The organism is Janthinobacterium sp. LS2A, assembly GCF_036543145.1.
In the GTDB taxonomy this organism is placed as follows: domain Bacteria; phylum Pseudomonadota; class Gammaproteobacteria; order Burkholderiales; family Burkholderiaceae_D; genus Janthinobacterium; species Janthinobacterium aestuarii.
Genome location: NZ_JAZHPB010000003.1, coordinates 113,757 through 169,896, shown reverse-complemented (window position 1 = coordinate 169,896; position 56,140 = coordinate 113,757). Strand labels below are relative to the sequence as shown.

The following is a 56,140-nucleotide window of genomic DNA, read 5'->3' as shown; positions in this document are numbered from 1 at the left end:
CAACCACAGCGCCACGGCCATCGGCCTCGTGCGCGACAATGTGCCGCAGGAGGGCGACTACTATCCGCTCGACGGCGACACCCTGCTCAACGCGCACAGCTACGAGGCGGCGCTGGCTGCCGCCGGCTCGGCCGTGGCAGCCACGGACGCCGTCATTGATGGCGAGATCAGCAACGCCTTCTGCGCGATCCGCCCGCCCGGCCACCATGCGCGGCCCAGCGAACCGATGGGTTTTTGCCTGTTCAACAATGTCGCCATCGCCGCCAAGCATGCGCTCGACGTGCGCGGGCTTGAACGGGTCGCCATCGTCGACTTCGACGTGCATCATGGCAATGGCACGGCCGAGTCCGTTGCGCACGATCCGCGCATCCTGATGGTGAGCTTTTTCCAGCACCCGTTCTATCCGTACAGCGATGTCGAGTCCTATACGGACACGCGCGTCAACGTGCCCGTGCCGGCCCGCTCGAAGGGCGACGCCGTGCGCCAGCTGGTGCTCGACCACTGGCTGCCCGCGCTGCACCGGCAGCAGCCGCAGATGATTTTCATTTCCGCCGGTTTCGACGCCCACCGCGAAGACGACGTGGGCGGCATGGGCCTGGTGGAGGCCGACTATACGTGGATGACGCAGCAGATGATGGCCGTGGCCAGCCAGTATGGCAAAGGCCGTATCGTCAGCTGCCTCGAAGGGGGCTACAACCTGTCGTCGCTGGGCCGCAGCGTGGCGGCGCACGTGAAGGCGCTGGCGGAACTGTAAGGGCCCTGCGCGCTACAGCAAGGTGGGGCGGCTGCTGGAATTCGTGTGGCGGTGCGTCTGGTAGTCGAGCGCGTCGCCCGCCATGAAGCGGTGCCAGGCTTGCGTGTAGACGAGCGATGATTTATCCGCATCAAAACTGTCGAGTTGCAACATGTCGCGGTGGTGCTTGATTTCATTGACCAGTTGGTCATACAGCATTTGCAAGCCATAGCTGTCGGCGCTCTGGCGTTTCAGGCGCTCTTCCAGCTGCGCCACTTGCTGCTGCAACTGCCGGCATTCCTTCTTCCAGTCATTGCGCGGCACGCGCTCGGGCGCCTTGCCAGTGTGTTCCATCATCATATCGAGCTATTCCCCATCGCCTATCTCCCTGCATCTGGCGGGAGCCAGCCTGGAAAATTATTGCTTTTCATTTAAGAGGCGATATTAGAGCACACTTTTTTATTACTCTCAGTAAATAAAAGAATCCATGTGGAAATATTTGACCTGGCTTCCAGCGCGCGTATCACTGGCGCAGTGCTCCTGCAGGGGCGGCTTGCGCCATGTTGCCGTCATCGGCATACGTGAGGGTCAGCAGGGTATTGTCGTCCCAGCTCACGTCGTGCAGCGGCGGCACGTAGCGCTGGCGGTCTTCCGTGATGCGGACGTCCAGCGTGCGCTCGCCCGAGCGGGCCTGCACGGCAAGCAGCTTGCGGAACACGGGATACGGCACGTGGATCAGCGACGAGTGGCACGGTCCGCCCGCCAGGCGGAACAGGTTGCGCCGCACAAACGGCAAGTCATCCTGCTCGACGGCCCAGCGGATTTCGCATTCCAGGCGCAAGTCGCCCAGGCGGCGCACGTTGTGGGGCAGGCCCGGCGTGTGGATGTCGGCGCGCCAGCGCAGGGTGGCGCGCTTCTTGTTACTGACCAGGTCGGCATTCGCATCGTAGGCGGTCTTGTCGCGCGTCAGGATGAAACCGCCGTCCGCCGCCAGCGGCACGGGGATCGACAGATTGTCGGCCGACAAGTGCAGGGTCACGCCATCGAGCCTGGCCTTCGGCGTGGCGGGGATCAGCATGAAGCGCAGCGGCGCGCCCGGCGCCAGGCGCTGGTGGTCGGCATACGCGTCGAGTCCCTTGAGCATGGTGCGGTAGGGACGCAGGTCGGGATCGCGCGTGCCTTGCACATCGACAATCTGCTGCATTTCCTGGTTCACCGGGTCGCCTGGCGCCGCTGCTTGTTCCTGGGCCATGGCGGGCAGCAGGCAAGTGGAAAGGGAGGCAAGGAGGCAAAAGCGGGGAAGATGCATGGAATGCGTGCCAGGTTGAGCGTGCAATGGGGAAACCGTCCAGGCTGGACGGACTGCGGATCTTATCATTCGAGTAACTGCTAAATTATCACCAATTGTCTCGTTCGCGTCGCACGGCTGGCGCTGGCGGCGGAAAACGGGACGTCGTGGCGGCAACCACGTAAAATAGCGGATTGACTGAACGATTTTGAAAGCAAGAGCATGGCGATACAATGGTACCCAGGACACATGAACGCGGCCCGCAAGAAAGCGGCCGAAACCATGGAAAACACCGATCTGGTGATTGAAGTGGTGGACGCGCGCCTGCCGGCAGCCAGCTGCAATCCCATGGTGGACGAGCTGCGCCTGTTCCGCCAGCGCCCTTGCCTGAAAATCCTCAACAAGACCGACCTGGCCGATCCTGCCGCGACCGCCGCCTGGGTGGCGTATTTCAATGCGCAGGAAGGCGTGACCGCGTATGCGATGACGACCAAGAAGCCGGGCGACGTGGCGCGCATTCCGGACTTGGCCAAGTCGCTGGCGCCGCACCGCGGCGTGCCGACCAAGCCGCTGCGCATCATGATCATGGGCATCCCCAACGTGGGCAAGTCGACCCTGATGAACGCGCTGCTGAAAAAGCGCGTGGCCAAGGTGGGCGACGAGCCGGCCGTGACGAAGATGCAGCAAAAGCTGTATCTGGACAAGAACACCATCCTCGTCGACACGCCCGGCATGCTGTGGCCGAAGATCGCCATCCCCAGCGACGGCCTGATGCTGGCCGCCAGCCACGCTATCGGCTCGAACGCGCTGATCGAAGAGGAAGTGGCCGTGTTCCTGGCCGAGGAGTTGCTCAAGCGCTACCCGGACTTGCTGGCAACCCGCTACGGCACCAAGGTCGGTGAAGTCGATGCCATCGGCGTGGTCGAGGGCATCGCCGCCAAGCGCGGCTTCCGCATCAAGGGCGGCGACTACGATTTCGAGAAGGCGTCGCACACCTTGCTGCTCGATTACCGCAGCGGCATTCTGGGACGCATCTCGCTGGAAACGCCGGACACGCGTGCGGCCCTGATGGCCCAGCACGCGGCCGAGATGGCGGAAAAAGCGGCTAAGGCGGCCGAGATTGCTGCCGAGAAGGCGAAGAATGCGGCGCGCGGCAAGCGCGGTACGTAATGAACTAAAAGCCGCTTGTTAGCGGCTTTTTTAAATTCTGGGGTCAGACCCCCGGTGACGTTGGCGCTGAACCAGCCGTTAGCGGTGTTGAGGGACTCGGCGTCCCCGTCTGACCCCGGCTCGTTGCTAATTTCCGCCAGTCGCTCCAAACCGGAAACTCGTCACCGCCAGCGCTCCAAAAAAATCCTCCTCGTGATACGCCACGTGCGCCGCTTCCTGCTCGGCCGCGCCGAGCGCCACCATCAGCGGCAGCAAATGGTCTTCCTGCGGATGGGCCTGGCGTGCGCCCGGCGCCCGGTCCCAGGCCAGCAGCTGCTCCAACCTTTGTTCCGGCGGCAAGGCCATCGTCTGGCGCAGCCAGGCGTCGAACTGGTGCGAGGCGACGGCGCCCGCCTGGCCGAACTGGCGCAGGTTATGGTAGGACAGGCCGCTGCCCAGTATCAGCACGCCTTGCCGGCGCAGGCTGGCCAGCGCGCGGCCCACCTCGATGTGCGTGAGCGGGTCGTAGCCGTGTTTCAGCGACAGCTGCACCAGCGGCACGTCCGCCTGCGGGTAGATGGGGAACAGGGCGCTGAAGGTGCCATGGTCGAAACCGCGTTCATGGTCGAGGCGCGCCGGATGGCCGGTAGCGTCCAGCAACTGTTTTACCTGCGCAGCCAGTTCCGGCGCGCCCGGTGCCGGGTACTGGATTTGATAGGTGTGCGGCGGAAAGCCCGAGTAATCGTAGATCATGCCCGGCCGGGGGCTGGCCGAGACGAGAAATTGCGGCCCTTCCCAGTGCGCCGTGACGACCAGCACGGCTTTCGGACGCGCGCCGATCTGGCGCGGGATATCCTGCAACGACGCTTCGAGCACGTCGTAGCGGCCGCCGAACTGGTCTTTCATGAACGGCCACGGGCCGCCGCCGTGCGACAGGAAGTAGGTGGGGAAGGTGTGTTCTTGCATGGCGGCTCCGCAGTGGAATGGCTGATGCTATCGATGATAGTCATGGCCAGCCAGTTGATCAAGATCACCATTATTGATATATCATTTCCATTTTGTTGATGATCGGGCCGTCATGGATACCTTGCGCAGCATGCGCGTGTTTCACGCCGTGGTGGAACTGGACAGTTTCGTGCGCGCCAGCGAGCGCCTCGATCTGTCGCCGGCCATGGTCAGCAAGCACGTGATGCATCTGGAGCGCCACCTGGGCGCGCGGCTGCTGAACCGCAGCAGCCGCCACCTGAGCCTGACGGAAATCGGCAAGGTGTATTTTGAACAGTGCCGCGACATGCTCGACAACCTCGACGAGGTGGAAGCGACGGTGGGCCGCACGACGGTGGTGCCGCGCGGCATGCTGCGCCTGAGCGCCCCCGTCTGGTTCGCCAACGCCATCTTTACGCGCACCCTCGTGGCCTACCGCGAGCGCTTTCCGGAAGTGACGTTCGACATCGACTTGAGCGGAAGAGTCGTCAATCTGGTGGAGGAGGGCTTCGACCTGGCCCTGCGCGTAAGCCAGGCGCCATCGCCGACCCTGATCGCGCGGCCCATCGGCAGCATCGCTTTTCACCTGGTGGCCGCGCCCGCCTACCTGGCGCGCGCGGGCCAGCCGCACATACCGCAAGACCTGACGCAACACGCGATGATCAGCTATTCCTTGTTGGCGAACGGCAATGAGCTGGCCTTCGATGGGCCCCAGGGACGCGAGACGGTGAAGTTCTCGCCCGTCCTGCAATGCAATAACGAAAGCCTGCTGCACGCGGCCGCGCTCGACGGCATGGGCATCGCACTGCTGCCATCTTGGCAGACGGATGCGGACCTGGCGGCGGGGCGGCTGGTGCGCCTTTTCGACGCTTACCAGCTGGCGGGCGGCAAGGTGTATGCCGTCTACACGAGCCGCCGCTACCTGTCCTCGAAAGTGCGCACCTTCATCGACTTCCTCGCCGATGAAGGGCGCCTGGGAGCTTGATCACGCGAGCGAACGCTTGACGCCGATCAGCGCGAACAGGCGCGCGCTGCGCATCCAGGCCAGCACCAGCGCCGCCAGCTGCGTCGCCAGCAAGCCGGCCACGATGGCCAGCGGACCCGGGCCGGCCAGGTTCAGGCGCGCCACGCCCAGCAGCGCATACAGGGCCAGTCCCAGCACGGTGATGGCGAGGTAGATGGCCAGGCAGGCCAGCGGACGCCGGCGCAGCATGCCCAGGCCGCGCCACCACGCCTTGACGGCCGACGTGCGGCGCCGGTCGACGGCCAGCGCCGCGCGGCCCGCATCGAGCGTGGCGCAGGCCAGCAGGAACAGCACGCCCGCGAACAGCAAGGCCAGGTGACGGGCCAGGTCGGCGTCCGCTTCCAGGATGGCTGTCGCCGCGTGCTTGTCGGCCAGTTTCAGCGCGCCGGCGCCGATCGCCAGCGCGAGGCCCAGCGGCACGATGCTCCATAACAGCATGCGCAGCATGCGGCCGTATGCGCTGAAGGCGCCCGTCAGCAGGGGGCCGAAACCCAATGGGGCCGGCGCGCGCGCGGCTGTCACCACCAGGCCGCTCAGCAGCGGCGACAGCAGCAGGGTCAGGACGATGCCGGCGATGGCGGCCTGGCTGATGGCGGCGCCATTGCGGCTGGCGTTGGCGGCCAGGTCCGCCAGGGTCATCAGGTCGAGCTGCTGCGCCAGGGCCGCCGCATGCACGGCCTGATCGAGGCTGGCGCTCAAGGTGCGCCAGATGGGGATGACGGCAACGATGGCGGGGATCAGCAGCAGGCCGGCCCACAGCAGCAGCAAGCGCCATTGCAGGGCGGCGCGGCTGGCGCGCGTGGTCAGGGCCAGGCCGCTGGCCCGTGTCGTGGAAGTGGTGCTCATACGATGGCGATCAGGGAAAGGAGGTATTGGAAGGCGGCGGCGAGGTCGATGCTCCAGCGCCGCGCGGCGGACTTGTCGGCTTTCAGGGTGCGGCTGTCATCGAGCTTGTTGACGTCGAGGTAGTGCACGCGGTCGGGGTCCAGTTCGGCCGAGACGGCCTTCACGGGCTTGCTCCAGGTGTGGCGCTGCCACAGCTGGTCGTTGTCCCACACCACGCGTTCGGACGTGCCGTCGGCGAACTTCACAAGCAGCACCTGCGGCACGGGCGCGCCGCGGCGGCGCAGCACCACGCTGGTCAGATACGGATAGGGGCCCGTGCCAGGCTTGGCGTCCGGGTGCGCCTTGTCCCACGCCTCGCGCACCTTGTCCTCCTCTTGTTCCAGCGCCTCGGGCGTGCGTTCCACGCGCTTGCCGTTCACCAGCGCCAGGCCGGCCAGCGGCGTCTGCTCGTCGCTGGTGAAGCTGCCGATGCGGTCGTCGATATTCGCGCTGGCATACACTTGCTGCGCGAAGACCTGTTCCACGATGCGCCGCTGGCCCGTCGCCTCGGCCAGCGCTTCGCGCAAATCGGCCACGCTCGGGTGGCGGAATTTCCACTGTTCATAGTAGGCCTTGAAACCCCGTTCCATGGCTTCGCTGCCGATGCGCGCTTCCAGGTCGCGCAGGGTGGTGGCCGTGCGGCTGTAGACGGGTCCCACGCCCTGCAGGCGGTCCCACGCGTTCTGGCCCAGCGGGTCGGCCGCGTCCTGGCGCGGCGCGGCCGTGCGCTCGAACTCGAAAACCTTGAAGGCGGGAGCGAAGCCCAGGCGCTTGAGCAGGGGCGTGGTGGCGTGGATATCCTGGCCGCGCGCGCGCAGCATGCGCTGGTCCCAGTACTCGTTCAAGCCTTCGTCGAGGATCGGTTCCTCGAACTCGTTCGAGGCCAGGATGCCGTAGAAATAGCCATGGCCGAATTCATGGATTGTGACGAAATCGAGGCCGAATTCGGCCGCCGTCTTCGGCTGCAGGCCGGCGTAGCCCGAGGCCGTGAAGAAGGTCGGGTATTCCATGCCGCCCGCTTCGGCCGCGTTAAATGGCGGGATCACCACCGTCAGGGTCTTGTACGGATACGGGCCCAGGGTGCGCGAAAAATACGTGAGTGTATCCTTGGCAGCCTGCAGCGCGGGCGCCGCGTTCGACGCGTACTCGGGCGGGTACAGCACCCTGATGGCCACGGGCGGGCTGCCAGGGCCGTTCCAGCTGTCCAGCAGCGGCGGCGCGCTGCGCTTGTCGGCCGTCCAGGCGAAATCGTGCACGTCGCCCTGCACATAGTGATGCGTGAGCATGCCGTTCTTTTCCTGCGGCGCGCCCTGCAGCTCGCCCGTGGCGCCCACCGTGTATTCCTTGGGCACGGTCAGCTTCACGTCGTAGTGGCCGAAGTCGGCGTAGAACTCCGAGTTCAGGTGGAATTCATGCGCGTTCCAGCGCGGTGCGGTGGCGCCCCGTTCGCCGGGCAGTTCCAGCACGGCGATCTTGGGGAACCACTGGCCCACCAGGTGGAAGCTGCCGAAATAGCCGGTGCGCGCGATGACGCGCGGCAGCTGGTCGAAGAAGCCGATGTCGAGCGTCGTCTCGGCGCCCGGCGCGACGGCCTGCGGCAAGTCGACGCGCACCACCGTGCGGTCGGTGGCCGGGCCGTTGTCGGGCTGGACGAAATGCCAGGGCGCCTTGGCGCCGTTCTGCGTCATGCTGCGCAGTTCGATGTAGCCCCACTCGCCGTCGCGCGTATCGACGCCCGAGCGGAAGCCCGTGTCGAGCTTGCGCTTCTCGGTGAAGAAAGTCGAATGCTCGCCTTCGAACGCGTTCAGGTACAGGTGCAGGTAGACGCTGCTGACGGCTTGCGCGCTGCGGTTGCGCCAGCGCAGTTTCTGCCGGCCGTCGATCGTATGCTTGACGGGATCGAGCGTCGCTTCGATCCGGTAGTCGACCACGCGGTCCGACAGGATCGCTTGCGCGCCCGTGCGCGCACCGCCCCAGGCGTTGCTGGCGCTGGGCGTGGTGACGGCCGACGCATGCGGCGAAGCGAGGGCGATGCCGTCGGCCGATGGTGCCAGCGGCAGGGGTGCGCTGGCGGGCTTGCCCTGATCCGGCTGGGCGAACAGGTCGGCTTGCAGGGCCAGGCCGGCCAGCAGCAGGGCGGCGATGGAAAGGGCCTTGAGCTTGCCCGGGATGAGGGAAATGCGGCGGCGCGGTGTGCTACGACTTTCCATGCGTGACTCCCACAGTGACTTCTGATTGATGATCTTCAAATGCAGTCGGCTGCGCCCAGGATCGCCGGGCGTTCCTTAATATACCTGTAAAAATTACAAATAAGCAATGAATTGTGCTGGCAGCTTTGCCGGCTGTTGCGGCGCCGCGCGCCGTGCGTATAATGATTCGCTTTTGCCATCCCTCCTGCTGCCGTGCGTGCGCGCCCCGGTGGCGCACCCAGCTTTCCGCCATGATGCCTGCCCCTTCCGCCCTGACCATCGCCATGCGCACCCTGCTGTTGTGCGCCCTGGCCATGCCGGCGTGCGCGCAGGAAGGCGCCGATGCCAGCGCGCCCGGCGTCACGCATGGCGACTTGTCCGCCGAACTGGCGCAGGGCGGCCAGCACAGCGTGCGCGGCGCCCTGTCGCGCGACCAGGGCGGCATGGTGCTCGATGTGGCCATCGATGGTCTGCGCAACGGCAATTACCGCGATGGCAGCGTGTTTCACCAGCGCGGCTTCAACGGCGGCGCGGAATGGAAGCTGCGCCAGGGCCGCTTCGGTTTCAGCGCCGACCAGCTGAACCAGGACACCCGCTATCCCGCGCCCGAGGCGCCGTTCCTGGCCTTGCTGGCGGCCCGCCCGGAAGACCTGTACCGCTATGAAGTGCGGCGCGCCAGCGCCTTCGTGCAGCGCTATGTGGGCAGTTTCGAGCTGGGCGTGGAACTGTCGCAGCGGGAAAAGCGCGCCACGGCCCACTATGCGGGCGAGGACGGCAGCAGCGAATCGACGTACAGCAGCCGCCGCCGGCAGCTGGCGCCACGCCTGCGCCATTACGGCAAGGTGGGCGGCGTGGGCACGGATACGGAAGTGGGCCTGGACCTGATGCAGTGGCAGCGGCGCTCGGGCCGCGCGGGCGATGCGCAGCGCCGCCAGTATTCGCGCGCGCTGCTGCTGCGCGAAGAGCTGGCCTTTGGCGGTGCGTATGCGCCGCGCCTGCTGCTGGGACTGCGGCATGAACAGTTCCAGCTCGACCCGGCCGACATGCCCGCCGGCGGCAGCGACTGGGAAAACCAGAATGCGTGGGACGTGCAGGGCAGCCTGCAGCTGCGCCCGCAACTGAGCGTGTATGCAAAGGCCGCGCGCAGCTACCGCATCGACGACGATGGCTATACCCGCGCCGGCTACCGCCCGCTGGCGGGACAGCTGCGGCGCGAAATGGAAGTGGGCGCCACCTTTGGCGATGCGGCGCGCAGCGCTTCCGTGCGCGTGTTCAGCGAGCGCCTGAGCAACCAGATCGTCTTCGACCAGAACCTGGGCCAGCTGGGCTTTGCGGGCAACCTCGATCCCTCGCGCCGCGACGGCGTCGCCATCGAGGCCAGCATGGCGCTGGCGCGCGACTGGCGTCTTGACGGGCAGTTGCGGCAAGTGCATGCGCGCTATGACGATTACGCCTACGATGGCCCGGACATCGCTCTCGTGCCCAAGACCCTGGCCAGCCTGCGCCTGTACTGGACGGGGCAGGCGGGCGCCAGTGCCGATGTGGGCGTGCAATGGCTGCGCGCGCTGCGCTATGGTCCCGATTTCGCCAGCAGCTGCCTGGCGCAGGTGCCCGCGTTTGCCACCGTGGACGGACGCTATGTGCGCAAGCTGGGCGCCTGGGAGCTGGAACTGGCCGGCAGCAACCTGGCCAACCGCCGCCATTACGGCGATGCGCCGGGCTGCCGCTCGAGCATTTACCTCAATGACGCGCGCCAGTTGCGCGTGTCGGCGCGCTACCATTTCTGAGGCAGGGGCGCGGCGGGGCTTAAATGCGGCTTAAGCGGGCGCAAACGGAGCGGATAAAAGCGCTTTTTTTCCGGCCGGGCGACATCGTCCGGCGCAAAAAGTGGTAATCTCGCCCCGTTCACGACCACTTATGATGAAGGATTTATATGCGTTTTCTGCGTTTCTTGCGTCCCCTGCTTGCCGCCGTCACCCTGGTGGCGGCCACCGGCGGCGCCATGGCGGCCGATACCGGCTTTACCACGCTCACGACGCCAGTGCGCACGGACACGGGCAAGAAGGTGGAAGTGGTCGAGTACTTCATGTATTCGTGCCCGCACTGCTACGTGCTCGATCCGCTGATGCACGACTGGGTCAAGAAGCAGGGCGACAAGATCGCCTTCCGCCGCGTCCACCTGGCCGCCACCGGCCCGAAAGACCCGCAGGCGCACGCCTATGCCACGCTGGAAGCGATGGGCCAGCTGGACCAGTTCCACGACAAGATCTTCCGCGCCATCCACGTCGAGCGCAACCGCCTGAACCGCGATGACGCCATCCTCGACCTGCTGGTCAAGAACGGCATCGACAAGGCGAAATACCTGGACATGTTCAACTCGTTCGGCGTGCAGACCAAGCTGAAACGCAACGAGCAGCTGATCACCGCCAGCAAGATCGAGAGCGCGCCGACCATCGTCATCGATGGCCGCTTCGTGACGTCGCCGGCGCAGCTGTCGCGCCCGGGCCAGTCCGAGCCGCAAACCCAGGCCGCGACCCTGCGCGTGATGGATGAACTGGTGGCGCGCGTGCTGAAAGAGCGCGCACCGGCCCCAGCGAAGAAGTAAGCGGAGACGTCATGAAACAGCTGCCCTGGACCCTGTGCGTACTGGCCCTCGCCCTCGTTGCGTGGCTGGCGATTGCCATCGTCAACGTGGAAAACCAGCGCAATGCGCTGGCCAGCAAGGCTTGCGTGGACCCCGCGTTCAAGAACGAGGTCGATGCGAAATGCCTGGCGTCCGTGCAGTCGCGCGAACACTGGTGGCAGCACCTCACTTACGCCATGACGCATTTCCGAAATTGAATGTGTCAGTACGAAAAACCCGCCGCGTGCGGGTTTTTTTTCGTCCGCGTATGATGAAGCCACAACTATTCAGGAGGGACGATGAAGGAAGTGATCTTGATTACCGGTAGCAGCCGCGGCATCGGCGCGGCGACGGCGCTGCTGGCGGCGCGCCAGGGCTATGCCGTGTGCATCAATTATGTGCGCGACGCGCAGGCGGCCGACGCGCTGTGCGCGCGCATCGTGGCCGACGGGGGCGAGGCCATCGCCGTGCAGGCCGATGCCAGCGATGAAGCGGACGTGGCGCGCCTGTTTGCGGAAGTCGATGCGCGCCTGGGTACGCTCACGGCGCTGGTCAACAATGTGGGCGTGCTGGAGCAGAAATGCCGGCTCGTCGACATGTCCGCGCAGCGCCTCGAACGCGTGCTGCGCACCAATGTGATCAGTTATTTCCTGTGCTGCCAGCAGGCCGTGCGGCGCATGTCGACGGCCCATGGCGGGCGGGGCGGGCGCATCGTGAATGTGTCGTCGGCGGCGGCGCGCCTCGGCTCTCCGGACGAATACATCGATTACGCGGCCTCGAAAGGCGCCGTCGATACCCTGACCCTCGGCCTGGCGAAGGAAGTGGCGGCCGAAGGCATCCGCGTCAATGGCGTGCGGCCCGGCATCATCTATACGGAGATCCACGCTTCGGGCGGTGAACCGGGGCGGGTGGCGCGCCTGGCGCCCGGCGTGCCGATGCAGCGGGGCGGCCAGCCCGAAGAAATCGCCGACGCCATTTTGTACCTGCTGGGGCCGGGCGCCAGCTATGTGACGGGCAGCATCCTCGACGCGGCGGGCGGGCGCTGATTTTCAAATCCTGCAAGTAATTGCTTCAAGTGCGGGGCCAATTATCAAGTACGGCAAGCGAGTCCAGAATGGCGGTGTGCCATGTGCACGCCGATCAACTCATTTGGAACTACTATGCCCGCTTTTGCACCCGCCCTCCTGGCCCTGTCGCTGCTGGCCGCCGCGCCAGCCCATGCCGCCATGGATTTGCCCATGCCGGCCCACCTGTCCGGCGCGAAAGCCGATGCCACCGTGGCGCTGGCCGCGCGCCGCTATGCCGCGTTCTGGCAAAGCGGCGATCCGGCCCTGGCGCGGCTGGCGCTGGCTGACGATTTCACCGACCGTACCTTGCCCGCCGGCCGGCCGCAGGGCTTGGCCGGTCCGCTGCAGGCGTCGCAGGTGTTCCATGCGGCGGTGCCGGATTTGAAAGTCGCCATCGAGCAGATGCTGGTGGCCGGCGACCGGGTCACTTTGCGCCTGCATTTCACGGGCCGCTTCACGGGCGTCTTCCCCACGCCGCAGGGCGAGCTGCGCGGCCAGGGGCAAGCCATCGATTTCCATGCGTTTGATTTGTACCGCGTGAATGCGCAAGGGCGCATCAGCGACAACTGGCACCTGGAAGACAATCTGACCCTGCTGCGCCAGCTGGGCGTGCTGGCGCCGTGATGGCGGCCCGCTAACCGTGCGCCTGCAGGTCGGCGAATTGCCGCAGCAGGAACTCGACCAGCAGGGTAACGCGCGGCGGCTGGAAGCGGCTGCGCCGGTACAGCAGGTTCAGGGGGACGCTATCGGCAAAGTAATCGTCGAGCACCGTTTGCAAGCGCCCCGCGCGCAGGTCGTCGCCGATGTCGAGCAGGGATTTGTAGGCATAGCCATGGCCGGCCACGGCCCAGCGGCGGATGATTTCGCCGTCGTTGCTGTGCCAGTCCCCCTGCAGCCGCAGGCTGTGGCGCTTGCCGTTTTCGCGGTAGCGCCACTCCTGCGGCGCGCCGTCGCCGGCCGTGAGCACGAGGGTCGGCAGCGATGCCAGGTCGCGCGGCGCGGCCGGCACGCCGACCCTGGCGGCCAGCGCGGGCGCCACGCACACGACGCGCCGGCCCGGGTGCAGCAGGCGCGCCACCATGTCGCTGTCGGGCAGCTCGCCGTAGCGGATGGCAAGGTCGACGTCGTCCTGCACCAGGTTGGCCGTGGCGTCCGTCAGGGTCAGCGCATGGCGCACCTGCGGGTGCAGCGCGGCAAAGCGGTCGAGCATGGGCAGCAGCAACTGGCGGCCGATGTCGGACGGCGCCGAAATGCGCACCACGCCGCGCACGGCGCCGCCGCCCGCGTGCAAGCCGTCTTCGGCCTGCGCCAGCAAGTCCAGCGCCTGTTCGCTGTAGCGGCGGTAGTGCAGGCCTTCTTCCGTCAGGCGCAGCTGGCGCGTGGTGCGTTCGAACAGGGTGGCGCCCAGCGCCGCTTCCAGGCGCGCGATGGCGGCGCTTGCGGCGGCCGGCGACAGGCCGTGCTTGCGGCCGGCCGCGGAAAAGCTGCCCAGCGCCGCGGCGTCGAGGAACAGGGCGATTTCCGCCAGGCGTCCGGCGCCGCCGCGTATCATGCCGGGTGCGCGGCCGCTGGTTTCGGCGCCGGTGCAGAGTGGGGCGTGATCACCACGGTGCACGTGGTGCCGGCCACCAGCAGTTGTCCTTTCGGCTGCTCGTCGATGTGGATGCGCACGGGCACGCGCTGCGCCAGGCGCACCCAGTTGAACGTGGGGTTGACGTCGGCCAGCAGTTCGCGGCCCGTGGCGGCGTCGCGGTCGGTGATGCCGCGCGCGATGCTCTCGATGTGGCCATGCAGCGTGCCGCCGCTCATCAGATTCATTTCCGCCTTGTCGTCCTGCGCCAGCATGCCCAGCTTGGTCTCTTCGAAGTAGCCGACGACGTAGTAGGAGGCGCTGTCGATGACGGCCAGCTTGGCCGCGCCGACGGCGGCGAAATCGCCCTTGTGCACGTTCAGGTTTGTCACGTAGCCGCTGACGGGAGCGCGCACGGTGGTGCGCTCGAGGTTCAATTGCGCCAGTGCGCGGGCGGCCACGGCGGCCTGCACTTGGGAGGTGGCCGAGGTGGCGGCGAACGCCGCGCTTTCGCGGCTTTCCGTCGAGATGATGCTGGCGTCAAGGCCTGCGCGGCGCTGCGCTTCCTTGCCGCGGCGGCCCTGTTCCGTCCTTTGCGCGGCCAGCACGGCATCGGCTTGCGCCAGCGCGCTCACATAGCGTTCCTTGTCGACGACGAACAGCACGTCGCCTTTTTGCACGACCTGGTTGTCGCGCACCAGCACGTCCGTGACGGTGCCGGCCACGTCGGCGCTGATGTTGACGATGTCGGCCTTGATGCGGCCGTCGCGCGTCCACGGCGACTCCATGTAGCGGTCCCAGACGGTCTTGCCTATCCATAGGGCGGCTGCCAATAGCAGCACGGTGATTGCATAGCGGGTCAGTTTGCTTACCATGTCGGCAGCCTTTCCTTGATCGGGTTGAGCGGTTTTTTTTATTTGTAAAGCGATAGCGCCAGCGCGCCGAAGATGGCGATGAAGATGCACAGCCGCGCCAGCGACGGGTGCCACACCATGCGGTACACGCCCAGCCAGCCCAGCACGCGGTCGAGCAGGGTTTGCAGGGCTATGCTGAGGAGGAACAGGGGCAGCAGGGTAGGAATCAGAATTCCGAACAGGGCGAATTCACGCGGCATGGTGGTCTCCGGCGCCAGGCGCCATGTGGTCGAGCAATGAGGTGTAGATCGAGTGCAGGTCGGCCAGCGCCGTCTGCAGGCGCGCGCTGCGCTCGCCGGTGGCATCGGCTTCCGTCTGGGCCGCGCGCACGACGGCGCCCGCCTGCAGGGTGGCCGCCAGCGCCGCCTGCAGTGCCGTATCGCTGCGCGTGCGCAGCCAGCTGGCGATGTGGTCCACGCACTGCTGCAGCGCGTGGCGCGTGGCGCCTGGCCTGGCGGTGGCGATCAGTTCGCGCAGTTCGATCACGGAGTGGCCGATTTCCAGCAGGGTCAGTGCCTGGCGCACGACGGCGCGCGTGGCTTCGCCCGGCGCCGGGCCGGCCGCCGCGTTGAGCTGGCTGAGCAGGTCGCGCACGCGGTTGTCGAAACGGTGTTTGACACGGCGTGCGGGCGCCGTGCACGCATGCAGCGCTTCGCGCCACAGGGCCCGGCCGATGTGGTCCTTGTGGCCCATCGTGTGCTCGGGCAGCAGCACGGCAAACACGAGGGCGGCCAGCATCAGGCCGACGATCAGGGCCATGCCCGTGTTGAGAAAGGCCGCGCCATCGACATGCATCACATTCGTCGGCGCCATCTGCGTGATGAAGGTCGACACGCCCAGGCCCACGCCCAGCTTGGCGGGATTCGTCATCAGGTACAGGCCGACGGCGAGGAACGGCGCAAAACTGAGTACCAGCATGGGGAAGCCGTCGCCGTGCACCAGCACGAAGTACACGCAGACGAGCGACAGCGGCATGGCGATCAGAAAGCCCGCCAGCACCTGGCGGATCATCATGATCGGGCGCGGCGAGGACGAGGCCAGCGCGCAGAACACGGCCGCCATCAGCATCGCCGTGCTGGCGTAGGGCCAGGCGAGGAAATAGGCGCCCAGCGCCAGCAGGGCCAGGCTGATGCCGGCGCGCGCGCCGCTGGCAAGTACCAGTGCGGGCGGCGTCTTCGGTGCATATGCCTGCGGCGTGCTCACGTCCAGCGGCGTGTCGTGCACGAGGCTGAAATACACTTCGTGAAAGCGGCTCATGTCGCGCGCGAAGCGCTCGAGCAATTCGCACACGGTGTCGAAATCGATGCGCTGCGCATGCGCGATGGCGGCGCCGTCGATGTCCGCGCGCGCCTGGCCCAGCGCCGTCTGCAGATGCCGCTGCATGGTGTCGAGGGAGTCTTGCGACGGCGTCGCTTGCAGCGCTTCGGCGACGATGGCGTACAGGGGCGCGCAGGCCTGCATGACCTGGGTTTCGCCATCGCGCTGCAGGCGGTCGAACAGGCGGTGGAAGGTATAGAAGGTGGTCAGCGCCGTCATGAAGGTGGCGTTGAAGGCGTGCAGCTTGCGGTTTTGCGCACGTACGTGACTGACCTTGCTCGTCACTTCGAACAGGGCGGCCGAGCGGCCCAGTTCCAGCGCCGCCACGTCGGCGGCAAACTGCAGATGCGTCAGTTCCACTTGCGCCGGCGTGAGTTTTTGCTGCAGCACATCCTGGCAAAAGGTGAGGAATTTGCCGTAGCGCGCCTGCACCGTGCGCATGACCTGCGTGCCCTGGTGGCGCGGCAGCAGCACGCTGGACACGGCTGCCGAGCAGATGATGCCCAGGCTCACTTCAGCCACGCGCGTGACGGCCAGCGAGAAGACCTGCATCGGCTGCTCGATGGCGGGCAGCACGATCATGCAGGCCGTGTAGCCGGCCAGTACGTACACATACGACTGGGCGTTGCGGTGCAGGGCCGAGCCGCTCGTGCACAGGCCCACCCACAGGGCCAGGCCGGCGAACAGCAGCACGGGCTGCTGCGGGAACAGGCCGATCAGGGTCAGTGCGGCCGTGCAGCCGAGCAGGGTGCCGCACAGGCGGTAAAAGCTTTTTTCCAGCACCATGCCGCTGCTGGGCAGGGCCAGGATGATGGTGGTGGTCATCGCCGTGCTCGGTGAATCGAGGCCCAGGCGGTAAGCCAGCCACAGGGCGCAGAACGCGGCGATCAGAGTCTTGCCGACGTAGATCCAGCGTTCGCCTTCCGTCGCGCGCCAGTCCTGCAGCGCCAGCGCCAGCCAGCGGGCCGCCCGGGGCAGGGGGCCGTCTATAGGTGTTGTTGCTGTGGCTGGCGTCATCGATAGGCTATCAGTTCTGGTTGTTGAGATTGTTCAAATTGCGCAGCTGGCGCATGTACAGCTTGTCGAGCACTTGCAGCTCTTCTTCCGTGAACCCTTCGTACAGGGCCGACGTTTCCTGGTACACGTCGGGCAGCGCCGTTTCGATCAGCGCGCGGCCCTTGTCGGTCAGCGAGATCATCACGGAGCGGCGGTCGCCGGGGCGCGTGCCGCGGTGGATCAGGCCGCGCGTTTCCAGGTCGTTGCACACGCGCGTCAGGTTGGCCGGTTTTTCATGGCAGGCCATGCCCAGGGTGCAGGCGTTCGAGGTTTCGTCGTCCGTGCCGTACAGCACGGCCAGCACCATGTAGCTGGCATCGACCAGGTCGTGCTTTTTCAGCGCGGCGTTGGTCAGGTCCTTCATGCCTTTTTGAATGTGGTACGTCATGCGCAACAGGCGCATCAGTTCCATGGGGAAGCCTGGCATGCGCGTGCGGATGTTTTGCAGCCGCTTGGCGGTGGCGTCAAAAGCGGTCATGTCATATTCCTTCATGTGTGAATAAAGTTCCGATTGTATCTTGTTGAGCTAGGGCAATGCCAGGATTGCAAGCTTATATGCCGCCTCCCAGTGCATTCATCAAGGAAACGTACAGATCGAGCTCGCGCGCCCCATTTTGCGCCTGCTGCTGTTCTTCCGCCAGCAGCGCCACTTGCGTGTTGAGCATGGCGATGGCGTCGCTCATGCCCGCCTTGTACGCCTTTTCCGCCAGGTCGCGCGCACGCCGCGCCGTGGCCAGCGCCTGCACGGTCAGCTCGTGTTGCTTGGCCAGCGACTGCGCCTTGGTGACGGCGTTGGCCACGTCCGACATGGCGTTGATGACGGTGGCGTTGTACTGCTCGACGGCGCCGTCGTACACGGCTGTCTGGCTGCCCAGCTGGGCGCGCAGGCGGGCGCCGGCAAAGATGGGCAGGCTCAGCGCGGGCGAGGCGCCGCGGATCTGCGAATTGGCGTCAAGAAAATGGCTGAAGCCGAAGGCCTGGAAGCCGGCAAACGCCACCAGGTTCACGTTAGGGTAGAACTCGGCCTTGGCCGCGTCGATGCGCTGCGCCGCCGCTTCCACCCGCCAGCGCTGGGCGGCGATGTCGGGCCGGCGGCCGATCAGGTCGGCCGGCAGGGCGGCGGGAATGGCCAGCGGCTGGTCCAGGCGCAGCACAGGGCGCGTGAGCGCCGCGCCCGCTGCCGGGCCCTTGCCCGCCAGGGCCGCCAGCTGGTTGCGCAGCAGGGCCAGCGATTCGGCCGACTGTTCCAGCTGGCGGCGTCCGGCCGGCAAGGTGGTTTCGATCTGCGCCACGTCAATGTCGGTACCGATACCGGCCGCCTTGCGCTGGCGCGTGATGTCGAGGATGCGGGCGCGCTGCGCCAGGCTGCGTTCGATCACGTCCTGCAGCTGGAATTCATACGACAGCTGGATGTAGGTGCGCACCAGCGCCGTTTCCAGGGCCAGGCGGGCCATCTGCGATTCGGCCGACGCCATCTGCACGTCGTCCAAGGCGGCGGACAGGGCGGCGCGGTTGCGGCCCCACAGGTCCAGGTCGTATGAAGCCGTGACGGTGGCCTGGTTGCGCCACGCGTAATTGCCGGCCAGCGGCGCTGGCGTGCTGCCATGCTGGGAATACAGTTCGCGGTTGATGGAAACATTCGCGTCGGCCTGCGGGCGGGTCTTGTCCTCGGCGGCGCCGGCCAGCGCCTCGGCCTGGCGCACGCGCGCCTGGGCGCCGCGCAGGGTGGGGCTGTCGGCCAGGGCCTGGTCCATCAGGCGGTTCAATTGGGGGTCATGCAAGTCTTGCCACCATTGCGTGCGCGGCCAGGCGATCGCTGCGCTGGCGGCGGCATCCATGGCCTGGCTCGCTTGCAGCTTGTTGGCGTCGAGCATGGCCGATTGCGGCGCGATATGGCCCATGTCGGCGCACGCGCTCAAGGCAAGGATCAGGCTGGCGGCAAGCAAACGGCGGTGCAGGGACATGCAGGAACTCCGGAAGAAGGTGTTGGGGTACTGCTGACAGCTCGCCGCGGTGAGCGCCGGGAGTGGCCCGGGTGCTGCGCCGCAACTGAGTTGTTACTGACTGAAACCGGCTGACTGGTTTCTTATTGCACGACGTGTTTTGCCGTTTGCGCGACGTCAAAGTCCGCTTCCGTTTGCGGGATCAGGCCAGCTTTGCGGGCGGCGTAGAACTCGGCCATGACTTGCTCGCGCGTCACCTGGCTGGCGGCGGTGGCCGGTGTTTTCGGATAGTCGACTTCGCTGGTGGCGATTTCGCCGGCGTTGCGGGCACGGACGTATTCGGCCGTGACTTGTTCGCGCGACAATTGCTGGCCCGTGGTGGCAGGCGCGGCGCTTTGGGCGAAAGCCGAGGTGGCGGCGGTGACGGCAAACAATGCTGCGATAAGGGATTTGGCTTGCATGATAAGACTCCAAAATGTGCTTGATGGCTGGGTGGATGGGCCGGATCGCCACGTACCGGTCGGTTCGTCGGCATGGCGCTGGTGGGCGCCATGCCGACGATGAAGCAGTTTCTGGGTGAGAAGATGCTTACTTGAATTAACTATAGCAATGAATATTACATTTGTGAAGTAATTTATGAAAATAGTTGTGCGCCGCCGCATTTTCTGGGGGAAAGGCCGTGCAGGCGTGCGCCGCTGGCCGGGCCAGGGGAGTAAGCTGGTTTTTTTGTTAACGGAGGCCGCCATGAGCAGCAGTTCACTCGATCCGGACAATTTGCCCGTCATCCCCGACCGCGTCCTGGGCAGCGGCCATGGCAAGGGGGCGCTGGGTCCCAGCGACAGTTCCGACAGCGGCAGCGACATGCAGGGCGTGCCGGGCCAGGACCCGGAAGAGCTCGATAACGACAGCGATGCCGCGGGCACGGGCGAGCGGGCCGGCGTGGAGCCGCGCAATACGGCACCCGATGGCGGCGACATCGACGTCGACCATGTGGAAAGCCTGGCGCCCGTGCGGCCTGCAGAGGACGGCGATGGCGAACCCGGCGCTCCCCAGGCGCCAGCGCCACGGCCCTGATGCCAGAGGCCGGCCGCAAATTGCCGCCGCTGTGGCGCCATCAGCGTAAAATGGCGGCAAGGCGGCGTGCGCGCCGCCATGGCCAGCCGGCCGGCACAGGATAGGATGTCAGAGGATGCAAACGCAGATGTCGCAAGAGAAAGAAAAAGACTTGATGTCGATGTACCGCGAGACGCGGCCACGCGAGTTTTTTGGCGAAAAAAGTAATACCAACCACCTGGCCTGGAGTTTGCTGGTGGTCTTGCTGGCGCTGGCGTTCTGGCTCGTCGTGGCCCTGTCGGCGGCGGAAAACCAGCGCTATGCCCTGGAAACGAAGGCGTGCCAGGATCACGTGTTTCCCACGGAAATCGACACGTCTTGCCTGAAACAGGTCAAGTCGCGCGATCACTGGTGGCAGCACGTGGGCCATGCGCTGGTGCGCATGGGCGCCTGACCCTGGCGCAAGCTGGCTGAACGATATGGCTGACCCTGGCGGCGGCGAAGGCCGCTGCGGTGATGGAGCGATAGTGCGGGAGGCGCCATGCCACGCGATCACTCGCGCGAGCAGCCGCAATGGCTGCTGGCGCGCCACAGTGCCTTGACGGCGCGCCAGTTGCTGCGTGCCTATGGCTTGCTATGCCTGTTTTCCCTCGTCATTGCCGCCGCCTTTGCGCTGCGCGGCCTCTGGTACATTCCCGTCTTTTCGTTCGCCGAACTGTGCCTGGTGGCTATCGCACTGCTGCATTACCTGCGCCACGCGCGCGACTATGAACATATCGCCCTGCGCGATGGCGAGCTGATCATCGAACAGGTCAGCGGCGGGCATTGCCGGCGCCACCACTTTGCGCCGTGGCGCACGCGCATCGCCATGCCGCAAGGGCCGCGCCAATTGATACACATCAACGATATGTATGATGCTACCCGGCACGTGGCGGTGGGCGTCTTCGCCACGCCGGAACGGCGCCGGCAAGTCGCGCAGGAACTGGGCGCGTTGCTGCCGCCCTATTTGGGCCCGTAAAACTGGAATGTCTGTACCACCAGCAAGGTAGTAGGGAAGCCCGTGATGGTCTTGAATTCCTTCACGCCCGTGATCTTGTAGGCGCCGGCCTGGAACGCTTCCCCTTCCGCCCAGCTGTGATCTTTCATGGCAAACTGCAGCAGGCGTTTGTCGTTGTAGCGGTAGCTGAAGATGGTGTAGGCGCCGACGCGGCTGGTGACGACGAAGTTTTCATCCTGCGCGTTGGCGATGAGCAGGATGCCCGGATAGCGCCCGATGCCCGCCTCCTCGTTCTGGATTCTCAGGATCACATCGGTAAAACTGCATTCGGCGTCGCGGATATTGTCGCGCTTCGTGCCGATCTGCATCACCTCGTCGTAGCTCTTGTTGTGCACGATCGACCATTGCGGCGAGTCGCAATAGTTGGCCGCGCGGGCGTTGGCCGCGCAGGACAGCAGCAGGCAGAAGGTGATGGCGGTGATGGCGTGCATGGAATCTTGTCGCGGAAGTTGGAAGGCGGCGGCAGTCTACCTGCCCGCTGCCGCCGCCACAAGCGCAGGACGGTGATCAGGTCGCCCGCGACGGACCTTCCCACAGATTGATATGGCCTTCGCGCGCCTGCACGTCGATGGCGGCCAGCTCGTCGGCCGTGAACGACAGTTGCTGCAGCGCGGCCACGTTTTCGCGGATTTGCGCGCTGCTGCTCGCGCCGATCAGGGTCGAGGTGACGCGGGGATCGCGCAGCACCCAGGCCAGCGCCATCTGCGCGAGGGTTTGCCCCCGTTGCGCGGCGATCTGGTTCAGGGCGCGCACGCGGGCCAGGTTTTCCGCGCTCAGGTGCTGTTGCGTCAGCGAACCGCCGCCGGGACGGTTGACGCGCGCATCCTGCGGCACGCCATCGAGGTATTTGTCGCTGAGCAACCCCTGCGCCAGCGCCGTGAACGTGATGCAGCCCATGCCTTCCTGCTGCAGGGTGTCGAGCAAGCCGTCTTCCTCGATCCAGCGGTTGAGCATGTTGTAGGCAGGCTGGTGGATCAGACACGGCACTTTCCATTCCTTCAGCAGGGCGGCCGCCTCGGCCGTCTTTTGCGGCGAATACGACGACAGGCCCACGTACAGCGCCTTGCCTTGCTGCACGGCGGTGGCCAGCGCGCCCATGGTTTCTTCGAGCGGCGTGTCGGCGTCGTAACGGTGCGAGTAAAAGATGTCGACATAGTCGAGGCCCAGGCGCTTCAGACTTTGGTCCAGGCTGGCCAGCACGTATTTGCGCGAACCGCCGCCCTGGCCGTACGGCCCCGGCCACATGTCCCAGCCCGCCTTGGTGGAAATGATCAGTTCATCGCGGTAGGGCAGGAAATCATCGCGCAGCAGCTTGCCGAAATTGCTTTCCGCGCTGCCATACGGCGGGCCGTAATTATTGGCCAGGTCGAAATGCGTGATGCCCAGGTCGAACGCCGTGCGCAGCATGTCGCGCTGCGATGCCAGATTGTTGCTGTCGCCAAAGTTATGCCACAGTCCCAGCGACAGCAGTGGCAGTTTCAGCCCGCTGCGCCCGCAGGTGCGGTATTGCATGCTGTCGTAGCGGTTCTCGGCGGCGTGGTAGGTCATGGCATCTCCTCGTTGAATGAAGCGCTTATTTTCGCGCAAAATCAAGGTCCGTGTGCGTGCGCCGTACGCGTGGCCGGACGCGCCTTACAATGGGCGATCAGGAGTCTCGCAAGGAGCGGTCATGGAAATCGAATTGAAATTGTTGCTGGCGCAGCAAGATGTACCGCGTTTGCGCGCGCACCCGCTGCTGGCGCAATCCACGCAAGGTGAGCCGCAACTGTTGCAGATGCACGATATCTATGTCGACACGCCCGATCTGCAGCTGTGCCGCCACCAGGCGGGCTTGCGCGTGCGCCAGGTGGACGGACGCTGGGTGCAAACCCTGAAGGCGGGCGGCACGGTCAGCGGCGGCTTGCACAGCCGCCACGAATGGGAGGGCGAGGTGCCGGGGCCGCAACCGGATCTGGCCGCGCTCGACTCGGTCATCGGCCGCAAGCAGCCCATCCGCGCGCTGCTGCGCCAGGACGCCATCCGCGACGCTTTGCGGCCCGTGTTTACCACGCGCATCGAGCGCACCGTATGGCAGTTGCGCACGCCGCAGGGCGACCAGATCGAATGCGTGCTGGACCAGGGTGTCATCGAAAGCGGCGCGGATGGCGCGGATGGTGCCGATGGCGCCGCGCGCAGCGTGCCCGTCAGCGAGATCGAACTGGAATTGAAGCAGGGGCAGGCGTCCAGCCTGTTCGACGTGGCGCTGGCCCTGCTGCAGGAGGTGCAGCTGCAGCTGGGCCATATGAGCAAGGCGGAGCGCGGTTACCGGCTGGCCGCATCGCATCCCTTGCAAGCCGTCAAGGCGCAGCCTTTGCGGCTCGATGACGGCATGACGGTGCAGCAAGCCTTCATCGCTATCTGCGGCAATTGCCTCGAGCAGGTGAGCGGCAACCAGGATGGCGTGGCGGGAGGCAAGCACGTGGAAAGCGTGCACCAGATGCGCGTGGGCCTGCGCCGTTTGCGCTCGGCGCTGGGCATGTTCAAGTCGCTGCTGGCGCTGCCGGACGCCTTGAAGGGCGAACTCGAGTGGCTGGGCGGCGCGCTGGGCGAGGCGCGCGACTGGGATGTGTTGGCGGGCAATACCTTGGCGCAGCTCGATGGCGAGGCGGCCACGGATGCGGCGGCGCTGGCGGAGGCGGCGCACGCGCAGGCGCGCATCAAGCACGAACTGGCTGCCCAGGCCGTCATCTCGGCGCGCTACACGGCCTGCATGCTGGGCTTGCAGCGCTGGCTGCAGGCGCGCGCCTGGCGCGATAGCTGTTCCGCGCGCCAATTGCGGCGCCTGGATGCGCGCGTTTCGCCATTTGCCCGTGCCACCTTGCGCAAGGACCAGCGCCGCCTGATGCAGCGCGGCAAGCGCCTGCTGCATGCGACGCCGCAGCAGCGCCACCGGGTGCGCATCGCGGCCAAGAAGACGCGCTATGCGACGGAATTTTTTGCCTCGCTGTTTGCGGGCCGGGCCGTGCATCCGTATGTGGGGCGGCTGTCGGCCTTGCAGGATGAACTGGGCTGGCTCAATGACGTGCAGGTGGCCGACCGGCTGCTGCAGGAATTGCCCGAAGTTCCGGCTGGCCAGACCGGCCAGACTGACCAGTCGGCCCAGGACCGGTTGCGGCTGCATGCGGCCTTCGTGCGCGGCTATCTGGCGGCGCGCGCGCAGGCGCAAGGCAGCGATGGCCGCATGCACAAGGCCTGGCGGCGCTTCAAGGCGGTCCGCTTGCCGGCCTGAGCCCCGGCTAGGTCAGCGGACGTTGCAACTGGCGCTCGAGGATGGCCAGCGGCGACTTGTGCGGAGCGGCCATGGCGTGCACGGGCAGCAGCCAGGTTTGCTCCAGCGCATGCTGTCCCCGCAGGGCAGCGTGCGATACCGTGTCGCTGAAGACGATCCACGTCTGGCCCGGCGCGAACGCATGCGTGTACTGTTCCACCTGCGCCTGGTAACCGAGGTCGGCCTTCATGGCGTCGTGCAGCTGCAGCATGTAGTGGTCGTAGGCCGTGCGCCGCGACTTGGTGACGCGCAGCCATTGCAGCAGGGCCGCCAGCACCGGTTGCGGACGTTTCGCGACGGGCAGGAAATGCTGTGCCACCTGCTCGAATGGCGCGCCCAGTTTCCACACGCGGGGTGCGTCGCGCGGATGGATGTTGGTGAAGACGCGCAGGATGCGCCGGCCCTGCGTGGGCGAGGAGGGAAAGCTGTCGACGTGCAGGCGTGTATCGTCCTTGCGCCAGGAAGTTACGCGGCCGGCGATTTCCACGGGACGAAAGCTGCCTTTGCCTTGCTGCAGATGGGGGCAATAGCCAGGCAGCAAGCCGGCCAGCAGGCGCTGCGTGTGCCGCGCATAGCGCTGCATCAGCGCGGCCAGCAGGGTCGCATCGTAGGCGTCGCCGTGGCCGCGCACGCCGCGCGCCGGTTCCCAGCTGATGTTCTTGGCGCTGCTGGCGCTACCCACAGCGCCGTTCAGCAGCGTATGCTCTTCCTGCCGCAGGGGAAAGCCCAGCGCGGGCAGCAGCAGTACCTGCCCATCTTCGAGTGCCTGCTGCGCCGCCGCCTGCTGCGCGGCGCTGCCGCGGGCGTCCCACCGGTCCAGGGAAATATCGATGAGTTTGTTCATGGCACAAACGGGTAAGTCATCGGAGCGGCCAGTATGGGCGCTTGCCGCCCGCTCCCGTTTGCGCTGGCGCAGATGCAGTTCACGGTGTGGCGCGATCGCGGTTCACATAGAACAAGCCCGGCGACCGGCGCGCCCTCAGTAAGCGAGGCGGCCCGGCACGCTTACTTCGATCTGCGTGCCGGCACCGGGCCGGCTGTCGATGCGCAGGCTGGCCGCGATGCCGGCGGCGCGCTCGCGCATGCCGACCAGGCCCCAGTGGCCGGGCCGCTGGCCCGCCTGTGCGACGGCGTCATCGAGGCCGCAGCCGTCGTCGCGCACGCGCAGGGTGAATGCCTGCTCCGCATAGTCGAGTTCCAGCACGATGTTGGCCGCTTCGGCATAGCGCGAGGCGTTGAACAGCGCTTCGCGCGCGATCGCATAGATCTCGTCATGCACGCGCGGCTGCAGGCGCCGGCAGGTGCCGCTCACATGCACGGTGAACGCATGCGCGCGGTGCTCGGCCAGGCCCTTGCCGAATTGCTGCAGCGCCAGGCGCAGTTCGTCCGGTTCGGCCGAGGCGCGCAAGTCCATGATCTGGTCGCGTCCTTCGATCAGCAGCTGGTCGGCCAGGTTGAGAGTGCCGTCGAGGCGCGCCCGTTCGCGCGTGCCCTTGGGCAGCATGTCCGCATGCGCATGGAATGACAGGATCAGGCCCTGCACGCTTTGCAGCAGGGTGTCGTGCAGCGAACGGGCGATGCGCGAGCGTTCGGCCAGGCGTTCCTGCAAGCGTTCCTGCAGCCGCTCCTGCATGTTGCGCGTCAGGTGGCGGATGCGCAGCACATAGCCGCCATACAGCAGCAGCGCGGCGCCCAGCGCCAGCAGCACGATGAACCACGGCGTTTGCGCGAAGGCGGGCGCGATGACGATGGCTAGCCCTGTCCCTTGCGTGTTCCACACGCCGTCTTCGTTGGCGGCCGTGACCTCGAAGCGGTAGCTGCCGGGTGCGAGGTTGGTATAGTAGGCTTCGCGGCGTCCGACCGCTTCTTGCCAGCCGGCATCCACGCCCGTCAGTTTGTAGCGCAGGCGCACGCGTTCCGGCATCGACAGGCTCAGGGCCGTGAAGCCGATCTGCAGGGTCTTGCTGCCTTGCGGCAGGTGCTGCGGCTTGCCATCGTCCAGCGCGTAACGCACGCCATTGGCCAGCAGGCTGTGGATCTGCACGGGCGGCGCCAGGGCGTTGCGGCGGATATGCAGCGGGTCGAGCATGCCGATGGTGGCCGAGGTGGAAAACCACAGCTTGCCATCGGGCGCATGGATCAGCGACGGCACGGGGCGCAACTGCGAGGCATGGCCCTGCAAGCCGTCGAGCGCGTCGAAGCGTTCCGAGGTGACGGCGCTGCCATCGCGCATCCACGCGGCCAGGCTGGCGGCGCCGATATGGGCTATGCCGTCCGCGCCATGCAGCCACAGGTCGCCGTCCGGCAGGCGCACGATGCCCGACACGCCGCGAAATACCGTGCCGCGCGCGCCGCGCAAGGTGTGGAAGCGGCCGGCGCGGTACAGGGCCACGCCGTTTTCGCCGCCGGCCCACATCGCGTCGCCATCGCGGTACAGCTGCAGCACGGTGCCCACTTGCAGGCCCTCGGCGGCGCCGAGCCGCCTGACGGCGCCCGCGCGCTGGCCGTCGGCCACCAGGCTGATGGTATTGTCGGCATGACCCAGCCAGACGGTGCCGACGCCATCCATCGCCATGGCCGTCGTCAGCACCGTCGGCAAGCCCGAGAGGCCGCCGTTCGCGCTCCATTTTCCTTCGTTCAGGCGAAACAGGCCGCCGCCGGAAAACGAGGCCCACAGGGCGCCCGAGCGGTCTTGCTGCAGCGCTTGCGGATCGAGTCCCTGCACGGGCGTCGCCACGCGCGTCATGGCGCCGTTGCGCGCGCGATGATGGAGTTCCTGCTCGTTGCCCAGCCACAGCGTGCCGTCGGGCGCCCAGTGGCTGGCCGCCAGCGCCCCCTTCAATATCACTTTTTTCATGCCATCGGCCGTAAAGCTGCGCACGTCGCTCACGTAGTCGCCGATCCACACATCGCCGTCGGGCCCCGGCAGCATGCCGGGATGGTCGAAGGGCACGGCCACGGCCAGGGTCTTCAGGCGGTTCGGCCGCAGCCGGTCCAGGCCCGTCGAGGTGCCGAACCACAGATTGCCTTCGCGGTCCTGGAACGAGGTCTGCGGCAGCGGGCCGCTGATGCCGTTCTGGCGCGTCAGGCGCTGGGCCGGCAGGCTGGGGCCGGAAGGGTCGAACTTGCGTTCGATGCCATCGGGCTGCATCAGCCACATGGTGCCGGCGCGGTCGAAGCGGATGCTGTTGCCTCTGGCGTCCGGCCGGATCGGCGCATTGGGGCGCGGCGCGCTGGTGCGCACGCGGTAGTAATTGCTTTGCGCATCGACGGCCCAGATGGCGCCATCGGGTGCTTCATCCATGCCGGTGAGGATGGTGCGCGGCCAGGCATGGGAAAAACGCGTCTCGCCCGGCCTGCGGAAATAGGCGCCATGCATGGTGCCCATCCACTGCGTGCCGTCGCGCGCGAACAGGATCTGGTAGACGCGCTTGTCGGGCAGGCCCACGTTGGCCGCCTGCGCAACGAAACGGTCGGCGCCCGGCGCCAGGCGCGCCGCGCCATCGCGCGTGCCGACCCAGATGGCGCCATCTGGCGCTACCTCGATATGGAACACGGCGCCCGGCGGCAAGCCGTCCGCCTCGCGGTAGGTGCGTGTGCCATCCTTGCGAAAGACGCTGACGCCGCCGAGGCGGTAGCCGACCCACACGGCGCCGTCGGCCGGCGTGGCCAGGCCCAGCACATTGCTCGACGGCAGGCGGTGGCCGTACACGCTGTCGACCCTGTCGAAGCGCACGCCATCGTAGCGGTACAAGCCGGTGGCCGTGGCGATCCACAGCCAGCCATCGTTGCCCTGGGCGAATTTGAGCACATCGACGGGCGCGCCTTGCAGGGCGCCCCAGGCGTTGTGGGTGTAATCGGACAGCAGGGGCGATGGGGCGGCCGCGCACGCGTGCAGGTGGCACGCCAGCAGGGGCAGGATCAACAGGCGGCGCAGCAGGCGGGCGGACATCGTGGCAGACGGAGATAGCGGTGGCGGGGCAGTGATTGTAGCGCAGCGCCGTGCCTTTCAGCAGGCAAAAAAAAGCCTGCGCGGGGTGGCGCAGGCTTCTTTTCGCCCTACGTTGACAAGGTTCCGCGCTTACGCGAAGTTCTTGGCAACGAAGTCCCAGTTGACCAGGCCCCAGAACGTTTCCACGTACTTGGCGCGCAGGTTGCGGTAGTCGATGTAGTAGGCGTGTTCCCAGACGTCGCAGGTCAGCAGCGGCTTGTCGCCGGTGGTCAGCGGGCAGCCGGCGTTCGAGGTGTTGACGATGTCGACGGAACCGTCGGCTTTTTGCACCAGCCAGGTCCAGCCCGAACCGAAGTTGCCCACGCACGACTTGGTGAATTCTTCCTTGAACTTGTCGAACGACGACCATTTCGCGTTGATCGCGTCAGCCACGGCACCGGCAGGCGCGCCGCCGCCGGCCGGCTTCATGCCGTTCCAGTAGAAGGTGTGGTTCCATACCTGGGCTGCATTGTTGAAGATGCCGCCCGACGACTTCTTGATGATTTCTTCCAGCGACAGGTTCTCGAACTCGGTACCCTTGATCAGGTTGTTCAAGTTGGTGACATACGCCTGGTGATGCTTGGCATAGTGGTATTCCAGGGTTTCTTTCGAAATATGCGGCGCCAGAGCGTCCATTTCATATGGCAGTGGTGGCAGAGTATGTTCCATGTGATGTCCCTTTATGGTGAGTGTTCGGAGTCTTCCAGCCTGTGGCCGGAGGGTTGAGCCAAGCTTGCTTGAAGCAGGCATTCTTGCTGAACGAGCCACTATTGTAAAGCGGATGCGCCATTGCTGCAGATTCCGGCACGCGTTATGGATGCCGGTCGCGTAGTGATTCTCGTTCAGCCTGAATCGGGCGGAAAAGTTCCCAGCCGCAAGCCTCAACGGATGCGCCGGGTGGTCTCGCGAACGATCAGTTCCAACGGTGGAATGGCCGCCTGCACGGCCTCGCCATTGATCAGTCCCAGCAGCGCTTCCGTGGCGATGCGGCCGATGTCGTACAGGGGCTGGTGGATGGTCGTCAGCGGCGGTGTCGTGTAGGACGAGCCGGGCAAGTCATCGAAACCGACGAGCGAGATATCGTCGGGCACGCGGATGCCCTTGCGGTACAGGCACAGGCGCACGCCGTAGGCGGACAGGTCGTTGGCGGCGAAGACGGCGCTGAATTGCTGCTGCGTATCGAACAAATGGTTCATGGCCAGCATCCCGCTTGCCTCGTGGAAATCGCCTTCCACCATCAGCTTCGGGTCGATGGCGATGTCCGCTTCGCGCAGCGCGCGCTGGTAGCCCGTCAGGCGCTCGGCCGCATCCGTGTTGTTGGCGGGGCCGGCCACGAAGGCGATGCGGCGGTGGCCCAGTTCCACCAGGTGGCGCACGGCCAGGTAGGCGCCGTATTCGTTGTCGAGCTTGAAGCCGATGGCGCTTTTCGTGGCCAGCAGGCGGCCCGTCGAGACGATGGGCCGCTGCTGCGAGAAATCGAGCACGCTCTCGTCCGAGATGCGCCCCGACAGCAGGATGATGCCGTCGACCTTCCGCGCCAGCAGCAAGCGGATGCGGTCCGCCTCTTCCTGCGCATTCCAGTGCCCGCTGACGATGACGGACGCGTAGCCCGTGTCCTTCAAGCCGTCGTCCACGCCGCGCAGGCTTTCGTCGAAGAAGGGGCTGGAAATATCTTGCACCACGATGCCGATGGTCATCGAGCGGCCCTTCTTCAGACCTTGCGCCATCTGGTTCGGCGCGAATTTCATGTGCGCAATGGCCGCCAGCACGGCGTCGCGCTTGTCGTCGGAGACCCTGGCCGTGCCATTGAGGATGCGCGAAACGGTGCTGGGCGACACGCCGGCCTGGCGGGCCACGTCGAGCAGGGTGGAAGGGGGAGCAGCGTGGGCGCTATCGTTCAAGGTGATTCCTGGGTATCAAGATGGCTGGTCCTCAGTGCTCTGAAAACCTTTTCATCGAAAGATTACCATAAATGCCCACAGGGCCGTCGGTCGGGGTAGGTCGGGGTAGGTCGGGTTAGCCCGCAGGGCGTAAGCCGACATATTGTTGGCTGTGCACGTCGGATTACGCGCGTAGCGCTAATCCGACCTACGCTTGAAAACGTTTTCACGAAAAACAACAACCTCTCAAAATGGCGGATTTTTGTGTCTTTTCATAGGAGAACACGCGTCATGGCATGCATCTCGCCACGCTGCCCTCAATAAAAATGACAACTTTTTCGATTGACTTGATTTTCTTTGCGGTGTTAAATGGACACATGTTGTGAAAACGTTTTCAAGATAGAAGACGCTCAATAAACGGAGATGAAATAATGAAGTCAAGCATCCTTGGCGCCGCCCCTCTGGCGGCGCTGACTCTGGCCGCCGGTGTGGCCGCCGCGCCCGCAGCCGTTCCGCCGGCCGTCGCCCTGCCGGCGCTGGCCCCGGCCACGATTACCGTCGCCTCGTTCCCCGACCTGGACCGCGCCGTGAAAACGGCCTTGCCCCTGTGGGAAAAGCTGTATCCGCAAGTGAAGGTCAAGCTGGTCAGCCTGCAGATCGACGACCACCATAACTCGATGACGACGGCGCTGGCGGCCGGCGCGCGCCTGCCTGACGTGATGGCCATCGACTTCCGCTACGTCGGCAGCTTCGCCGAATCGAAGGGCATGGAAGATTTGCTGCAGCCGCCATACGGGGCAGGGCAGTACCGCGCCCAGTTCGTGCCGTTCACGTTCGTGCAGGCAACCAGTTCGCGCGGCACCCTGGGCGCCATGCCGGCCGACCTGGGACCGGGCACGCTGTTCTACCGCAAGGACTTGATGGACAAGGCGGGCATCAAGGAAACCGATCTGACGCAATCGTGGGAGTCATATATCGCCGCCGGCAAGAAGCTCAAGGCCGCCACCGGCACCTATCTGCTGGCCGGCGCCAGCGACCTGGCCGATATCTATATCCGCGCCAATTTGAAAGATGGCGAAGGCATCTATTTTGGCGACAAGGGCCAGGTGCTGGTCGACTCGCCCCGCTTCGTCAAGGCGTTCGAACTGGCCAAGGCGGCGCGGGTCGCCGGCATCGATGCGCGCACCGTGGCCTGGACGGGCGAGTGGGCCGAAGGCTTCAAGCGCGACAAGGTGGCCAGCCAGATGATGGGTTCGTGGTTGAGCGGCCACCTGGCCAAGTGGCTGGCGCCCGATTCCAAGGGCCAGTGGCGCGCGGCGAACCTGCCGGCCGGCGCGCTGGCGTCGTACGGCGGCTCGTTCTATGGCATTCCGAAAAAGGCGGCGAATAAAACCCAGGCCTGGGAATTCATCAAGTTCATGACCGTCAACAAGGATATCCAGCTGCACTCGCTCAAAGAGATCGGCGCCTTCCCGGCCCTCAAGGCCGCGTATGCGGACCCGATGATGGACGAGCCGCAGCCGTATTTCGGCGGCCAGAAGACGCGCCTGCTGGCGCGCGACACGGCGGCGAAAATCCCCGTCATCCGCGTCGACAAATTCGACGCCGTGGCGCGCGACATCGTTAACATGGAACTGGAAAGCGTGCTGGCGCAAAACAAGGATATCAAGACGGCCCTGGCCGACGCCAAGGCCCTGATCACCCACCGCGCGCGGCGCTAGGAGCAGCATGACTACTTCCATGCCTTGTACCGATGGCGCGCCCGCTGCAGCTGCAGCGCGGCCCGCCAGGAAACGCTTCAACATGAAGAAGTGGGCGCCATATATTTTCATCAGTCCCTTCTTCATCCTGTTCGCCGTCTTCAGCCTGTTCCCGCTGCTGTTTTCCATCTATCTGTCGTTCAACCAGTGGGAAGCGGCCAGCGGCGTGGAAGCCATGCAGTGGGTGGGCCTGGACAACTACAAGTATGCCTTGAGCGACCCGTGGTTCTTGCGCTCGCTGGGCAATACCGTCTGGCTGGCGCTGGCCTCGGGCGTGCCGCAGCACCTGGTCGCCATTCCGCTGGCAGCGTTCATCCACAACAGCTTCAAGCGCTCGCGCAACCTGGTGATCGGCATTTACTTTTTACCGTTCATCACGTCCAGCGTGGCCATCGCCATGGTCTTCAACACCCTGTTCTCGCGCGACTATGGCCAGATCAATGTGCTGATCCAATGGTGCGCCAGCCTGCCGCTCGTCGGCGGCCTGTTTCCGGCGGAATCGATCGACTGGCTGGGCAGCTCGCTGTTCATCAAGCCGGCCGTCGCCTTCGTGATTTTCTGGCGCTACCTGGGCTGGAACCTGGTGCTGTATCTGTCCGCGCTGCAGGTGATCCCCAAGGATTTGTATGAAGCGGCCACCATCGACGGCGCGTCGAAACGCCAGCAATTCTGGTACATCACCTTGCCGCAGCTGCGCCCCATGATCTACCTGGCCGTCACACTCACCATCATGGGCAACCTGCAGCTGTTCGAGGAACCGTTCGTGCTGGTGGCCGAATCGAGCGGCGTAAGCCAGTCCGTGATGACGACGGCCATCTTCGTCTACAAGACGGCGTTTTCCTCGGGCGACTTCGGCACGGCGTCGGCCATTTCCTGGCTGCTGTTCCTGATCATCGCCAGCACCACCTGGGTCAACAACCGCATTTTCAGCCGCAACGAACGCAATGAGCGCAAGGAGGTCCGATGAAAACCACCCGCTGGACGGCCTACGCCATGGTGGCCATCGGCGCCCTGATCATGGTCGCGCCGTTCTACTTCATGTTCGTCTTCGCCACGCACACGAGCGCCGAGATTTACAGCCTGCCGCCGCCGCGCTGGTTCGGCACGGCCCTGCTCAACAACATCGAGCTGCTGCAGGAGCGCCTGCCGTTCTGGCGCAATATCGGCATCAGCCTGTACGTGGCGCTGATGACGACGGCACTGACCTTGTTCTTTTGCTCGCTGGGCGGCTATGCGTTCGCCATGTACGAGTTCCGCTTCAAGCGGCCCCTGTTCACCCTCGTGATGGCGTCGATGATCATCCCGTCTTTCATGAACATGATTCCCACGTTCATGCTGATGGATTTCCTCGGATGGCTGGACCAGCCGCGCGCCCTGTACGTGCCGGGAGCGGCCGGCGCGCTGGGGATTTTCCTCATGCGCCAGTACATCGGCACGGCGATCCCGAAGGATCTGATCGAGGCGGCGCGCATCGACGGCTGCGGCGAATTCGCCATCTACTGGAGAGTCGTGCTGCCGCTGATCGGTCCCGCCATGGGCACCCTGGGCCTGATCACCTTCATCAACTCGTGGAACAACTTCATCACGCCGCTGGTCGTCATGCGCTCGGTCGAGAACTACACGATCCCGCTGGCCCTGCGCAGCATGCAGGCGCCGAACAACACGGAGTGGGGCGCGCTGATGACGGGCGCCGCCATCGCCGTGCTGCCGCTGCTGCTGATGTTTTTTGTCGCCTCGAAGCGTTTAATTGAAGGACTGACCCAGGGCGCCGTCAAAGGCTAGCACTTTTTTTCATCCACTCACACTGACATGACCACCATGCATAACGACGATATTGACACCAACTTTCCCGCCACCTTCACCTGGGGCGTGGCCACCAGCGCCTACCAGATCGAGGGCGCCGCCGCCATCGACGGCCGCGGCCCATCCATCTGGGATACCTTCAGCCACACGGATGGCAAGATCATCGACGGCAGCAATGGCGACGTGGCCTGCGACCACTATCACCGCTACGCGGAGGACGTGGAGCTGATCGCCAGCCTGGGCGTGAACGCCTACCGCTTTTCCATGTCCTGGTCGCGCGTGCAGCCCACGGGTTCCGGCGCCTGGAACGAGGCCGGCTTCGATTTCTATGGGCGCCTGCTCGACGCCCTGGCCGCCAAGGGGCTCGATGCCCATCTGACCCTGTACCACTGGGACTTGCCGCAAGCCCTGCAGGACGAGGGCGGCTGGCTCAATCGCGCCACCTGCTACCACTTTGCCGCCTACGCGGCCGAAGTGGCGCGCCGCTTCGGCCACAAGGTCGCCAGCATCGCTACTCATAACGAACCGTGGTGCACGGCCGTGCTGGGCCACGGCACGGGCCAGTTCGCGCCCGGCATGGCCGACCCGGCCGCCGCCGTGCAAGTGTCGCACCATCTGCTGCTGTCGCACGGCCTGGCCATGCAGGCGATGCGCGCCGTCAATCCGCCCGCGAAACTGGGCATCGTGCTCAATCAATGGACGGCCACGCCGGCCACTGACAGCGCCCAGGACCGCGAGCTGGCCGAACTCGAATATGCGCGCTCGGTGCAGTGGTATATGGACGCCATCTTCAAGGGCCGTTACCCGGCGCTGGCCCTGAAACACGTCGACGCTTCTGCTTTAGCTATCTTTGAAAACGATTTCATAGATATCAAGCAACCCATCGATTTCCTTGGCGTGAACTACTACACGCGCGCTTTCATGAGTGCCGAGACGCCGCCGCGCAAGCCCGAGTGCAAGCTCGGTGTCAACGACATGGGCTGGGAAACCTATCCGCAGGGCTTGACGGAACTGCTCGTCGGCCTGCACCGCGAATACCGGCTGCCGCCCGTCTACATCACGGAAAACGGCATGGCCGTGGCCGACAAGCCCGTCGACGGCAAGATCCACGACGCGCCGCGCATCGAGTACGTGCAGCTGCACCTGGACGCCTTGCGCGCCGTGATCGCGCAGGGCATCGACGTACGCGGCTATTTCTACTGGAGCCTGATGGACAACTTCGAGTGGAACTCGGGCTATGCCAAGCGCTTCGGCATGGTCTACGTCGATTACGCCACGCAGCAGCGCAGCTTCAAGGACAGTGCCCTGTGGTACCGCGACTTCATCGCCGCGCAGCGCGCGTCCCACGCCGCTGTCCTGGCCGAGGAGCACTGACATGGCCGCCATTTCCCTGCGCGGCATCCGCAAGACCTATGGCGACGGCCCGGAAATCGTCAAGGGCCTGGACCTCGATATCCACGACGGCGAATTCATGGTTTTTGTCGGGCCATCCGGCTGCGGCAAGTCGACCCTGCTGCGCATGATCGCGGGACTGGAAGACATCAGCGCGGGCCAGCTGCGCATCGGCGACCTGCTGGCCAACGACGTGGCGCCGGCCGAGCGGGGTATCGCCATGGTCTTCCAGAGCTATGCGCTGTACCCGCACATGACGGCGCGCGACAACATGGGCTTTGCCTTGAAACTGGCGGGCAAGCCGGAAGCGGAAGTGCGCGCGGCCGTGGGCAAGGTGGCCGAGATTTTGCAGATCACGCACCTGCTTGACCGCAAGCCCAAGGCCTTGTCGGGCGGTGAGCGGCAGCGTGTGGCCATCGGCCGCTCCATCGTGCGCCAGCCCAAGGTGTTCCTGTTTGACGAGCCGCTGTCCAATCTCGACGCGTCCTTGCGCGTGCAGACGCGCATCGAGCTGGCCAAGCTGCACCAGGAACTGGGCACCACCATGATTTACGTCACCCACGATCAGGTCGAAGCCATGACCCTCGGTGACCGGGTCGCCGTCTTCCACGGCGGCCACCTGGAGCAGGTGGGTGCGCCGCTGGACCTGTACCGCCAGCCGGCCAGCCAGTTCGTGGCCGGCTTCATCGGCGCGCTGCGCATGAACTTCTTGCCGTGCGCCGCCGTCCCCGCACTGGCCAGCCAGCTTGGCGGCGAGGCCGGCATGCTGGTCGGCATACGCCCGGAACACCTGCGCCTGGTGCCGCGCCACGAAGGCTACGGCGCCACGGTCACCCTGATCGAGCAGCTGGGCGACGCGCAAATCATCCACGCCATGCTCGATGGTAGCCCGCACGCGGTGGCCATCAAGCTGCATGGCGAGGCGCGCCACAGTCTGGCGCAGGGCAGCGCCATCGGCTTTGCACCGGAAGAAGGCCATGCCTTTCTATTCGACACGGCCGGGCGCGCCGTGGCTACCCATTGACCCCGCACGGAGGCGACATGACTTCAGATTGACACCCAAAAAATGTGCAGCAATAGCCAAAGAGCTATGTGATCATCAATCAACCAGCGGTACAGGAGACAACAACAATGCAACAGCTCAAACGCAATACCATCGCCCTCAGCCTGGCGCATGCGACATTCGCCCAGTTCATCTTGCTGGGCAGCGGCGCCGCCATGGCACAGGAGGCTGCAGCCACGGATGCGGCAAAGCCGGCCGCCGAACAGATGGACCGCATCGTCGTCACGGCCACGCGCCGCAATACCTTCGTGCAGGAGACGCCGCTGGCCGTCACCGCCTTCAACCAGGACACCCTGCAAAACAACCAGGTCAAGGATCTGGCCTCGCTGGCCACCATGGTGCCGAGTCTCGTCGTCGAGCAGCATGGCGACTCGGGCGGCGTGCACGTCTACATGCGCGGCGTCGGTTCGGCCAACCACACGGAGCTGGGCGACCCGGCCGTCGCCTTTTACGTCGACGGCGTGTATTCGCCGCGTCCGCAGGGCGCCACGGCGCTGATGTATGACCTGTCGCACGTCGAGGTGGCGCGCGGACCGCAGGGTACCCTGAACGGCCGCAATTCCACGGCCGGTGCCGTCAACCTCGTGTCGGCCGCGCCTAGCACGGCCAAGTTCATGGGTTCGGCCGGCATCACGGTGGGCGACTACCGCCACCTGCAGACGCAGGGCATGATCAATATTCCGTTTTCCGACGACGTGGCGCTGCGCATCGCCGCCATCAAGGATAGCCATGACGGCACGGTGGACTTCCGCCGCGGCTCGAACGTCATGCCGGGCACGGCCAAGTATGGCGCCGGCGATCAGATGGGCGTGCGCGCCTCGCTGCTGTGGAAGTTCACGCCGCAGCTGCGCGGCACCTTCATCGCCGACTACTTCCTCGACCAGGGCGCCGGCAACGTCTACCTGGCGGCCGAACCGAAACGGGGCGAGAAGCTGCGTTCGGCCCTGATCGACACGCCGGGCACCCTGGACCAGTCGATTCTGACCTACAAGGGCAAGCTCAATTACAAGCCGACGGACGCGCTGGATTTCACGTACCTGGGCAGCTGGAGCCGCTACAAGCGCCAGAACAGCAACGACTCGGATGCGGGCCTGTTCCCCGGCTTCAAGTCGGAAAACCGCACGGACTGGGCGCAGTTCGACAGCTATTCGCACGAGCTGCAGGCGCGCTCGGACGACGACGCGCCGTTCCAGTGGGTGGCCGGCCTGTTCCTGTTCAATGAAAAGAACAAGGTGCGCTTCGATATCGACCGCAGCCAGATTTCGCAGGCGGCCGTGCAGCAGGATATCGCCAATGGCGCCGTGATCTTCGTGCAGCCGACCGTGGGCCAGTATGCGTCGTCGATGTCCTTCATCCAGGGCGACCGCCAGCTCAAATCGAAAGCCGTGTTCGGCCAGGTCAGCCAGCAAGTGACGGACCAGATCAAGCTGACGGCCGGCGCGCGCTACACGAAAGACCATAAATTCGACATCGGCGGCAAGAACTGGGCATGCCCGAACTGGCCGGCCAATACCCCGCTGGGCACCACGGTCCTCACCGCCGACCAGCTGCGCCAGCTGGTCACGCCGGGCACGGGCCTGGCCAACACGCACAATATCGGCCCGGGCGGCGCCATCACGGCCGCCACCTGCGGCAATACGCCAGGCGACAATACGGCCGACCTGAAATACGGCCAGGCCACCTGGCTGGGCCGCATCGAGTACAAGCTGCGCCCGGACATTCTGCTGTTCGGTTCCGTGACGACGGGCTTCCATTCGCCGGCCATCGGCGACGGCGGCGCCACCACCAAGCCGGAAAAGCTGACCAGCTATGAAATCGGCTTCAAGTCGGACTTGCTGAACCGCGAACTGACCCTGAACCTCGACGCCTTCCTGATGAAGTACAAGGACAAGCTCGAGTCGCAGGTGGTCAACAGCGTGCTGGCCAACTTCAACGCGGCCGGCGCCACCGTCAAGGGCCTGGAAGCGGAATGGGTGTGGCGGCCAACGAAGGTCGACCGCCTGACGGGCAATGCCACCTGGCTCAAAGCCGTGTACGACGACTTCATGTCGTGCGACGTCGATGCGGCGCGCGCGAATGGCCAGTCCTGCGGTTCGACGGCGCCACTGGTGAACGTGGGCGGCAGCACCATGAAGCATGCGCCGAAGTTTTCCACCACCGTGCAGTACGAGCATGATTTCAATGTCGCCGGCGGCCAGATCACGCCGCGCGCTTCGGTGCACTATGAAACCATGTCGTACGTGGGGGCGGGGGCGTTCAACGGCGACGTGCCGGGCCATGCCGGCGTCAAGCGCCAGGAAGCCTACACGACCCTGGACCTGAGCCTGCGCTTCCAGCCGGCCAACAAGGCCTACACGGTGGAAGCGTTCGTGCAGAACGCCACGGACAAGGCGGTCAAGCTCGACGTCAATGAAATCTGCACGGACGTGGGCATGCCATGCCAGCCGACGCAGCAGATCTACGGCGCCTTCTACAACGCGCCGCGCACGTTTGGCGCACGCGTGTCGATGAAGTTCTAAGTCAGGCAGGGTGAAAGAGCAGTTGCGGTAGCAGTCCACTCAGTAGGGAAGGTGTTGGGCCGGGGTTCTTCCCCGGCCTTTTTTATTCCAGCGCTTATTCCAGGCTGGCTTGCACGCTGGCGATGCCGACCTGCGCGCTGCCTTCGGCCAGGCGCACGTTGACGTTCTGGCGCGCCTGCAGCTGCGCCGGCGAGCGCACGATATTCCCTTTTTCATCGCGCAGTATCGCGTAGCCGCGCTCCAGCGTGCGCTGGGGATTCAGCAGTTCCAGCTGCGCCGCCAGGCCGTCGAGGCGGTGGCGCCGCTGGCCCAGCTGCTGCGCCATGGCCGCGCCGCTGCGCCGCTGGGCTTCCACCAGCCGCGTGCGCGATGCCGTGACGTCGGGCCGCAGGTTGGCCCAGCGCGAGCGCAGGCGTTCGAGCGCGTACTGCGACTGGTTCACGGGCGCGCGCGCCGCATGCGTCATGGCCGTCGACAGGGCCAGCAGCTGCAAGCGCTGCTGCTGCAGCTGCGCCTTCGGGTTGAGCAGGCGGCGGCTGTGGCGATCCAGGGTTTGCGCCGCGTCGTCGAGGCTGCGGCGCATGGCGCGGCGCAAATCCGTCGCGTCGGCGCGCAGGGAAGCCATCCAGTCGGCGCGCGGCGTGGCCGCCAGTTCGGCCGCCGCCGTCGGCGTGGCCGCGCGCAGGTCGGCCGCGAAGTCGGCGATGGTGAAATCCGTCTCGTGTCCCACGCCGCTGATCACGGGCATGGAGCAATCGGCAATCGCATGGGCCACGGCTTCATCGTTGAACGACCATAAATCCTCGATGCTGCCGCCGCCACGGCACACGAGCAGCACGTCGCACTCGGCCCTTGTCGATGCCGTGCGGATGGCGTGCGCGATCTTTTCCGGCGCCTGCTGTCCCTGCACGGGCGTCGGGTACAGGATGATGTTGACGTGCGGCGCGCGGCGCTTGAGCGCGATCAGCACGTCGCGCAGGGCGGCCGCCTGCGGGCTGGTGACGATGCCGATGCTGCGCGCGAACATGGGGATGGCGCGCTTGCGCTCCTGGTCGAAGAGTCCCTGCGCTGCCAGCTTTTCCTTCAGGCGCTGGAACGCTTCGTACAGGGCGCCCACGCCGGCGCGGCGGATGGCTTCCACATTGATCTGGTAATCGCCGCGCGCGCCATACAGGGTGACGAGGGCGCGCACTTCGACCTTGTCGCCTTCGCGCGGCGTGAAGCCCGCGTACTGGGCGCGGCCGCGGAACATCACGGCGCGGACCTGGGCGCCATCGTCCTTCAAGGTGAAGTACCAGTGGCCGGAAGCGGCGCGCGTGAAGTTGGAAATCTCACCGGCGATCCAGGTCAGGGGGAACGAGCGCTCGAGCAGGCGCGCGACGGCCTGGTTCAGGGCGCTGACGGTCAGCACGGGTGGGGCGGCAAAGCCGCTGTCAGTCGGGTTGTCGGTCATCATAAAGCTGGGAGCGGGAAGGGAACTGTCCACATATTATCGGCGAGGTCATGCTTATGTCATATATCGCGCAAAACAACAAGTTCTATTTCTAAGTAATTGATTTCATGACGAATTCCCGTATGCCTGATTTGCGTGCACAGGGAAAAAATCCTTTAATATCAAGTACATCAGTGTAGCCCCTGCCACTTACGCACAAAGTTATCCACAGAAAGTGTGCGGAACTTTTTGCCTTGGACAAACATGGCCGGGCTGGCCTTGTCCGAGCGATAAAAGTGCCTTGCTACATTTTTGCGCACGGAAATAAAGTGCCTATGAATCAAGCGCTTAGTATGCCATGCATGGCCTTGCGCACAATCTTATCCACAAAAAATGTGCAGAACTCTGGCGCGGCACCGGATTTATCCATGGGAAGGCCCATAGCATGGCTTGCCTTAATTTTGCGCAGCATAAAAATAGTCTTACAAATCAAGGGTATAGCATCGTACCGTGCGCCTTGCTCACAATCTTATCCACAGAATGTGTGTAAAACTGCATAAACCGTTTCGTGGTTTGTCCGGGTTTTCCACCGTGTGAGCATGTCGAATTGCTGCCTTATTTTTCAGCAGAGAAAAAAATCCCTTTAGAATCAATGCTCTTGCATGGAGTCAATCGGCTTGCTCACAATCTTATCCACACTTTATGTGTGGAACTGCGCTGGCGGTGGAAAACTGCTGTTTTGAAGTGGAATCGGACCGTGAAAAACACGCTTTTCAGCCAATGCCACATTTTTGTGCATGGCAATAAAAACGATATAAATCAATGTACTTGGCGCGTATCCGTACGCTTGCGCACAATCTTGTCCACAGATTGTGTGCAGAACTTTGAGGGCCTGTCTGGCGCCGGTTGCGCGCTGCCTGCCACTTTTTTACGCATTGATTTAATTTCCTTTAAAATCAATGGCTTGATTACATTCCTCGGCTTTGCGCACAATCTTGTCCACAGTAAATGTGCAGAACTCTTCAAGTGTTAATTTATTGACATTGACTACTGCCGATAAGCTGCTATGCCTGTATTTTGCGCAGCACGATAATCTCCATGTAAATCAATGACTTGTGGGCTGGACTTCATGCTTGCTCACAATCTTATCCACACAAAGTGTGCAAAACTGGGCCGCAGCGGCAGGTGCTCACTGCGCGCTGGGGACAAGTACCATGCAGGCGCCACTTGCCGCCGGCGCGGCAACGCGCTACATTGCGCCATTCCTGCGCGCACGTACAATCGGTCTTCGGCGCTCGGTACAATACAGGCTGTTCGGGCGATTCATCGCCTTCCCTTTACCAGGAGTTTCTTTTGCTCGCTATATTTCAAGCCGCTGGCTGGCCCATCTGGCTGTTGTTGATCGCTTCCATCGTCGCCCTGGCCCTGATCATCGAGCGCCTGCTGTATTTGCGCCGCGCCAAGATACTGCCCCGCAAGCTGTTCGATGAGGTGGTGCAGGTGTATCGCAGCGGCAAGATCACGCCGGATACGGTGGCCAAGCTGGAAAGCAATTCGCCGCTCGGCGTGGTGCTGGCCGCCGCCCTGCGCAACGTCGACGCGCCGCGCGAGGTGATGAAGGAGTCGATCGAAGAGGCGGGCAGCGGCGTGGCCCACACGCTGGAACGTTTCCTGACGACCTTGGGCACGATCGCCACCCTGGCGCCGCTGATGGGTCTGTTCGGCACGGTGGTGGGCATGATCGAAATCTTCGGTTCGCAAAACGCCAGCGGCTCGAATCCCGCACAACTGGCGCACGGTATCTCGGTGGCCCTGTATAACACGGGCTTCGGCCTGGCCATCGCCATGCCGACCCTCGTCTTCTACCGCCACTTCCGCGCCCTCGTCGACAGCTTCGTCATTGACATGGAGCAGCAAGCCGTCAAGTTCGTCGACATCGTCCACAGTGGCCGCAAATGAATTTCCGCAAAGGCAAGGGGCGTGAAGACCCCGAAATCAACCTGATCCCGTTCATCGACGTGCTGCTGGTGATCCTGATCTTCCTCATGGTCAGCACCACCTACAGCAAGTTTACGGAGCTGCAGATCACCTTGCCGACGGCCGACGCCGAGCCGGCGAAGGAGAAGCCGCAGCAGATCGACGTCACCATCGACGCCAAGGGCAACTACACGGTCAACCGCGAGCCCATCTCGTTCCGCGACGTGGCCGGCCTGGCCGATGCCCTGCAGAACGCGGCGAAAGCAGCCAACGGCGGCAAGGCGCCCGCGCAGACGCCCGTGGTCGTGGTCAACGCCGACCAGTTCGCCATGCACCAGATGGTCATCCACGTGATGGAAGCGGCCCGCCTGGCCGGCTATGAAAAGCTGACGTTCGCGGCGCAAGCTGGGGGCAAGTAAGCTTCGACCGTTACCGGCAACAAAATTGGGGTCTGACCCGCCGGGTCAGACCCCAGCCCTTTACTCCTCCCCCCATGCCCACATCCTCCCCCGCCAAGCTTGAAACCACACTGACCCGCGCCTGGCTGACGCGCGGCCCGCTGGCGTGCGCGCTGTGGCCCGTCTCCCTGCTGTTCGGCGCTTTGAGCAGTGTCAGGCGAGGCCTGTACCAGGCAAACCTCCTGACATCCGCGCGACTGCCCGTGCCCGTCGTCGTCGTCGGCAACATTTTTATCGGTGGCACGGGCAAGACGCCGCTGACGATCTGGCTGGTGCAAGCCTTGCGCGACGCGGGCATGCGCCCTGGCGTCATTTCGCGTGGCCATGGCAGCGCCGACCGTTCGCCACGCGCCGTCACCGCTGCTTCCACGCCGCAGCAGGTGGGCGACGAGCCGCTGCTGATCTTCCAGCGCGGCGGCTGTCCCGTGATGGTGGGGCGCGACCGCGCGCAAGCGGGCAGGGCGCTGCTGGCCGCGCACCCGGACGTTGACGTGCTGGTCACCGACGACGGCTTGCAGCATTACGCCTTGCGGCGTGACGTGGAAATCGTGCTGTTCGACGGCCGCGGCGCGGGCAATGGCTGGCTGCTGCCGGCGGGGCCTTTGCGTGAATCGCCGCGCCGCCGGCGCGACGTGACGATGATCAATGCGCCCGAGCTGGCGCCGGATCTGGTGGCCAGGGTCGCGCCGCAGGGCGGGCTGGTGGTGCAGATGCTGCTGGCCGGCGGCGTGGCCGAACGCATGGTGAACCGCAGTGAAAGCGTGGCGCTTGAAACCCTGGCGGCCAGCGGCCAGCGCATCGTGGCGGCGGCCGGCATCGGCAACCCGCAGCGCTTCTTTGCCATGCTGCGCGGCGCCGGATTGGATTTCACGGAACTGCCCTTGCCCGATCATCACGACTTCCTCGACCAGCCATTTGCGGCACTCGACACGGATGTGATCTTGATCACCGAGAAGGATGCAGTAAAATGTGCGCAAATTGAATATCTCAAAGATGACCCGAGACTGTGGGTCGTCCCCGTCAGTGCGCGCATCGATAGCGCGCTGGCCCAACAAATTGTGGAGAAATGTCGTGGACGCTCGACTGCTTGATATCCTGGTCTGCCCTGTTTGCAAGGGTCCGCTTGAACACGATAAGAAGGCGCAGGAACTGATTTGCCGCGCCGACCGCCTCGCCTATCCTATCCGCGATGGCATCCCCATCATGTGGGCGGACGAAGCGCGCACCCTGCAAGACGCAGTGGAATAACGATGGCGTTCATCGTCATCATCCCGGCCCGCCTGGCATCGACGCGCCTGCCGGGCAAGCCGCTGGCTGACCTGGGCGGCAAACCCATGGTGGTGCGCGTGGCCGAGCAGGCAGCCCTGTCGGGCGCCGCGCGCGTCATCGTCGCCACCGACCACGAATCCATCCACACCGCCTGCGCCGCGCATGGCGTGGAAGTGTGCATGACGCGCAGCGACCATCCGTCGGGCACGGACCGCATCGCCGAAGTGGCGCGCACGCTCGAGCTGCCGCTCGATGCCGTCGTCGTCAACCTGCAGGGCGACGAACCGTTGATCGATCCGGCCTTGCTGGCCGCCTGCGCGGCGCAGATCAGCGCCGCCGTCCCCATGGCCACGTGCGCCCATCCGTTGCACGATGTGGCCGATGCGTTCAACCCGAACGTGGTCAAGGTCGTGCTGGACAAGAATGGCCGCGCCTTGTATTTCTCGCGCGCGACGATTCCGTGGCACCGCGACGGCTTCGCGCAGTCGAAAGACAGCCTGCCGGCCGGCTATGTGCCGCTGCGCCATATCGGCCTGTATGCCTACAGCAATGCATTCCTGCAAGAGTATCCGCAATTGTCCGCGTCGCCGCTGGAAGCGATCGAGGCGCTCGAGCAGTTGCGCGTGCTGTGGCACGGTGTTGCCATCGCCGTGCATGTCACGGACTCGGCCCCGGCCGCCGGTGTCGACACACCGGAAGATCTTGCCAGGGTGCAAGCCCACTATCGCGCCCAGTAAGCGCGTTACCCGCAAAACGGCAGGCGTGCAAATATAATTTTGTGCGCCTGCAGCAAAAACCACATTTTGAAACGTCTGCTTCGCTAATTGCTGGCTTTGATCAATCAGGGCATAGCAATTCGACAGCAAACTGGCGTTCCGGGGATTTTTTGTGGTAAGTTTCGTAGGGAAAGATAGCCATAGCAACATCATCTAAAAATAATTACACATACCACCATCCAAAATCTGTTTTTTAGGAACTTTTCAATGCGTCTGATACTTTTAGGAGCACCCGGTGCCGGCAAGGGCACCCAAGCTAACTTCATCAAAGAAAAATACAATATTCCACAAATCTCCACGGGCGACATGCTGCGCGCGGCGATCAAGGAAGGCACGGAACTGGGTCTGGCAGCGAAAAAAGTCATGGATGCGGGCGGCCTCGTGTCGGACGACATCATGATCGGCCTGGTCAAGAACCGCCTGCAGGAAGCCGATTGCGCCAATGGCTATCTGTTCGACGGCTTCCCGCGCACCATCGCGCAAGCGGACGCCATGAAAGATGCCGGCATCAATGTCGACTACGTACTGGAAATCGACGTGCCTGACGCTTCGATCATCGAGCGCATGGACGGCCGCCGCAGCCACCCGGGTTCGGGCCGCGTGTACCACGTCAAATTCAATCCGCCAAAAGTCGACGGCGTCGACGACATCACGGGCGAGCCGCTGATCCAGCGCGACGACGACAAGGCGGAAACCGTCAAGAAGCGCCTGGACGTGTACCACAACCAGACCAAGGTTTTGCTCAACTACTACAATGACTGGGCCAAGTCCGGCCTGCCAGGCGCGCCGAAATACCGCCGCATCGCCGGTGTCGGTCCGGTCGAGCAAATCCGCGACAGCGCATTTGCCGCCCTGGCGGAATAAGCAGTGTTTGAAAAGCGGACCTGAGTGTCCGCTTTTTTTGTGCCCGCGCTTCAGGCGGGCGCCGTATCGTTTTCGTGGTTCAGTTTTTTTGCAGGTCGTGTTTTCCTGGCTGCGCGTGCCTACCCGGTGCGGTCTGCAGCTGTTGGCAATGACGTCGGATAAAAACAGAAGGGGACGATATGGCAGCCAGTTTGTGGTTTGCGGTAGCCTGCGGCGTGGTCGCAGTCATTTACGGTTTGGTGTCGCGCAGCTGGATCCTGAGGCAGGATCCCGGCAACGCGCGCATGCAGGAAATCGCGCTGGCCATCCAGCAGGGCGCGGCCGCCTACTTGGCGCGCCAGTACCGCACCATCGCCATCGTCGGCGTGGTGCTGCTGATCGCCATCTATCTGCTGCTCGGCCTGCATACGGCGCTGGGCTTCCTGATCGGCGCCGTGCTGTCGGGCGCCTGCGGCTTCATCGGCATGAATGTCTCGGTGCGGGCCAATGTGCGCACGGCGCAGGCGGCAACGCATGGCATCAACCAGGCGCTGAACGTGGCTTTCAAGGGCGGGGCGATTACCGGCATGCTGGTCGTGGGACTGGGCTTGCTGGGCGTGACCCTGTTTTACTGGCTGCTGGTGACGACGGGCGCGCCCGGCCTGACCCAGCATGATTTGATCAAGCCGTTGATCGGCCTGGCCTTCGGCGCCTCGCTCATTTCCATCTTCGCGCGGCTGGGCGGCGGCATCTTCACCAAGGGCGCCGACGTGGGCGCGGACCTGGTGGGCAAGGTGGAGGCGGGCATCCCCGAGGACGATCCGCGCAACCCGGCCGTCATCGCCGACAACGTGGGCGACAACGTGGGCGACTGCGCCGGCATGGCGGCCGACCTGTTCGAAACCTATGTCGTGACCCTGATCGCCACCATGCTGCTGGGCGCCTTGCTGATGGCCGAAGCGAGCAGCACGGCCATCATCTACCCGCTGCTGCTGGGCGCCGTGTCCATCCTCGCTTCCATCGTCGGCTGCTCGATGGTCAAGACGGCGCCTGGCAAGAAGATCATGTCGGCCCTGTACACGGGCCTGTGGTGGGCGGCCGGCCTGTCGCTGGTCGGCTTTGCCGTCGTCACGTGGCTGCTGTGGCCCGATGACGCCATGCGCTACAAGATGCTGGGCGCCACCGTCGTCGGCATCGTCCTCACGGGCCTGATGGTGTACATCACCGAATATTACACGGGCACGGACTTCAAGCCCGTGCGCCACATCGCCGAAGCGTCGACGACGGGCCACGGCACCAACATCATCGCCGGCCTGGGCGTGTCGATGAAGTCCACCGCCTATCCGGTGCTGGCCGTCTGCGTCGCCATCCTCGTCTCGTATCAATTGGCGGGCCTGTACGGCATCGCCATCGCGGCCACGGCCATGCTGTCGATGGCCGGCATCATCGTCGCGCTCGACGCGTATGGCCCCATCACGGACAACGCGGGCGGCATCGCGGAAATGTCGGGCCTGCCCGACTCCGTGCGCGCCATCACCGACCCCCTGGACGCCGTCGGCAACACGACCAAGGCCGTCACCAAGGGCTACGCCATCGGCTCGGCCGGCCTGGCCGCGTTGGTGCTGTTTGCCGACTACACGCATGCGCTCGAATCCGTGGGCCAGCACATCACGTTTGATCTGTCGAATCCCATGGTCATCGTCGGCCTCTTCATCGGCGGGCTGATACCGTATCTGTTCGGCGCCATGGCGATGGAAGCCGTGGGCCGCGCGGCCGGCGCCGTGGTGGTCGAGGTGCGCCGGCAGTTCCGCGACATCAAGGGCATCATGGAAGGCACGGCGCGGCCCGAATACGACAAGGCCGTCGACATGCTGACGGCGTCGGCCATCCGCGAAATGATCGTGCCCTCCTTGCTGCCCGTGGTGGTGCCCATCGTCGTGGGCATGCTGCTGGGGCCAGCGGCGCTGGGCGGCCTCTTGATGGGGACCATCGTCACGGGCCTGTTCGTGGCCATTTCGATGACCACGGGCGGCGGCGCTTGGGACAATGCGAAGAAATACATCGAGGATGGCCATTTCGGCGGCAAGGGTTCCGATGCGCACAAGGCGGCCGTCACGGGCGACACGGTGGGCGACCCGTACAAGGACACGGCCGGTCCGGCCGTGAACCCCCTGATCAAGATCATCAATATCGTCGCCCTGCTGCTGGTGCCGCTGCTGCCGGCCACGGGCTGGCTGGCGGTCAAGGCGCCGGCACCGATCCACGCGCCCGTGCCGCCCATCTTGGCGCCGGCCACACCGGTGCAAAGCTTGCCGGCGCAATAAACCCCACGTCAAACAGCCCCGTTTCCAGGGGCTGTTTTTACGTCGGGCATGTCAAAATTTCCTGATTTCCATATCGTGTACGTATCAAAAGTGAGCAAATGTTACAGCGCCTTGCCTGTGCCGGCCACCTGCCAATAATGAAGGAGTCACTTCAGGCAGCAGAAGGCAGGAGGCATCATGGACAAGGCAGACAAACGGCGCTGGCTGATGCGGGGGCTGGCCGTGGCGGTGGCGGTGGGGCTGGCGCTGGCCGGCAGCGCCTGGGCCGATCCTGGCAGGCATGGACGGCACGGTGGACACGGCTTCCACGGCCATCATGGCCACCATGGTCATCACGGACACGGCCATTTCCGTGGCCGCTCGCATGTCGGCGTGTGGCTGGGTTCTAGCTGGGGCTACGGGCCGGGGTGGTACGGCGACCCGTGGTACAGCCATCCGTACGGACGGACGGTCGTGGTACAGCCGCTGCCCGTCGCGCCGCCCGTGTATGTCGAGCAGGGCGGGGTGCCGACGACGCCGATGTGGTACTACTGCCGTCAGCCGCAAGGCTATTATCCCTATGTGGCAAGTTGCACGCTGCCGTGGCGCGCCGTGGCGCCGGGCAGTGTGCGCTGAAAGCGAGGTGCGACATGAACGGGAAAACAGGCGCAGTGTGCGGGGGCGTGCTGGCGCCCCTTGTGCTGGCGGCATGCACGGTGATGCCGCAAGGGCCATCGGCCATGGTGTTGCCCGGCACGGGCAAGAGTTTCGCGCAATTCCAGGGCGATGACGCCCAGTGCCGCGGGTATGCGCAGGCGCAGCTGGGCGGCGGTTCGGCGCAGCAGGCCGCGGCCGACAGCGGCGTGCGCAGTGCGGCCCTGGGCACCTTGCTCGGTGCGGTGGCCGGCGCCGCCATCGATGGCGGCCATGGCGCCGGCGTGGGTGCCGGCACTGGGCTGGTCTTTGGCGCGCTGGCCGGCACGGGCGCGGCCGACAGTTCGGCGTATGGCATGCAGCGCCGCTATGACTACGCCTACCAGCAATGCATGTACGCGAGCGGCCACAAGGTGCCCGTGGCCGGGCAGATGCTGAGCAGCGTGCCGGCCAATGCCGCCACGCCGCCGCCAAATACGCCGCCGCCCCGCTATTAGAAGCGCGACGTCAGGCCGACGAACATGCGCCGTCCCGGCACGTAATAGTCGACCAGTCCATCGGCCAGCGGGCCTTTCTTGAACAGGTTTTCCACGCCGCCGCGCACGGTCCATTGTGGCGTGACCTTGTACGACACGACCGTGTCGACGATGGTGTAGGCCTTGTTGGCCGCCTGGCCCGCGTCGAGTTCCTTGCCCGTGTACTGGGCCGATACTTCGCCGAACAGCTGGTCGTTGACTTGCCAGCCCAGGGCCGAGTACCACGACAGTTTTGGCGTCGACAGCAGGTTGGCGCCCGTCGTCAGGTTTTTCGCTTCCGCCATGTAGGTCACGTTGTTACGCCAGTTCAGGTTTTTCGTCAGCGGGATGGTGGCCGTCGCTTCCACGCCGCTGGTGCGCGCTTTCTGGATATTCGTCATCTTGGTCCACCACTGCTTCTGGTAAAAGCCCAGCGGCGCGTAGTCGATCTTGTTCTTGAAATCCGTGTGGAAGTACGTCACGCCCACGTCCCAGCCATTCTGTTCCCACGCCACGCCGATTTCGCCGGCCGTGCTCGTTTCGGGCTTCAAGTCCGCATTGCCGGCCATGTAGCAGCCGCCCGTGATGTAGCCCAGGGGTTTCAGGCTGCCGCAACCGCGTCCGCCCGACTGCGTGGCCGCCGCCGGCGAGTTTTCCTTCAGGCTCGGGGCGCGGAAGCCTTGCGACACGCCGCCCTTGATGGTCCAGGCGGGGGCAGGGTGGTACACCAGGTACAGGCGCGGGCTGTAATGGTTGCCGAACTTGCTGTGGTGGTCGAGGCGCAGGCCAGCCGTGGCCGTCAGGTTGTCGCGCAGGAACAGCTGGTCTTCCGCAAACAGGGCCGACGTGGTGCCGGACAGGGTGGCGCCGCTGACGGGGTTGCCCAGGTAGTCGGTAGGGATGGTGCCGATGGTGTCCGTGTTCGTCAGTTCCTGGTGCTTCCACTGGCCGCCCATCACCAGCATCTGCTCGATGCCGCCCCAGCCGACGCGTTTTTCCAGGCTGGCGTCGAGGGTGCTGTCCTTGGATTTCGCCACCGTGCCGACGACTTCGTTGTCGAAATCGTTGTGGTACAGGTTGACCATGGCCTTGCCGAAGTCCCAGCGGCCTTCATAGCCGATGCTGGCGCTCTTGCGTATCAGCTTGCTGGCGCCCCAGGCGCCGAACAGCGGGTAGCCGTCCGCGTCGAGCGTGGTCGAATCCGTCGATTGCTGCTTGCCGTAGCTGGCGTCCAGCGTCAGGTTCTGTTTCTTGTCCAGCGCCCAGCTCAGCTGGCCCGTGACAGTCTGGTTGCGTTCGCCGCCGATGCCGCCCGATTTGCCGATGGCTTTTTCATCGGGATTCTGGCGCGTCTGGCCCACGCCCAGGCGCATGCCGACCGTGTCCGACAAGGGACCTGCCAGGTTCACGCCCAGCTGGTGCGCAGTACCGCGGCCGCTGTCCTGCGGCTGCGTGTAGTTGGCCGTGGCCGAACCGTTCCACTTGCCCGGCACCTTGCGCGTGATGATGTTGATCACGCCGCCCATGGCGTCCGATCCGTACAGCGAGGACATGGGGCCGCGTACCACTTCGATGCGCTCGATCATGTCGGGCGAGATCCAGTTCAAGTCTTGGCGGCCCAAGTCCGGGCGGTAAGCCGTGTCGGCCGAACTGCCCACGCGCTTGCCGTCGACGAGGATCAAGGTGTATTTGTCGGGCAGGCCGCGCAGCTTGATCTTCGATTCTTCGCCCACAGGGCTGGTGCCGCCCGTCACGCCGGGGATGCGGCGCAGCAGGGTGTTGAGGTCGTACACGGGCTGGCGTTCGATTTCCTCGCGCGTGATGACGCTGATGCTGGCCGGTGCATCCTTGATGTCGATGGCCGTACCCGACGCGGTAACCACCACCGTGTTCATGGTCGGGTCGGCGGCCACATTGCCTTCGGCCCAGGCGTTGCTGACGGCCAAGGACAGCAGGCAGGGCAGGATCAGGGTGGCGCAATGGCGGGGACGGGCGGGAGTGGCGGCGGGGACTGCGAAGGATGTGAAGGCGGGACTGCGCTTGGTCATGGTGAACTTTCCGGATGTTGTTTTTTCCTGGCTGCCTTCCGGGTGGCTCGGGTATGAATGATTGAAAATGCAATAAACTGCGCTCCCATTCTGCCAATGAGAATAAGAATCGTTCTTATTGTAATGCTATCCTGGCAAGAAGGAAAGTGATGAAAGGAAATAAAACACCGTTGCAGCATATGCATGGCATCTGGCGCCGCGTGTGCCAATAATGAAAGCGGTATGATCGATGCATGGGGAGGTGGCATGAAGACGATGATCAAAACCATACCGGCGCTGGCCTGCGCCCTGCTGCTCGCTGGCGGCCACGCAGGCGCCCAGGAGCAGGCCGTTTCCGATGATTTGCCCGTGTGCCAGCTCGATCCGCGCGACAGCGGTAAGCTGGCCGTCGAACCTTGCCGCCCGGCGCCGCCCGTGCAGCCGCGCCGTTCCGTGCCGCAAGTGATCGGCCGCATGCCGGCGCAGCCCGCGCCTCCCGTCGTGCCCATGGCGCCCCTGCCGCCCAGCCCGGCCGTGCCCATGCCCCGTGCGCCGCAGCCGATCGGCGCCTGCGACACGGGCGGTTGCCGCGATGCGGCCGGCGCGCGCTACAACGGCGCGGGCAACGCCACGCTCGATGCCAACGGGCGCATCTGCCACCGCAATGGGGCGTTCATCCAGTGTTTTTAGTCCTGCCATAGGCTGGTCCTGCAAGTTTTCGCGCGGTGCGCTCAAAAATGGCTACAATTGTCGCCGACATTACGTTTACGTAAACGTAACTATGGCACCATGTAACCATCAGGCGCCGGGAACACGGCCCTTATCACTCAGGAGATTTCATGCAGATTCAAGACAATGTATTCATCATCACGGGCGGCGCATCGGGCCTGGGCGCGGCCACGGCGCGCATGCTGACGGCGGCCGGCGGCAAGGTCGTGCTGGCCGACGTGCAGACGGAAGCGGGCCAGGCGCTGGCCGCGGAACTCGATGGCGTGTTTGTGCAGTGCGACGTGACGTCGGAAGAAGACGGCCTGGCCGTGGTGGCGGCCGCTACCAAACTCGGTACCTTGCGTGGCCTCGTCAACTGCGCTGGTGTGGCGCCGGCCGTGAAAACCGTGGGCAAGGATGGCCCGCACCCGCTGGCCCTGTTCCAGAAAGTCGTCAACATCAACCTGGTGGGCACCTTCAATATGTGCCGCCTGGCGGCCGACGCCATGGCCAAGCAGGATGCCACCGCTGAAGGCGAGCGCGGCATCATCATCAACACGGCGTCCGTGGCGGCCTACGATGGCCAGATCGGCCAGGCAGCCTACGCCTCGTCGAAGGCGGCCGTGGTGGGACTGACCCTGCCGATGGCGCGTGATTTGTCGCGCAACGGCATCCGCGTGATGACGGTGGCGCCCGGCATTTTCGAAACGCCGATGCTGCTGGGCATGCCGGCCGAAGTGCAGGATGCGCTGGGCAAGATGGTGCCGTTCCCATCGCGCCTGGGCAAGCCCGGCGAATACGCGCAACTGGTGAAAGCCATCGTGGAAAACGTCATGCTCAATGGCGAAACGATTCGTCTCGACGGCGCGATCCGCATGCAGCCGAAGTAAGCCCTCGTCGAGGGTGCAGCGCCGTGGCCGGCATTTGAGGTAGCATACCCGGGTATCTTTACCGGAGTAAGCATGATCACATTGAAGCCGCTGGCGCTGAGCCTGACCTTGCTGGGAGCACTCGCTGCCAGTCCCGTATTTGCCGAGGTGCCGCAAAAGGCGCCGGAAGTCGCCACCGCGTATGCGGAAAAATCGGGTTGGGCGGCGCAGAAATTCATGGTCGCCGCCGCCAATCCGCTGGCTGCCGATGCGGGCTACCAGATGCTGAAAAAGGGCGGCAGCGCCATCGACGCGGCCATCGCCACGCAGCTGGTACTGACCCTGGTCGAACCGCAATCGTCGGGCATCGGCGGCGGCGCCTTTTTGCTGTACTCCACGGCCAAGGGCGTGCAGGCATTCGACGGGCGCGAAACGGCGCCGGCCGCCGCCGATGAACACCTGTTCCAGAATCCGGACGGCAGTCCCGTCTCGCGCGCCACGGGCGTGGTGGGCGGGCGTTCCGTGGGTGCGCCGGGCGTGCTGCGCATGCTGGAACTGGCGCACCAGGAACACGGCAAGCTGCCGTGGGCCACCCTGTTCGGCCCCGCCATCAAGCTGGCGCACGGCGGCTTTCCCGTCAGCCAGCGCCTCAACGGCTTGCTGAACTGGGACCAGGCCTTGAAGCGCGACCCTGTCGCCGCCGCGTATTTCTATGACAAAGAGGGCAATGCCTGGCCCGTCGGCCACGTGCTGAAGAATCCCGAACTGGCGCGCACCTTGCGCGAGATCGCCCGCGGCGGCGCCGACGCTTTTTACAACGGCCGCATCGCGCGTGACATCGCCGCCAAGGTGGCGTCGCACCCGACCAACCCGGGCAAGCTGACGGCGACCGACATCGCCGGCTACAAGGCCAAGGTGCGCGAGCCCGTCTGCAGCGATTACAAGGCCTGGACCGTGTGCGGCATGCCGCCGCCATCGTCGGGCGGCATCGCCATCGCGCAGATGCTGGGCATCCTGGAGGTCAAAGACATCCGGCCGTATGCGCCCGTCGACGGCGTGCTCGATGCGCAAGCGATCCACCTGTTCTCGGAAGCGGGGCGCCTGGCCTACGCGGACCGCAACCGCTACGTGGCCGACACGGACTTCGTGCCGCTGCCGGGCAATGGCGTCGCCTCGATGCTCGATAAAACCTATCTGGCGCAGCGCGCCTCGCTGATCGGTGAAAAATCCATGGGCAAGGCCAAACCTGGCACGCCGCCCGGCATGCAGGTGGCGTGGGGCATGGACAACGCCTTGCAGCGCCCGTCGACCTCGCACCTGGTGGCCGTCGACGCTTTTGGGGACGGCCTGTCGATGACCACCAGCGTGGAAGACGCGTTCGGTTCGCGCCAGATGGTCGACGGCTTTTTGCTCAATAACCAGCTGACGGATTTCTCGTTCGATTCGCGCGATGCGGATGGCCCGATCGCCAACCGGGTCGAAGCGGGCAAGCGGCCGCGCAGCGCCATGTCGCCCACCCTCGTGTTCGAGAAGGGCACGCACAAGCTGGTGCTGGCCACGGGTTCGCCCGGCGGCTCGTCCATCATCAATTATGTGGCCAAGGTGCTCGTCGGCACCATGGACTGGGGCTTGAACGTGCAGCAGGCGATCAGCCTGCCGAACTTCGGCAGCCGCAACGGCCCGACGGAACTGGAAAAGGGCCGTGCGCCTGCAGCGCAAGTCGAGGCGCTGCAGGCGATGGGCCACGAGGTGCGCGTGATCGAGCAGAACTCGGGCTTGCAGGGCATCATGCGCCTGAATGCGCATGGCAAGGATTTCTGGTTTGGGGGGGCAGATCCGAGAAGAGAAGGGATGGTTCGCGGAGATTAATCACCCCCTAATCTTTTCCACAAAGCATCCAGACCCTGCTAATCTGCCGGCATGGGAATGCAAAATAAAACAGGCTTGATACTCACGGGAGGAGGCGCCCGTGCCGCCTACCAGGTGGGTGTGCTGCAAGCGATTTCGGCAATACTGTGGGAAGCGGGCTGGGCGCCGGCGCGCAATCCGTTCGACATCATCTGCGGCACTTCGGCCGGCGCCATCAACGCCACGGCGCTGGCCTGCCGTGCCGATAATTTCGGCGAAGGCGTGCAAAAGCTGCTCGACGTGTGGCAGCACATCGAAGTCGAGCAAGTGTACCGCGCCGATTCGCTGGGCGTGATCCGCTCGGGCGCGCGCTGGCTGTCTCTGCTGTCGTTCGGCTGGCTGCTGCGCCAGTGGCATGCGTCGCCGCCCAGTTCCCTGCTCGACAATACCCCTCTGGTCAGCCTGCTGCACCGCATGCTCGACCTGCCGCGCCTGGACGCGGCCTTGGCCGACGGCCTGCTGCATGCGCTGGCCGTGACGGCGTCCTCGTATTCGGGCAGCCGCCACATGACGTTTTACCAGACGGCCGAAGATATCGCGCCGTGGGTACGCACGCAGCGCCTGGCCCTGCCGGACCAGATCGGCGTGGAGCATTTGCTGGCCTCGGCCGCCATCCCCTTCATCTTCCCCGCAGTGCCCTTGTACGTGGGCGGCCAGCGCGAATACTGCGGCGACGGATCCATGCGCCAGCTGGCGCCGATCTCGCCGGCGATTCACCTGGGCGCGAACAAGGTGCTGGTGGTGGGTGCGGGACGCATGACGGAACCGGCGCCCGCCGCGTCCGAAGCGGCGCGCTACCCGAGCCTGGCGCAGATCGCCGGCCACGCGCTCTCGTCGATCTTCCTCGATGGCCTGGCCGTCGACATCGAGCGCCTGAACCGCATCAACCTGACTCTGTCCATGCTGCCGCCCGAACTGCTGGGCAAGACGGCCTTGCGGCCCGTGGAATTGCTGGTCATCGCGCCGTCCGAGCGGCTCGACGCCATCGCCAGCCGGCATATCGGCAGTTTGCCACGTCCCATCCGCACCATGTTGTCGGGCATCGGCGCGGCAGAAGCGCGCGGCGCGGCGCTGGCATCGTATTTATTGTTCGAATCGACGTATACTAACGAGCTGATCCGTCTTGGACAGCGCGATACGCAGGCCCGCAAGGACGATGTACTGGCGTTTTTTGGTTCTTGAGACGGCCCTTGGAGCGGCGTGCGGGTTTTTCGCGTTTTTTTTGACAGGACGATTGTGCGGGTATTTCGACGTGTTTGCGATGTTGCCTTACTGTTAATTTTGATGGCGGGTGGATGGGCCGTGGCGGCGCCTGCGCCCACCCTGCGTTTCGACCAGCTCAGCGTCGACCAGGGCCTGGCGCAGGAATCGGTGCTGGCCATCGCCCAGGACCGGCAAGGCTATATGTGGTTCGGCAGCCAGTCCGGCTTGAGCCGCTACGACGGCTACCGCATGGTCGTCTACAAGAATATCGAGGGCGACAAGACCAGCCTGGCCGATAACTGGGTCGGCGAGCTGCATGTCGATAGCCAGGGCCAGCTGTGGGTGGGCACGGACAATGGCCTGGACCGCTTCGACGCCGCCAGCCAGACCTTCATCCATTACGGCCCGGCAGAAAAGAGCAAGCGCGGCAACGGCAACCGGCATATCCACGCCATTCTCGACGATGGCGCGCGCGGCTTCTGGATCGCCACCTCGGACGGCTTGCAGCATTTCGACCCCGCCACGGGCCGCTTCCGCACCTGGCACCATGAAGAGGGCAACCCGCACAGCCTGGGCGACAATGAAATCAAGGCGCTGGCGCTGGATGCGCAGCAGCGCCTGTGGATAGGCA

52 protein-coding genes (2 of these 52 only partly in view) are annotated in these 56,140 nt (G+C 64.9%); 32 read left to right on the top strand and 20 right to left on the bottom strand.

The window, feature by feature from the left end:
• On the top strand, positions 1-754 hold the 3' portion of the coding sequence (locus V3C40_RS10950) for a histone deacetylase family protein (protein WP_034751778.1). 173 nt of this gene lie to the left of the window's left edge; only the last 754 of its 927 coding nucleotides appear in the window; the start codon falls outside the window, past its left edge; the stop codon is at positions 752-754.
• Between the two features lie 12 nt (positions 755-766).
• Here the strand turns inward: V3C40_RS10950 and V3C40_RS10945 are convergent, their stop codons facing one another.
• Together V3C40_RS10945 and V3C40_RS10940 are read right to left on the bottom strand one after the other, a co-directional pair.
• Positions 767-1,093 (bottom strand): hypothetical protein, encoded by a 327-nt coding sequence (locus V3C40_RS10945; RefSeq protein WP_034751776.1) that lies wholly within the window; start codon positions 1,091-1,093, stop codon positions 767-769.
• Positions 1,094-1,256: 163 nt separating this feature from the next.
• Positions 1,257-2,042, bottom strand: a complete 786-nt coding sequence (locus V3C40_RS10940) for a hypothetical protein (protein ID WP_331777430.1) — start codon at positions 2,040-2,042, stop codon at positions 1,257-1,259.
• Positions 2,043-2,243: 201 nt separating this feature from the next.
• Here V3C40_RS10940 and ylqF point away from each other — a divergent pair, with 201 nt between their 5' ends.
• Entirely contained in the window at positions 2,244-3,191 is a 948-nt protein-coding gene (gene ylqF / locus V3C40_RS10935; protein ID WP_128140235.1) for a ribosome biogenesis GTPase YlqF, read from the top strand.
• A gap of 126 nt (positions 3,192-3,317) precedes the next feature.
• On the opposite strand, the gene V3C40_RS10930 is transcribed toward ylqF, so the two are convergent.
• Positions 3,318-4,136 carry a DODA-type extradiol aromatic ring-opening family dioxygenase gene (locus V3C40_RS10930; protein WP_331777429.1) on the bottom strand — a complete coding sequence of 273 codons (819 nt, stop codon included), beginning with the start codon at positions 4,134-4,136 and terminating at the stop codon, positions 3,318-3,320.
• A 112-nt stretch (positions 4,137-4,248) separates the two neighbouring features.
• On the opposite strand from V3C40_RS10930, the gene V3C40_RS10925 reads away from it, so the two are divergent.
• On the top strand, positions 4,249-5,139 hold the full coding sequence (locus tag V3C40_RS10925) for a LysR family transcriptional regulator (protein ID WP_331777428.1): 891 nt from the start codon (positions 4,249-4,251) through the stop codon (positions 5,137-5,139).
• Here the strand turns inward: V3C40_RS10925 and V3C40_RS10920 are convergent, their stop codons facing one another.
• A complete protein-coding gene (locus V3C40_RS10920) occupies positions 5,140-6,024 on the bottom strand; it encodes a hypothetical protein (RefSeq protein ID WP_331777427.1) in 885 nt (294 codons plus the stop codon).
• Positions 6,021-8,273, bottom strand: a complete 2,253-nt coding sequence (locus tag V3C40_RS10915; protein ID WP_331777426.1) for a M1 family metallopeptidase — start codon at positions 8,271-8,273, stop codon at positions 6,021-6,023. Before V3C40_RS10915 ends, V3C40_RS10920 begins: the two co-directional genes overlap by 4 nt.
• Before the next feature lie 230 nt (positions 8,274-8,503).
• On the opposite strand from V3C40_RS10915, the gene V3C40_RS10910 reads away from it, so the two are divergent.
• From V3C40_RS10910 to V3C40_RS10890, 5 genes are all read left to right on the top strand, one after another.
• The gene (locus tag V3C40_RS10910; protein WP_219329225.1) at positions 8,504-10,039 is read left to right on the top strand and encodes a TonB-dependent receptor domain-containing protein; all 1,536 of its coding nucleotides are present in this window, start codon (positions 8,504-8,506) and stop codon (positions 10,037-10,039) included.
• 146 nt (positions 10,040-10,185) lie between these two features.
• Positions 10,186-10,857, top strand: coding sequence for a thiol:disulfide interchange protein DsbA/DsbL (locus V3C40_RS10905; RefSeq protein WP_034751770.1), 672 nt, complete (start codon positions 10,186-10,188; stop codon positions 10,855-10,857).
• 11 nt (positions 10,858-10,868) lie between these two features.
• Positions 10,869-11,093, top strand: a complete 225-nt coding sequence (locus V3C40_RS10900) for a hypothetical protein (protein ID WP_070303949.1) — start codon at positions 10,869-10,871, stop codon at positions 11,091-11,093.
• An 81-nt stretch (positions 11,094-11,174) separates the two neighbouring features.
• A complete protein-coding gene (locus tag V3C40_RS10895) occupies positions 11,175-11,921 on the top strand; it encodes an SDR family oxidoreductase (protein WP_331777425.1) in 747 nt (248 codons plus the stop codon).
• A 114-nt stretch (positions 11,922-12,035) separates the two neighbouring features.
• On the top strand, positions 12,036-12,566 hold the full coding sequence (locus V3C40_RS10890) for an ester cyclase (RefSeq protein ID WP_331777424.1): 531 nt from the start codon (positions 12,036-12,038) through the stop codon (positions 12,564-12,566).
• A gap of 10 nt (positions 12,567-12,576) precedes the next feature.
• On the opposite strand, the gene V3C40_RS10885 is transcribed toward V3C40_RS10890, so the two are convergent.
• The 7 genes from V3C40_RS10885 to V3C40_RS10855 all read right to left on the bottom strand — a co-directional run bounded on the left by V3C40_RS10885 (position 12,577) and on the right by V3C40_RS10855 (position 19,203).
• On the bottom strand, positions 12,577-13,494 hold the full coding sequence (locus V3C40_RS10885; protein WP_331777423.1) for a LysR substrate-binding domain-containing protein: 918 nt from the start codon (positions 13,492-13,494) through the stop codon (positions 12,577-12,579).
• On the bottom strand, positions 13,491-14,387 hold the full coding sequence (locus V3C40_RS10880; RefSeq protein WP_331777422.1) for a biotin/lipoyl-binding protein: 897 nt from the start codon (positions 14,385-14,387) through the stop codon (positions 13,491-13,493). The genes V3C40_RS10885 and V3C40_RS10880 overlap by 4 nt, the downstream gene beginning before the upstream one ends.
• A gap of 38 nt (positions 14,388-14,425) precedes the next feature.
• Positions 14,426-14,626 carry a DUF1656 domain-containing protein gene (locus V3C40_RS10875; protein ID WP_034751763.1) on the bottom strand — a complete coding sequence of 67 codons (201 nt, stop codon included), beginning with the start codon at positions 14,624-14,626 and terminating at the stop codon, positions 14,426-14,428.
• Positions 14,616-16,760 carry an FUSC family protein gene (locus V3C40_RS10870; RefSeq protein WP_331777421.1) on the bottom strand — a complete coding sequence of 715 codons (2,145 nt, stop codon included), beginning with the start codon at positions 16,758-16,760 and terminating at the stop codon, positions 14,616-14,618. The genes V3C40_RS10875 and V3C40_RS10870 overlap by 11 nt, the downstream gene beginning before the upstream one ends.
• 10 nt (positions 16,761-16,770) lie before the next feature.
• The gene (locus V3C40_RS10865; protein ID WP_034751839.1) at positions 16,771-17,277 is read right to left on the bottom strand and encodes a MarR family winged helix-turn-helix transcriptional regulator; all 507 of its coding nucleotides are present in this window, start codon (positions 17,275-17,277) and stop codon (positions 16,771-16,773) included.
• Between the two features lie 73 nt (positions 17,278-17,350).
• Complete coding sequence (locus tag V3C40_RS10860; protein WP_331777420.1) at positions 17,351-18,763, bottom strand: efflux transporter outer membrane subunit; 1,413 nt, start codon at positions 18,761-18,763, stop codon at positions 17,351-17,353.
• Between the two features lie 122 nt (positions 18,764-18,885).
• Positions 18,886-19,203: a DUF4148 domain-containing protein gene (locus tag V3C40_RS10855; protein WP_034751760.1), complete on the bottom strand. Its 318-nt coding sequence runs from the start codon at positions 19,201-19,203 to the stop codon at positions 18,886-18,888.
• A gap of 283 nt (positions 19,204-19,486) precedes the next feature.
• Between V3C40_RS10855 and V3C40_RS10850 the strand changes: the two genes are divergently transcribed.
• From V3C40_RS10850 to V3C40_RS10840, 3 genes are all read left to right on the top strand, one after another.
• A complete protein-coding gene (locus V3C40_RS10850; RefSeq protein WP_331777419.1) occupies positions 19,487-19,816 on the top strand; it encodes a hypothetical protein in 330 nt (109 codons plus the stop codon).
• A 127-nt stretch (positions 19,817-19,943) separates the two neighbouring features.
• Positions 19,944-20,249 (top strand): hypothetical protein, encoded by a 306-nt coding sequence (locus V3C40_RS10845; protein ID WP_331777418.1) that lies wholly within the window; start codon positions 19,944-19,946, stop codon positions 20,247-20,249.
• A gap of 87 nt (positions 20,250-20,336) precedes the next feature.
• Complete coding sequence (locus V3C40_RS10840) at positions 20,337-20,813, top strand: DUF2244 domain-containing protein (protein ID WP_331777417.1); 477 nt, start codon at positions 20,337-20,339, stop codon at positions 20,811-20,813.
• Here the strand turns inward: V3C40_RS10840 and V3C40_RS10835 are convergent.
• Complete coding sequence (locus V3C40_RS10835) at positions 20,798-21,283, bottom strand: hypothetical protein (RefSeq protein ID WP_331777416.1); 486 nt, start codon at positions 21,281-21,283, stop codon at positions 20,798-20,800. The two genes, V3C40_RS10840 and V3C40_RS10835, sit on opposite strands and share 16 nt — an antisense overlap.
• 76 nt (positions 21,284-21,359) lie before the next feature.
• Positions 21,360-22,400, bottom strand: coding sequence for an L-glyceraldehyde 3-phosphate reductase (gene mgrA, locus V3C40_RS10830; protein ID WP_072454448.1), 1,041 nt, complete (start codon positions 22,398-22,400; stop codon positions 21,360-21,362).
• 121 nt (positions 22,401-22,521) lie between these two features.
• Between mgrA and V3C40_RS10825 the strand changes: the two genes are divergently transcribed.
• A complete protein-coding gene (locus V3C40_RS10825; RefSeq protein ID WP_331777415.1) occupies positions 22,522-24,120 on the top strand; it encodes a CYTH and CHAD domain-containing protein in 1,599 nt (532 codons plus the stop codon).
• Positions 24,121-24,127: 7 nt separating this feature from the next.
• Here V3C40_RS10825 and V3C40_RS10820 read toward each other — a convergent pair whose 3' ends face one another.
• The 4 genes from V3C40_RS10820 to V3C40_RS10805 all read right to left on the bottom strand — a co-directional run bounded on the left by V3C40_RS10820 (position 24,128) and on the right by V3C40_RS10805 (position 30,051).
• Positions 24,128-25,003, bottom strand: coding sequence for a Kdo hydroxylase family protein (locus V3C40_RS10820; protein ID WP_331777414.1), 876 nt, complete (start codon positions 25,001-25,003; stop codon positions 24,128-24,130).
• A gap of 135 nt (positions 25,004-25,138) precedes the next feature.
• A complete protein-coding gene (locus V3C40_RS10815) occupies positions 25,139-28,111 on the bottom strand; it encodes a sensor histidine kinase (protein ID WP_331777413.1) in 2,973 nt (990 codons plus the stop codon).
• 129 nt (positions 28,112-28,240) lie between these two features.
• Positions 28,241-28,819 (bottom strand): superoxide dismutase, encoded by a 579-nt coding sequence (locus V3C40_RS10810; RefSeq protein ID WP_034751750.1) that lies wholly within the window; start codon positions 28,817-28,819, stop codon positions 28,241-28,243.
• Between the two features lie 212 nt (positions 28,820-29,031).
• A complete protein-coding gene (locus V3C40_RS10805) occupies positions 29,032-30,051 on the bottom strand; it encodes a LacI family DNA-binding transcriptional regulator (RefSeq protein WP_034751748.1) in 1,020 nt (339 codons plus the stop codon).
• 410 nt (positions 30,052-30,461) lie between these two features.
• Here V3C40_RS10805 and V3C40_RS10800 point away from each other — a divergent pair, with 410 nt between their 5' ends.
• The 6 genes from V3C40_RS10800 to V3C40_RS10775 all read left to right on the top strand — a co-directional run bounded on the left by V3C40_RS10800 (position 30,462) and on the right by V3C40_RS10775 (position 38,567).
• The gene (locus V3C40_RS10800; protein WP_331777412.1) at positions 30,462-31,751 is read left to right on the top strand and encodes an extracellular solute-binding protein; all 1,290 of its coding nucleotides are present in this window, start codon (positions 30,462-30,464) and stop codon (positions 31,749-31,751) included.
• Positions 31,752-31,758: 7 nt separating this feature from the next.
• Positions 31,759-32,757 (top strand): carbohydrate ABC transporter permease, encoded by a 999-nt coding sequence (locus tag V3C40_RS10795; RefSeq protein WP_331777411.1) that lies wholly within the window; start codon positions 31,759-31,761, stop codon positions 32,755-32,757.
• Entirely contained in the window at positions 32,754-33,572 is an 819-nt protein-coding gene (locus tag V3C40_RS10790) for a carbohydrate ABC transporter permease (RefSeq protein WP_070282696.1), read from the top strand. Before V3C40_RS10795 ends, V3C40_RS10790 begins: the two co-directional genes overlap by 4 nt.
• A 27-nt stretch (positions 33,573-33,599) precedes the next feature.
• On the top strand, positions 33,600-34,967 hold the full coding sequence (locus V3C40_RS10785; RefSeq protein WP_034751744.1) for a GH1 family beta-glucosidase: 1,368 nt from the start codon (positions 33,600-33,602) through the stop codon (positions 34,965-34,967).
• Position 34,968: 1 nt separating this feature from the next.
• Complete coding sequence (locus V3C40_RS10780) at positions 34,969-36,009, top strand: ABC transporter ATP-binding protein (protein ID WP_331777410.1); 1,041 nt, start codon at positions 34,969-34,971, stop codon at positions 36,007-36,009.
• Between the two features lie 107 nt (positions 36,010-36,116).
• A complete protein-coding gene (locus tag V3C40_RS10775) occupies positions 36,117-38,567 on the top strand; it encodes a TonB-dependent receptor (protein ID WP_072454454.1) in 2,451 nt (816 codons plus the stop codon).
• A gap of 94 nt (positions 38,568-38,661) precedes the next feature.
• Here the strand turns inward: V3C40_RS10775 and xseA are convergent, their stop codons facing one another.
• Positions 38,662-40,023: an exodeoxyribonuclease VII large subunit gene (xseA, locus tag V3C40_RS10770; RefSeq protein ID WP_072454455.1), complete on the bottom strand. Its 1,362-nt coding sequence runs from the start codon at positions 40,021-40,023 to the stop codon at positions 38,662-38,664.
• A gap of 1,329 nt (positions 40,024-41,352) precedes the next feature.
• Between xseA and V3C40_RS10765 the strand changes: the two genes are divergently transcribed.
• The 9 genes from V3C40_RS10765 (at position 41,353) to V3C40_RS10725 (ending at position 48,776) form a co-directional block, all read left to right on the top strand.
• Entirely contained in the window at positions 41,353-41,958 is a 606-nt protein-coding gene (locus tag V3C40_RS10765; protein ID WP_034751738.1) for a MotA/TolQ/ExbB proton channel family protein, read from the top strand.
• A complete protein-coding gene (locus V3C40_RS10760; RefSeq protein WP_331777409.1) occupies positions 41,955-42,395 on the top strand; it encodes an ExbD/TolR family protein in 441 nt (146 codons plus the stop codon). Before V3C40_RS10765 ends, V3C40_RS10760 begins: the two co-directional genes overlap by 4 nt.
• Before the next feature lie 74 nt (positions 42,396-42,469).
• Positions 42,470-43,525: a tetraacyldisaccharide 4'-kinase gene (lpxK, locus tag V3C40_RS10755; RefSeq protein WP_331777408.1), complete on the top strand. Its 1,056-nt coding sequence runs from the start codon at positions 42,470-42,472 to the stop codon at positions 43,523-43,525.
• Positions 43,506-43,682: a Trm112 family protein gene (locus V3C40_RS10750; protein ID WP_010395789.1), complete on the top strand. Its 177-nt coding sequence runs from the start codon at positions 43,506-43,508 to the stop codon at positions 43,680-43,682. Before lpxK ends, V3C40_RS10750 begins: the two co-directional genes overlap by 20 nt.
• A gap of 2 nt (positions 43,683-43,684) precedes the next feature.
• Positions 43,685-44,440, top strand: coding sequence for a 3-deoxy-manno-octulosonate cytidylyltransferase (gene kdsB / locus V3C40_RS10745; RefSeq protein WP_331777407.1), 756 nt, complete (start codon positions 43,685-43,687; stop codon positions 44,438-44,440).
• Positions 44,441-44,686: 246 nt separating this feature from the next.
• Positions 44,687-45,343 carry an adenylate kinase gene (adk, locus tag V3C40_RS10740; protein ID WP_034751729.1) on the top strand — a complete coding sequence of 219 codons (657 nt, stop codon included), beginning with the start codon at positions 44,687-44,689 and terminating at the stop codon, positions 45,341-45,343.
• A 179-nt stretch (positions 45,344-45,522) separates the two neighbouring features.
• Positions 45,523-47,646, top strand: a complete 2,124-nt coding sequence (locus tag V3C40_RS10735) for a sodium-translocating pyrophosphatase (protein ID WP_331777406.1) — start codon at positions 45,523-45,525, stop codon at positions 47,644-47,646.
• Positions 47,647-47,823: 177 nt separating this feature from the next.
• Positions 47,824-48,261 (top strand): hypothetical protein, encoded by a 438-nt coding sequence (locus V3C40_RS10730; protein WP_331777405.1) that lies wholly within the window; start codon positions 47,824-47,826, stop codon positions 48,259-48,261.
• Between the two features lie 14 nt (positions 48,262-48,275).
• Positions 48,276-48,776 carry a glycine zipper family protein gene (locus tag V3C40_RS10725; RefSeq protein WP_070303923.1) on the top strand — a complete coding sequence of 167 codons (501 nt, stop codon included), beginning with the start codon at positions 48,276-48,278 and terminating at the stop codon, positions 48,774-48,776.
• Here V3C40_RS10725 and V3C40_RS10720 read toward each other — a convergent pair.
• A complete protein-coding gene (locus tag V3C40_RS10720; protein WP_034751725.1) occupies positions 48,773-50,842 on the bottom strand; it encodes a TonB-dependent receptor domain-containing protein in 2,070 nt (689 codons plus the stop codon). The two genes, V3C40_RS10725 and V3C40_RS10720, sit on opposite strands and share 4 nt — an antisense overlap.
• 246 nt (positions 50,843-51,088) lie before the next feature.
• Here V3C40_RS10720 and V3C40_RS10715 point away from each other — a divergent pair, with 246 nt between their 5' ends.
• The 5 genes from V3C40_RS10715 to V3C40_RS10695 all read left to right on the top strand — a co-directional run.
• Positions 51,089-51,511, top strand: coding sequence for a hypothetical protein (locus V3C40_RS10715; RefSeq protein WP_139248374.1), 423 nt, complete (start codon positions 51,089-51,091; stop codon positions 51,509-51,511).
• A gap of 149 nt (positions 51,512-51,660) precedes the next feature.
• The gene (locus tag V3C40_RS10710; protein WP_034751723.1) at positions 51,661-52,419 is read left to right on the top strand and encodes a 3-hydroxyacyl-CoA dehydrogenase; all 759 of its coding nucleotides are present in this window, start codon (positions 51,661-51,663) and stop codon (positions 52,417-52,419) included.
• Positions 52,420-52,491: 72 nt separating this feature from the next.
• A complete protein-coding gene (gene ggt, locus V3C40_RS10705) occupies positions 52,492-54,267 on the top strand; it encodes a gamma-glutamyltransferase (RefSeq protein ID WP_331777404.1) in 1,776 nt (591 codons plus the stop codon).
• A gap of 51 nt (positions 54,268-54,318) precedes the next feature.
• On the top strand, positions 54,319-55,488 hold the full coding sequence (locus V3C40_RS10700) for a patatin-like phospholipase family protein (protein WP_034751717.1): 1,170 nt from the start codon (positions 54,319-54,321) through the stop codon (positions 55,486-55,488).
• Between the two features lie 120 nt (positions 55,489-55,608).
• On the top strand, positions 55,609-56,140 hold the beginning of the coding sequence (locus tag V3C40_RS10695; protein WP_331777403.1) for a hybrid sensor histidine kinase/response regulator. The gene runs 3,632 nt beyond the window's last position; only the first 532 of its 4,164 coding nucleotides appear in the window; the start codon lies at positions 55,609-55,611; its stop codon lies beyond the right edge, outside the window.

What these genes read in the sequence shown, in the direction of transcription:
- V3C40_RS10945 (WP_034751776.1), bottom strand. Translation starts at nt 1,093, where the DNA reads ATGATGATGGAACACACTGGCAAGGCGCCCGAGCGCGTGCCGCGCAAT.
- V3C40_RS10940 (WP_331777430.1), bottom strand. Translation starts at nt 2,042, where the DNA reads ATGCATCTTCCCCGCTTTTGCCTCCTTGCCTCCCTTTCCACTTGCCTG.
- ylqF (WP_128140235.1), top strand. Translation starts at nt 2,244, where the DNA reads ATGGCGATACAATGGTACCCAGGACACATGAACGCGGCCCGCAAGAAA.
- V3C40_RS10930 (WP_331777429.1), bottom strand. Translation starts at nt 4,136, where the DNA reads ATGCAAGAACACACCTTCCCCACCTACTTCCTGTCGCACGGCGGCGGC.
- V3C40_RS10925 (WP_331777428.1), top strand. Translation starts at nt 4,249, where the DNA reads ATGGATACCTTGCGCAGCATGCGCGTGTTTCACGCCGTGGTGGAACTG.
- V3C40_RS10920 (WP_331777427.1), bottom strand. Translation starts at nt 6,024, where the DNA reads ATGAGCACCACTTCCACGACACGGGCCAGCGGCCTGGCCCTGACCACG.
- V3C40_RS10915 (WP_331777426.1), bottom strand. Translation starts at nt 8,273, where the DNA reads ATGGAAAGTCGTAGCACACCGCGCCGCCGCATTTCCCTCATCCCGGGC.
- V3C40_RS10910 (WP_219329225.1), top strand. Translation starts at nt 8,504, where the DNA reads ATGATGCCTGCCCCTTCCGCCCTGACCATCGCCATGCGCACCCTGCTG.
- V3C40_RS10905 (WP_034751770.1), top strand. Translation starts at nt 10,186, where the DNA reads ATGCGTTTTCTGCGTTTCTTGCGTCCCCTGCTTGCCGCCGTCACCCTG.
- V3C40_RS10900 (WP_070303949.1), top strand. Translation starts at nt 10,869, where the DNA reads ATGAAACAGCTGCCCTGGACCCTGTGCGTACTGGCCCTCGCCCTCGTT.
- V3C40_RS10895 (WP_331777425.1), top strand. Translation starts at nt 11,175, where the DNA reads ATGAAGGAAGTGATCTTGATTACCGGTAGCAGCCGCGGCATCGGCGCG.
- V3C40_RS10890 (WP_331777424.1), top strand. Translation starts at nt 12,036, where the DNA reads ATGCCCGCTTTTGCACCCGCCCTCCTGGCCCTGTCGCTGCTGGCCGCC.
- V3C40_RS10885 (WP_331777423.1), bottom strand. Translation starts at nt 13,494, where the DNA reads ATGATACGCGGCGGCGCCGGACGCCTGGCGGAAATCGCCCTGTTCCTC.
- V3C40_RS10880 (WP_331777422.1), bottom strand. Translation starts at nt 14,387, where the DNA reads ATGGTAAGCAAACTGACCCGCTATGCAATCACCGTGCTGCTATTGGCA.
- V3C40_RS10875 (WP_034751763.1), bottom strand. Translation starts at nt 14,626, where the DNA reads ATGCCGCGTGAATTCGCCCTGTTCGGAATTCTGATTCCTACCCTGCTG.
- V3C40_RS10870 (WP_331777421.1), bottom strand. Translation starts at nt 16,760, where the DNA reads ATGACGCCAGCCACAGCAACAACACCTATAGACGGCCCCCTGCCCCGG.
- V3C40_RS10865 (WP_034751839.1), bottom strand. Translation starts at nt 17,277, where the DNA reads ATGACCGCTTTTGACGCCACCGCCAAGCGGCTGCAAAACATCCGCACG.
- V3C40_RS10860 (WP_331777420.1), bottom strand. Translation starts at nt 18,763, where the DNA reads ATGTCCCTGCACCGCCGTTTGCTTGCCGCCAGCCTGATCCTTGCCTTG.
- V3C40_RS10855 (WP_034751760.1), bottom strand. Translation starts at nt 19,203, where the DNA reads ATGCAAGCCAAATCCCTTATCGCAGCATTGTTTGCCGTCACCGCCGCC.
- V3C40_RS10850 (WP_331777419.1), top strand. Translation starts at nt 19,487, where the DNA reads ATGAGCAGCAGTTCACTCGATCCGGACAATTTGCCCGTCATCCCCGAC.
- V3C40_RS10845 (WP_331777418.1), top strand. Translation starts at nt 19,944, where the DNA reads ATGTCGCAAGAGAAAGAAAAAGACTTGATGTCGATGTACCGCGAGACG.
- V3C40_RS10840 (WP_331777417.1), top strand. Translation starts at nt 20,337, where the DNA reads ATGCCACGCGATCACTCGCGCGAGCAGCCGCAATGGCTGCTGGCGCGC.
- V3C40_RS10835 (WP_331777416.1), bottom strand. Translation starts at nt 21,283, where the DNA reads ATGCACGCCATCACCGCCATCACCTTCTGCCTGCTGCTGTCCTGCGCG.
- mgrA (WP_072454448.1), bottom strand. Translation starts at nt 22,400, where the DNA reads ATGACCTACCACGCCGCCGAGAACCGCTACGACAGCATGCAATACCGC.
- V3C40_RS10825 (WP_331777415.1), top strand. Translation starts at nt 22,522, where the DNA reads ATGGAAATCGAATTGAAATTGTTGCTGGCGCAGCAAGATGTACCGCGT.
- V3C40_RS10820 (WP_331777414.1), bottom strand. Translation starts at nt 25,003, where the DNA reads ATGAACAAACTCATCGATATTTCCCTGGACCGGTGGGACGCCCGCGGC.
- V3C40_RS10815 (WP_331777413.1), bottom strand. Translation starts at nt 28,111, where the DNA reads ATGTCCGCCCGCCTGCTGCGCCGCCTGTTGATCCTGCCCCTGCTGGCG.
- V3C40_RS10810 (WP_034751750.1), bottom strand. Translation starts at nt 28,819, where the DNA reads ATGGAACATACTCTGCCACCACTGCCATATGAAATGGACGCTCTGGCG.
- V3C40_RS10800 (WP_331777412.1), top strand. Translation starts at nt 30,462, where the DNA reads ATGAAGTCAAGCATCCTTGGCGCCGCCCCTCTGGCGGCGCTGACTCTG.
- V3C40_RS10795 (WP_331777411.1), top strand. Translation starts at nt 31,759, where the DNA reads ATGACTACTTCCATGCCTTGTACCGATGGCGCGCCCGCTGCAGCTGCA.
- V3C40_RS10790 (WP_070282696.1), top strand. Translation starts at nt 32,754, where the DNA reads ATGAAAACCACCCGCTGGACGGCCTACGCCATGGTGGCCATCGGCGCC.
- V3C40_RS10785 (WP_034751744.1), top strand. Translation starts at nt 33,600, where the DNA reads ATGACCACCATGCATAACGACGATATTGACACCAACTTTCCCGCCACC.
- V3C40_RS10780 (WP_331777410.1), top strand. Translation starts at nt 34,969, where the DNA reads ATGGCCGCCATTTCCCTGCGCGGCATCCGCAAGACCTATGGCGACGGC.
- V3C40_RS10775 (WP_072454454.1), top strand. Translation starts at nt 36,117, where the DNA reads ATGCAACAGCTCAAACGCAATACCATCGCCCTCAGCCTGGCGCATGCG.
- xseA (WP_072454455.1), bottom strand. Translation starts at nt 40,023, where the DNA reads ATGATGACCGACAACCCGACTGACAGCGGCTTTGCCGCCCCACCCGTG.
- V3C40_RS10760 (WP_331777409.1), top strand. Translation starts at nt 41,955, where the DNA reads ATGAATTTCCGCAAAGGCAAGGGGCGTGAAGACCCCGAAATCAACCTG.
- lpxK (WP_331777408.1), top strand. Translation starts at nt 42,470, where the DNA reads ATGCCCACATCCTCCCCCGCCAAGCTTGAAACCACACTGACCCGCGCC.
- kdsB (WP_331777407.1), top strand. Translation starts at nt 43,685, where the DNA reads ATGGCGTTCATCGTCATCATCCCGGCCCGCCTGGCATCGACGCGCCTG.
- adk (WP_034751729.1), top strand. Translation starts at nt 44,687, where the DNA reads ATGCGTCTGATACTTTTAGGAGCACCCGGTGCCGGCAAGGGCACCCAA.
- V3C40_RS10735 (WP_331777406.1), top strand. Translation starts at nt 45,523, where the DNA reads ATGGCAGCCAGTTTGTGGTTTGCGGTAGCCTGCGGCGTGGTCGCAGTC.
- V3C40_RS10730 (WP_331777405.1), top strand. Translation starts at nt 47,824, where the DNA reads ATGGACAAGGCAGACAAACGGCGCTGGCTGATGCGGGGGCTGGCCGTG.
- V3C40_RS10725 (WP_070303923.1), top strand. Translation starts at nt 48,276, where the DNA reads ATGAACGGGAAAACAGGCGCAGTGTGCGGGGGCGTGCTGGCGCCCCTT.
- V3C40_RS10720 (WP_034751725.1), bottom strand. Translation starts at nt 50,842, where the DNA reads ATGACCAAGCGCAGTCCCGCCTTCACATCCTTCGCAGTCCCCGCCGCC.
- V3C40_RS10715 (WP_139248374.1), top strand. Translation starts at nt 51,089, where the DNA reads ATGAAGACGATGATCAAAACCATACCGGCGCTGGCCTGCGCCCTGCTG.
- V3C40_RS10710 (WP_034751723.1), top strand. Translation starts at nt 51,661, where the DNA reads ATGCAGATTCAAGACAATGTATTCATCATCACGGGCGGCGCATCGGGC.
- ggt (WP_331777404.1), top strand. Translation starts at nt 52,492, where the DNA reads ATGATCACATTGAAGCCGCTGGCGCTGAGCCTGACCTTGCTGGGAGCA.
- V3C40_RS10700 (WP_034751717.1), top strand. Translation starts at nt 54,319, where the DNA reads ATGGGAATGCAAAATAAAACAGGCTTGATACTCACGGGAGGAGGCGCC.